The sequence below is a fragment of the Streptomyces laurentii genome, from assembly GCF_040635425.1.
Lineage (GTDB): Bacteria > Actinomycetota > Actinomycetes > Streptomycetales > Streptomycetaceae > Streptomyces > Streptomyces laurentii.
On sequence record NZ_JBEYHT010000066.1, the window covers coordinates 1 to 41,430 of the forward strand.

General features: G+C 72.3%; 36 protein-coding genes, 3 tRNA genes and 1 pseudogene. 13 read left to right on the forward strand and 27 right to left on the reverse strand.

The window, feature by feature from the left end; all coding sequences use genetic code 11:
• Positions 1–187, reverse strand: a pseudogene (locus ABZ693_RS29980) (hypothetical protein); the annotation flags it as partial.
• A gap of 72 nt (positions 188–259) precedes the next feature.
• Here ABZ693_RS29980 and ABZ693_RS29985 point away from each other — a divergent pair.
• A complete protein-coding gene (locus tag ABZ693_RS29985; protein ID WP_359883702.1) occupies positions 260–505 on the forward strand; it encodes a hypothetical protein in 246 nt (81 codons plus the stop codon).
• A gap of 7 nt (positions 506–512) precedes the next feature.
• On the opposite strand, the gene ABZ693_RS29990 is transcribed toward ABZ693_RS29985, so the two are convergent.
• From ABZ693_RS29990 to ABZ693_RS30030, 9 genes are all read right to left on the reverse strand, one after another.
• On the reverse strand, positions 513–1,799 hold the full coding sequence (locus ABZ693_RS29990; protein ID WP_359883704.1) for an MFS transporter: 1,287 nt from the start codon (positions 1,797–1,799) through the stop codon (positions 513–515).
• A gap of 3 nt (positions 1,800–1,802) precedes the next feature.
• Complete coding sequence (locus tag ABZ693_RS29995) at positions 1,803–2,441, reverse strand: winged helix-turn-helix domain-containing protein (RefSeq protein ID WP_359883707.1); 639 nt, start codon at positions 2,439–2,441, stop codon at positions 1,803–1,805.
• A 29-nt stretch (positions 2,442–2,470) separates the two neighbouring features.
• Positions 2,471–4,933, reverse strand: a complete 2,463-nt coding sequence (locus tag ABZ693_RS30000) for a ComEC/Rec2 family competence protein (protein ID WP_359883709.1) — start codon at positions 4,931–4,933, stop codon at positions 2,471–2,473.
• A complete protein-coding gene (locus tag ABZ693_RS30005; protein WP_435842583.1) occupies positions 4,930–5,925 on the reverse strand; it encodes a ComEA family DNA-binding protein in 996 nt (331 codons plus the stop codon). Before ABZ693_RS30005 ends, ABZ693_RS30000 begins: the two co-directional genes overlap by 4 nt.
• A gap of 145 nt (positions 5,926–6,070) precedes the next feature.
• Complete coding sequence (locus tag ABZ693_RS30010; protein WP_359883714.1) at positions 6,071–6,916, reverse strand: DegV family protein; 846 nt, start codon at positions 6,914–6,916, stop codon at positions 6,071–6,073.
• A gap of 71 nt (positions 6,917–6,987) precedes the next feature.
• Positions 6,988–7,719, reverse strand: a complete 732-nt coding sequence (locus ABZ693_RS30015) for a hypothetical protein (RefSeq protein WP_359883715.1) — start codon at positions 7,717–7,719, stop codon at positions 6,988–6,990.
• Positions 7,720–7,866: 147 nt separating this feature from the next.
• The gene (gene leuS / locus ABZ693_RS30020) at positions 7,867–10,734 is read right to left on the reverse strand and encodes a leucine--tRNA ligase (protein WP_359883718.1); all 2,868 of its coding nucleotides are present in this window, start codon (positions 10,732–10,734) and stop codon (positions 7,867–7,869) included.
• A 364-nt stretch (positions 10,735–11,098) separates the two neighbouring features.
• Positions 11,099–11,171: transfer RNA gene (locus tag ABZ693_RS30025), tRNA-Ala, on the reverse strand.
• Positions 11,172–11,240: 69 nt separating this feature from the next.
• A tRNA-Ala gene (locus tag ABZ693_RS30030) sits at positions 11,241–11,313 on the reverse strand.
• Positions 11,314–11,436: 123 nt separating this feature from the next.
• Between ABZ693_RS30030 and ABZ693_RS30035 the strand changes: the two genes are divergently transcribed.
• Positions 11,437–12,810 carry a glycosyltransferase 87 family protein gene (locus ABZ693_RS30035; protein ID WP_359883720.1) on the forward strand — a complete coding sequence of 458 codons (1,374 nt, stop codon included), beginning with the start codon at positions 11,437–11,439 and terminating at the stop codon, positions 12,808–12,810.
• Here ABZ693_RS30035 and ABZ693_RS30040 read toward each other — a convergent pair.
• Complete coding sequence (locus tag ABZ693_RS30040) at positions 12,789–13,022, reverse strand: hypothetical protein (RefSeq protein ID WP_265862737.1); 234 nt, start codon at positions 13,020–13,022, stop codon at positions 12,789–12,791. The genes ABZ693_RS30035 and ABZ693_RS30040 overlap by 22 nt on opposite strands.
• Positions 13,022–13,831 (reverse strand): MFS transporter, encoded by an 810-nt coding sequence (locus tag ABZ693_RS30045; protein WP_435842584.1) that lies wholly within the window; start codon positions 13,829–13,831, stop codon positions 13,022–13,024. Before ABZ693_RS30045 ends, ABZ693_RS30040 begins: the two co-directional genes overlap by 1 nt.
• Positions 13,832–13,881: 50 nt before the next feature.
• Between ABZ693_RS30045 and ABZ693_RS30050 the strand changes: the two genes are divergently transcribed.
• The gene (locus ABZ693_RS30050) at positions 13,882–14,106 is read left to right on the forward strand and encodes an MmyB family transcriptional regulator (RefSeq protein ID WP_435842585.1); all 225 of its coding nucleotides are present in this window, start codon (positions 13,882–13,884) and stop codon (positions 14,104–14,106) included.
• 125 nt (positions 14,107–14,231) lie between these two features.
• Here the strand turns inward: ABZ693_RS30050 and ABZ693_RS30055 are convergent.
• The 7 genes from ABZ693_RS30055 to ABZ693_RS30085 form a co-directional block, all read right to left on the reverse strand.
• Positions 14,232–14,304 (reverse strand) — tRNA-Ala (locus tag ABZ693_RS30055).
• A 145-nt stretch (positions 14,305–14,449) separates the two neighbouring features.
• Positions 14,450–15,103 (reverse strand): histidine phosphatase family protein, encoded by a 654-nt coding sequence (locus ABZ693_RS30060; protein ID WP_359883773.1) that lies wholly within the window; start codon positions 15,101–15,103, stop codon positions 14,450–14,452.
• Positions 15,100–15,567: a ribosome silencing factor gene (rsfS, locus tag ABZ693_RS30065; protein WP_359883724.1), complete on the reverse strand. Its 468-nt coding sequence runs from the start codon at positions 15,565–15,567 to the stop codon at positions 15,100–15,102. The genes ABZ693_RS30060 and rsfS overlap by 4 nt, the downstream gene beginning before the upstream one ends.
• A gap of 50 nt (positions 15,568–15,617) precedes the next feature.
• On the reverse strand, positions 15,618–17,414 hold the full coding sequence (locus ABZ693_RS30070) for an LCP family protein (protein ID WP_359883726.1): 1,797 nt from the start codon (positions 17,412–17,414) through the stop codon (positions 15,618–15,620).
• Between the two features lie 31 nt (positions 17,415–17,445).
• Positions 17,446–18,066 (reverse strand): nicotinate-nucleotide adenylyltransferase, encoded by a 621-nt coding sequence (gene nadD, locus ABZ693_RS30075; protein ID WP_359883729.1) that lies wholly within the window; start codon positions 18,064–18,066, stop codon positions 17,446–17,448.
• 53 nt (positions 18,067–18,119) lie between these two features.
• Positions 18,120–18,284, reverse strand: coding sequence for a hypothetical protein (locus tag ABZ693_RS30080; RefSeq protein WP_359883732.1), 165 nt, complete (start codon positions 18,282–18,284; stop codon positions 18,120–18,122).
• Positions 18,285–18,367: 83 nt separating this feature from the next.
• Positions 18,368–18,682 (reverse strand): hypothetical protein, encoded by a 315-nt coding sequence (locus tag ABZ693_RS30085; protein WP_359883779.1) that lies wholly within the window; start codon positions 18,680–18,682, stop codon positions 18,368–18,370.
• A 130-nt stretch (positions 18,683–18,812) separates the two neighbouring features.
• Here ABZ693_RS30085 and ABZ693_RS30090 point away from each other — a divergent pair, with 130 nt between their 5' ends.
• Positions 18,813–20,006 (forward strand): M48 family metallopeptidase, encoded by a 1,194-nt coding sequence (locus tag ABZ693_RS30090; protein WP_359883733.1) that lies wholly within the window; start codon positions 18,813–18,815, stop codon positions 20,004–20,006.
• On the opposite strand, the gene ABZ693_RS30095 is transcribed toward ABZ693_RS30090, so the two are convergent.
• The 8 genes from ABZ693_RS30095 to rfbA form a co-directional block, all read right to left on the reverse strand.
• On the reverse strand, positions 19,991–21,076 hold the full coding sequence (locus tag ABZ693_RS30095) for an SCO2583 family membrane protein (RefSeq protein WP_359883736.1): 1,086 nt from the start codon (positions 21,074–21,076) through the stop codon (positions 19,991–19,993). The two genes, ABZ693_RS30090 and ABZ693_RS30095, sit on opposite strands and share 16 nt — an antisense overlap.
• A 215-nt stretch (positions 21,077–21,291) precedes the next feature.
• Positions 21,292–21,873: an SCO2584 family spore wall biosynthesis protein gene (locus tag ABZ693_RS30100; protein WP_359883738.1), complete on the reverse strand. Its 582-nt coding sequence runs from the start codon at positions 21,871–21,873 to the stop codon at positions 21,292–21,294.
• 98 nt (positions 21,874–21,971) lie between these two features.
• Positions 21,972–23,255 (reverse strand): glutamate-5-semialdehyde dehydrogenase, encoded by a 1,284-nt coding sequence (locus tag ABZ693_RS30105; RefSeq protein ID WP_359883740.1) that lies wholly within the window; start codon positions 23,253–23,255, stop codon positions 21,972–21,974.
• Positions 23,256–23,389: 134 nt separating this feature from the next.
• The gene (locus tag ABZ693_RS30110; protein ID WP_359883742.1) at positions 23,390–23,893 is read right to left on the reverse strand and encodes a DUF8830 family protein; all 504 of its coding nucleotides are present in this window, start codon (positions 23,891–23,893) and stop codon (positions 23,390–23,392) included.
• Positions 23,894–24,171: 278 nt separating this feature from the next.
• Complete coding sequence (proB, locus tag ABZ693_RS30115; protein WP_359883776.1) at positions 24,172–25,272, reverse strand: glutamate 5-kinase; 1,101 nt, start codon at positions 25,270–25,272, stop codon at positions 24,172–24,174.
• A 130-nt stretch (positions 25,273–25,402) separates the two neighbouring features.
• Entirely contained in the window at positions 25,403–26,392 is a 990-nt protein-coding gene (galE, locus tag ABZ693_RS30120; protein WP_359883743.1) for a UDP-glucose 4-epimerase GalE, read from the reverse strand.
• 75 nt (positions 26,393–26,467) lie between these two features.
• Complete coding sequence (rfbC, locus tag ABZ693_RS30125) at positions 26,468–27,076, reverse strand: dTDP-4-dehydrorhamnose 3,5-epimerase (RefSeq protein ID WP_359883746.1); 609 nt, start codon at positions 27,074–27,076, stop codon at positions 26,468–26,470.
• 98 nt (positions 27,077–27,174) lie between these two features.
• A complete protein-coding gene (gene rfbA / locus ABZ693_RS30130) occupies positions 27,175–28,044 on the reverse strand; it encodes a glucose-1-phosphate thymidylyltransferase RfbA (RefSeq protein WP_359883748.1) in 870 nt (289 codons plus the stop codon).
• A gap of 252 nt (positions 28,045–28,296) precedes the next feature.
• Between rfbA and rfbB the strand changes: the two genes are divergently transcribed.
• The 9 genes from rfbB to ABZ693_RS30175 all read left to right on the forward strand — a co-directional run bounded on the left by rfbB (position 28,297) and on the right by ABZ693_RS30175 (position 41,308).
• The gene (gene rfbB / locus ABZ693_RS30135; protein WP_359883751.1) at positions 28,297–29,283 is read left to right on the forward strand and encodes a dTDP-glucose 4,6-dehydratase; all 987 of its coding nucleotides are present in this window, start codon (positions 28,297–28,299) and stop codon (positions 29,281–29,283) included.
• Positions 29,280–30,179 carry a dTDP-4-dehydrorhamnose reductase gene (gene rfbD / locus ABZ693_RS30140; RefSeq protein ID WP_359883754.1) on the forward strand — a complete coding sequence of 300 codons (900 nt, stop codon included), beginning with the start codon at positions 29,280–29,282 and terminating at the stop codon, positions 30,177–30,179. Before rfbB ends, rfbD begins: the two co-directional genes overlap by 4 nt.
• Positions 30,176–31,459 (forward strand): polysaccharide biosynthesis protein, encoded by a 1,284-nt coding sequence (locus ABZ693_RS30145; protein WP_359883757.1) that lies wholly within the window; start codon positions 30,176–30,178, stop codon positions 31,457–31,459. Before rfbD ends, ABZ693_RS30145 begins: the two co-directional genes overlap by 4 nt.
• Positions 31,460–31,610: 151 nt before the next feature.
• Entirely contained in the window at positions 31,611–32,021 is a 411-nt protein-coding gene (locus tag ABZ693_RS30150) for a DUF2304 domain-containing protein (protein ID WP_359883759.1), read from the forward strand.
• On the forward strand, positions 32,018–32,755 hold the full coding sequence (locus ABZ693_RS30155; protein ID WP_359883761.1) for a glycosyltransferase family 2 protein: 738 nt from the start codon (positions 32,018–32,020) through the stop codon (positions 32,753–32,755). The genes ABZ693_RS30150 and ABZ693_RS30155 overlap by 4 nt, the downstream gene beginning before the upstream one ends.
• Positions 32,752–33,741: a glycosyltransferase family 2 protein gene (locus ABZ693_RS30160; RefSeq protein ID WP_359883764.1), complete on the forward strand. Its 990-nt coding sequence runs from the start codon at positions 32,752–32,754 to the stop codon at positions 33,739–33,741. Before ABZ693_RS30155 ends, ABZ693_RS30160 begins: the two co-directional genes overlap by 4 nt.
• A 118-nt stretch (positions 33,742–33,859) precedes the next feature.
• The gene (locus tag ABZ693_RS30165; protein WP_359883767.1) at positions 33,860–36,100 is read left to right on the forward strand and encodes a bifunctional glycosyltransferase/CDP-glycerol:glycerophosphate glycerophosphotransferase; all 2,241 of its coding nucleotides are present in this window, start codon (positions 33,860–33,862) and stop codon (positions 36,098–36,100) included.
• 70 nt (positions 36,101–36,170) lie between these two features.
• Positions 36,171–39,755: a bifunctional glycosyltransferase/CDP-glycerol:glycerophosphate glycerophosphotransferase gene (locus tag ABZ693_RS30170; protein WP_359883769.1), complete on the forward strand. Its 3,585-nt coding sequence runs from the start codon at positions 36,171–36,173 to the stop codon at positions 39,753–39,755.
• Complete coding sequence (locus tag ABZ693_RS30175) at positions 39,752–41,308, forward strand: DUF6020 family protein (protein WP_359883770.1); 1,557 nt, start codon at positions 39,752–39,754, stop codon at positions 41,306–41,308. The genes ABZ693_RS30170 and ABZ693_RS30175 overlap by 4 nt, the downstream gene beginning before the upstream one ends.
• Positions 41,309–41,430: the final 122 nt, after the last annotated feature.

Genomic DNA, 41,430 nt, shown 5'->3' on the forward strand with positions numbered 1-41,430 from the left:
ACAAAGAGGAGTGCCCGTACATGGCGATTCCAAGACTGGCACGCGTGGGGCTGTCCGGTCTGTTACTGATCGGTGGGGCCGCCGCCACCACCTCGCGGACCGCGCGGTCGAGCAGCAGGTCCTCCTGGCCCACGGCGAGCGTGACGGGGGCGAGGAGATCGTCGGAGGAAGACTTCTTGGTGGCCATCGCGTTCCAGCATCCCACGCGCCACCGACAGCCCCGTGCCGTCCCGGTCGGGCGATCGCCGAGAATGAGCGGGTGAGCGATGTGAGACACGTACTGGTGCTGCCCGACCGCGACGCGGCCGAGGAGGTCGCCGGCGAACTGGCCGACCGGTTCGGCGTCCCCGAGGAGCCGCAGCTCGTCCGCGACGCCCTGGCCGGCGAGGACGACGCCGAGGACGCCCAGTGGCTGGTGGTGGTCGAGGACCCGGACGGGCGCCTCGACCCGAAGGACCTGGACGCCCTGGCCGGTGAGTACGAGGGCTGGCTGGAAGCGCCCTAGGGGCCGCTCACCCCTCCGCCGCGGCCGGCGCCGGGCCAGGCTGGGCCGCCCCGGACTGGGGCTTCGGCAGCTCGCGCAGCCGTGCCAGCGGCGAGGGCAGCACCCACACAACGGCGAGCACGGTGCCGATCGTCGCGATCCACAGGGTGGGCCGCAGGTCGAGGGTGCTGCCGAGCAGACCGCCGGCGAGTGCGCCGAGCGGGCGGAAACCGTGGTTGAGGGTCCGGAACGCGCCCATCACCCGGGACCGTATCGCGTCGGGCACCAGCGCCATCTGCAGGGACCCGGAGGCGATGTCGACCAGCATCACGCCGACGCAGGACAGGAATTCGGCGGCGAACAGCAGACCGATGACCAGCGGCTTCGGTCCATGGGCGGCGGGCACCAGAAGCAGGGGCACGCCGAAGCCCAGGAATCCGGCCACCAGCGAGGGGCCGACGCCGATCCGCCGGACCACCGCGCTCGCGGTCGCCGCGCCGATCAGCCCGCCGATCGCCCCGGCGCTGAGTATCGCGCCCAGGACGCCCGCGCTCAGCCCCAGCCGGGTCGTCGCGTAGAGCACGAAGAGGGTGGCGAACATGAAGTTGAAGAACTGCACCGTGCCGGCGGCCGCGAACAGCGTCCGCATCGACCGGTTCTTCAGCACCCAGCGCAGGCCCTCGCTGAAGTGCCCCTTCCGCACGGGCGCGGGGGCGGGCTCGGCGGGGGCGATCCGCGCGAGGTAGGCCGCCGAGATCAGATACGTGAAAGCGTCGGCGACCAGCGCGAACGGCGCCGTCAGCACCTGCACGAGCAGTCCGCCGGCGCCGGGCCCGGCCAGCCAGGCCATCGAACGGCTGCCGTTGACCAGCGAGTTCGCCTGTACATAGCGCTCGACGGGCACCAGCGCCACGAACAGCGTCGCGTTGCACACGTCGAAGAGCACGCCGAGCGCGCCCACCGCGAAGGCCACCACGTACAACTGGCCGAGCGTCAGCATGTCCAGCAGATACGCGACGGGCAGGCTCAGCACGAGTGCCGCGCGGCCCAGGTCGGTGGCGATCATGACGCGCCGCCGCCGGGCCTGCCGGTCGGCCCAGGCGCCGAACGGCAGGTTGAGCAACAGCGCGGGCAGCAGTTCGGCGGTCTTCAGCCAGCCCATCTCGGCGGCGTCGGCCCCGAGGACGAGGACGGCGGCGAGCGGCAGCGCCATGAGCGTGATCTGGTCGCCGGCGAGCGAGACGGTCTGCCCCGTCCAGTACCGCCGGAATCCCCGCTCCCGCATCAGCGGGGGTATGCGTTCGGTCAGCGCCATCGGTCACTCCTCTCCACTGTCGGTGGGGTCGATGGGGTCGACGGATTCGGTGCCGTACGGCCCCCGCTCGACGAAGGCGATCTGCAGGACGGACACGGGCCGGGATCCCTCCGGCCGCCGCGCGAGGTCCTGCTCGCGTTCCTCGTAGGGGCGCAGCAACTCCTCGATTCCCTGGCCCAGTCCGGTCAGTTCCTCGGGGGTGAGGTGGAGCAGCGTGTCGCCGAGCCGCTCCGCCTCCTGCCATTCCCTGGGCAGGGTGTGCCGCTGCTCCAGGGCGCGGAGCGCGCGGGTCAGGTAGTGCTCCACGACGGCCGTGCTGAGGGCGGCCGCCGCCTGCGCGACCGCGGGGTTCTCGTCGGCGTCCGACCACTCGGTGAACCGGGCCGTCGCCCGCCAGGGCTTCTCCCGCCCCTTGCCGCCCGGCGCCTGCTCGACCAGCCCGTACTTGGCGAGTATCCGCAGGTGGTACGAGCAACTGGCGACCGACTCCCCGGTCAGCTCGGCGGCCCGGGTGGCGGTGAACGGCCCCTCGCTCCGCAGCAGTCCCACGAGCGTCATCCGGGTCGGATGGGCGTAGGCGCGCAGGGCGCGGGGGTCGGCGAGATGGACACTGCGAGGCTGCTCGCTGGGATGCTCCGACATGATGTAAAGCTATCTTTAGAAAGACTCCTTTACAAGGGATTCGCGCCGACGAACGTGTGCGCGGCGAGCCCAGGCCCGGTGCCGGTGACCGCGATCGCCCCGTCCCGGTCCGTGCTCAGCACCCGCGCCCCGCGGTCCCGCAGGGCCCGGACCGTGCGCGGTGACGGATGCCCGTACGGGTTGTCCCGGCCTGCCGACACCAGCGCCAACCGGGGCCGCACCGCCCGTATCAGCCCCGGGTCCTGGTGGGACGAGCCGTGATGGGCCACCTTCAGCACGTCGACGGGCGGCAGCGGATACACGCGCGCCAGGCCCCGCTGGGCCGCAGGTTCGAGGTCGCCGAGCAGCAACAGGCTCAGTCCGCCCGCGGCCTTGACGAACAGCACGACACTCGCGTCGTTCGCCGCCGACTCCCCCGATTCCGTGATCCCGCCCGGCGCACCGGCCCCCGGCCACAGCACCCGCCACTCCAGCGGGCCGATCGCGCGCCGCTCCCCCGCTATCGCCCGCACCACCGGCACCCCGGCGGCCCTCGCGGTACGCCGCACGAACTCCGCCTGCTCCGGCGGCTCGTCGAACCCCGTCGTCTGGATGGCACCCACCGTCCGACCGCGCAGCACCCCCGGCAGACCGGCCACATGGTCCGCGTGGAAGTGGCTGAGCACCACCAGCGGAACGCGGTGCACACCCAGCTCGCTCAGACAGCGGTCGACCGGTGCCGGGTCGGGCCCCGCGTCCACGACGACCGCGCTGTCCCCACCGGCCGCGAGCACGGTCGCGTCGCCCTGGCCGACCTGGCACAGGGCGAACACCCAGCCCGGCGGCGGCCAGCCGGTGACCAGCCGGACCAGTGGCGGCGGCCGGACCACCGCAAGGAGGAGCAGCACGGCACAGCCCGCCCCGATCCACCGCCGGTACGGCAACCGCCACGCGGCGAGGACCAGGAGCCCGGTCAGCGCGGCGAGCAGCAGCCCGCCCCACCAGCCGTCCGGCCAGGCCACCCGGGCGCCGGGCAGCTCCGCCCCGGTGCGGGCCACCCGGGCGATCCACCCGGCCGGCAGGGACGCGACCCACGCCACCTGCCCGGCGACCCAGGGCCACACCGGCGCGAGGCCGAGCGCGGCGAAGCCGAGCACCGTGGCCGGGGCCACCGCCACTTCCGCGAGCAGGTTGGCGGGCACGCCCACCAGACTCACCCGGGCCGCGAACACCGCCACGACGGGCGCGCACAGCGCCTGGGCCGCGAGCGTCGCGGCCAGCGCCTCCGCGAGCCGGCCCGGCACCCGCCGCCGGCGCAGGGCGTCGCTCCAGCGCGGGGCGATCGTGAGCAGCGCGCCGGTGGCGAGGACGGAGAGCAGGAAACCGTAACTCCGCGCCAGCCACGGGTCGTAGAGCACCAGGGCGAGCACCGCCGCGGCGAGGGCCGGCAGCAGCGAGCGGCGCCGGCCGGTCGCGAGGGCGAGCAGGGTGACGAGCCCGCACGCCGCCGCACGCAGCACGCTCGGATCGGGCCGGCACACCACGACGAACGCGAGCGTCAGCCCTCCCCCAGCACACGCCGTCGCCCGCAGCGGGATGCCCAGCCGGGGCGCGAGCCCGCCCCGCTCGGCCCGCTGGGCAGTGCCGGGCCGGCCGATGAGGAGCAACAACACAACCGTGAGGTTCGAGCCCGAGACGGCGAGCAAGTGGGTGAGGTCGGTGGCTTCGAAGGCCTCCTTCAGGTCGGGCTCGATCCGGGACGTGTCCCCGACCACCAGGCCCGGCAGCAGCGCCCGGGCATCCGTCGGCAGCGGGTCGGTCGCCCGCCGCAGCCCGGCGCGCAGCGCGCCGGCGGTGCGCTGGAGGCCGCTGGGCGGTCCGGTGATCCTGGGCGGCCCGCCGTCGGCCCGCAGCACGGCGGCGATGGTGTCCCCGGGCCGGGCTGGCGCGAGCCGCCCCGTCACGGCGAGGCCGGTCGACGGCAGCAGGGCCAGCCACTCCCGGCGGCTCTCTCCCGGCCCGTCCCGCGCCGGTACGAGCACCAGGACCGGCGCCCTCGTACGATGTGCCACCCCGTCACGATCCTCGATCCGGGTCACCTCGCCCGCGACGGCCACGAGCGGTGGTGCCGCCCGGGCGCCGCCCACAGGCGAGCGGATGAGCCGGGGGTCGGCGGTGACCGCCACCTCGGCCGTCACCCGGCCGCCGGAACGGGCGAGTTCGGGCACCGGCCCCCGGCGCAGGTCGGCCGCGTGCAGGGCGCCGGACGCGGCTCCGGCGGCGGCGCACACCAGAACTCCGGCACCGGCGATCGCCCGTGGTCCGTGCCGGGCGCCGGGCCGCAGCAGGGGCGTCGCGGCACCCAGGCAGAGCAGTACTCCGGCGACCGTCCACCAGCCGGCGACGCCCACCGCGAGCGCCGCCCCGCCCCATACGGCGAGGGCCGGCGGGACGAGCCGCAGATCGGCCGGGCCTTCGTCCCACACGACCGGCCGACGCGGGTCCGTGCTCATGGCCGGACCAGCGGTGCCAGATCCGCGAACCGCCGCTCGCCGATCCCGCTCACGTCCCGCAGCTCGGCCACCGAGCGGAATCCCCCATGTTCCGCCCGGTGTTCGACGATGTGCCGGGCGAGGACCGGGCCGACCCCGGGCAGGGCGTCGAGCTGTTCGGCGGTCGCCGTGCTGAGGCTCAACGGCACGGCCTGACCGGTCGGCGGCGAGGCCGCTCCGGCCGGAGTCCCACCCGCTCCCGCACCACCGGCCGCAGCGGCCGGGAGGCCCACGACGACCTGTTCGCCGTCCTGGAGCACCCGGGCCCGGTTGAGTCCCGTCAGGTCCGTACCCGGGCGGCTTCCGCCCGCCGCGCGCAGGGCGTCGGTGACGCGCGACCCGGCGGGCAGCGTGAACACCCCGGGCCGGCGCACCTTGCCGCCGACGTCCACCACGACCACGGCCCCCGCACTCGCACCCCCCGACAGGGAGGTCGGCGCCGACTCCGGCGGAGGCGGTGTCGAAGGCCCGGGCTCGGGTTCGGGCAGCGGCCGGGCCGCGGCCACCACCGCGGGCGCCGTGATCTGTTGCGGTCGCCCGTTCCAGAAGTAGGCCCCGGCTCCCCCGGCGGCCACGACCAGCACCACGGCGAGCGCGCCCAGCGAGCGCCGTTCGAGCCCGCAGCGGGACTGCACCCACAACGGCAGCCGCTCGCGCAGCGCGAGCCTCCACCGCTCGCGAGCCGGCACCGGCTCGTCTCCTGGACCCGGTGGGCTCGCGGGCTCGGCCGGCTCGTGGCGCGGAGGCGGCGGGAGCGGCAGGGCCGGCGGGACCGTCGCCGGGAACAGGGCCTCGCCCCGACGCCGTACCGCCTCCGAACCGGCACCGGCCGCGTGCCGGCCCGTGCGCGCCGGCCGGGTGCCGCGCCGGGTACGAACGTCCGATCCCGAGGCCCGGCCGGGTCCACTGCCGGCCCCGCCACGACGTGCTCCCAGGTGTGTACGAAGAGTCATGGGACCGACGGTAGGCATCCGCACCGGCCTGTGCCGAAACCCTCTGCGTTCCGTGGATAACCGGCCGGTTGTGGATAACTCACTCACCCGTACGTGGGAGGGAATCCCCGCCCGCCGACCCGCCCGCCGACCCGGCCCGCGCCCCTCAGCGCGGTGAGACGACGACCGCGAGCAGTCCCGGCCCGGTGTGCGCGCCGATGACCGCGCCAACCTCGGTGACCTGGAGGTCTCCCACGCCCGGCAGCCGCTCGCGCAGCCGCTCGGCCAGGGCGGCGGCCCGTTCGGGGGCGGAGAGGTGGTGGACGGCCACGTCGACGGGTCCGCTCCCGGCGCGTTCGACGGCGATCTCCTCCAGGCGCGCGATGGCCTTGGAGGCCGTGCGCACCTTCTCCCGCAGTTCGATCCGCCCGCCTTCGAGTTCGAGCAGCGGTTTCACGGCCAGCGCCGAACCGAGCAGGGCCTGGGCGGCGCCGATGCGCCCGCCTCGGCGCAGATAGTCGAGGGTGTCGACATAGAAGTACGCGGACGTGCCCGCGGCCCGCTTCTCGGCCGCCGCCACGGCCTCGTCGAGCGAGCCGCCCGTCTCGACGACCTCGGCCGCCGCCAGCGCGCAGAAGCCGAGGGCCATCCCCACCATCCGGGTGTCGACGACCCGCACGGGCACAGGTGCCTCGGCCGCAGCGAGCACGGCCGCGTCGTACGTACCGGAGAACTCGCCGGACAGATGCAGCGAGACGATGCCCTGGGCCCCCGCCTCGGCGGCGGCACGGTAGGCGGCGGCGAAGACTTCGGGGGCGGGGCGGGAGGTGGTCACCGCGCGCCGCTTCTGCAGCGCTTCCGCGAGCGAGCGGGCCGAGATCTCGGTGCCCTCTTCCAGCGCGCGGTCCCCGATGACGACGGTGAGCGGGACGACGGTGACGGCGTGCCGCTCCAGCGCCTGGGCAGGCAGGTAGGCCGTGGAATCGGTGACGATCGCGACATGCCGGGACATGAGCGGGAGGTTACCCGCCGCCCTCGACGGGCGGCAGCCCGGCCCCGCCGGCCGGGCGCTCTCGCGGTCGCTCAGGCCGTGGTCTCGGGCCGCGCGGTCTTCTCCCACGGGTAGGAGGTGACGCGCGGGTCCGCCCCGGTGATCGCCTGCGGCTGCCCGGCCGTCCCGGCCTGTTCGCCGGTCCGGGGCTCCGCGGGCGCGGCCGCCGGAGCCTGGGGCCGCTCGGCGGCGGGCTGTGCCACCGGGCTCTCGGTGTCCGCGTCCGTCCAGTGCCGCAGGGCGCCCGCCTCCATGTCGATCTGGGCGCTGAGCGAGGTCAGCTCGTCGTCGGCGAACCGGCGAGCCCGGTCCCGGGCGGCGAAGCGCAGCGCGTCCGCGGAGTGGGTGACCTGTTGGGTGCGCCGGCGCAACTCCGGAAGGCGCGCCACGACGTGCCCCCGGTCCGGCTCGCGCTCCAGCCGCCGCAGGTCGTCGTCCAGCTCCCGCGCATGGCCGCTGAGCCGGTGGAAGAGGTCCAGCGACTCCTTGAGCGAGGCGTCCTCGGCCACGCCCGCGTGGAGGGCCTCCTGGGTGGCGCGCATCGAGGTGCGCAGCGCGAGCCGCAGCTGGGCCAGTTCGGCCGAAGCGCCGGTCTGGCCGAGGCTCTTGGCCCGCAGGGTGGTGTCCTCGACCGTGCGCCGGGCCTGGTCGATGGTGCGGTCGACACCTCGCTTGGCCGCCTTCGCGACCTTCACTGTGGCGTAGACCCCCAGCACCATGAAGGCGACGAAGAGCAATGCCATGATCGTGATCGCGGCTCCCATATGCCTCGCCTCGCCCCTCCGGCCTCGGTTGTGGTTCTTCCACCGTAAACGCTGAGGGCAGGTCGGTGGTTCCGGAGAAACCCCCAACCTGCCCCTACCCGCCCCTTAGGGGACGGGACGACCAGCGGTGCCGTCAGGCCGTCGGCGTCAGCCGGCGACGATGTTGACCAGCTTCGGCGCGCGGACGATCACCTTGCGGATCTGCGCGCCGCCCAGCGCGGCGACGACGTGCTCGTCGCCCAGCGCCAGCGCCTCCAGCTCCACGTCGGTGATCGACGGGGAGACCTCCAGGCGGGCCTTGACCTTGCCCTTGATCTGCACGACGCAGGTCACGGTCTCGTCCACGACGTACGCCGGGTCGGCGACCGGGAAGTCCTGGTGGACGACCGAGTCGGGGTGGCCCAGGCGGTGCCACAGCTCCTCGGCGATGTGCGGGGCCAGCGGGGCGACCAGCAGCACCAGCTGCTCGGCGACCGGGCGGGCGATCGCGCCACCGGACTTCGTCAGGTGGTTGTTCAGCTCGGTGATCTTGGCGATGGCGGTGTTGAAGCGCATCGCGGCCATGTCCTGCGAGACGCCGTCGATGGCCTTGTGCAGCGCGCGCAGGGTGTCCTCGTCGGCCGGCTCGTCGGTGACGGTGACCTCGCCGGTGGTCTCGTCGACGATGTTGCGCCACAGCCGCTGCAGCAGCCGGTACTGGCCGACGACGGCGCGGGTGTCCCACGGACGCGAGACGTCCAGCGGGCCCATGGCCATCTCGTACAGGCGCAGGGTGTCGGCACCGTACTCGGCGCACATCTCGTCCGGCGTGACGGCGTTCTTCAGGGACTTGCCCATCTTGCCCAGCAGCCGGCTGACCTTCTCACCCTCGTAGTAGAAGGCGCCGTCGCGCTCTTCCACCTCGGCGGCCGGGACGGCGATGCCACGGCTGTCGCGGTAGACGAAGGCCTGGATCATTCCCTGGTTGAACAGCTTGTGGAACGGCTCGGCCGAGGAGACGTAGCCCAGATCGAACAGCATCTTGGACCAGAAGCGCGCGTACAGCAGGTGCAGCACGGCGTGCTCGGCGCCGCCGACGTACAGGTCGACACCGCCGGTGGGCATGCCCTCGCGCGGGCCCATCCAGTACTGCTCGACGGCCGGGTCGACCAGCCGCTCGTCGTTGTGCGGGTCCAGGTAGCGCAGCTCGTACCAGCAGGAACCGGCCCAGTTGGGCATGGTGTTGGTCTCGCGGCGGTACTTCTTCGGGCCGTCGCCCAGGTCCAGCGTGACGTTGACCCAGTCCTCGTTGCGGGACAGCGGCGGCTCGGGCTGGGTGTCGGCGTCGTCCGGGTCGAAGGTGCGAGGCGAGTAGTCCTCGACCTCCGGCAGCTCCAGCGGCAGCATCGACTCGGGCAGCGAGTGGGCGACACCGTCCTCGTCGTAGACGATCGGGAAGGGCTCGCCCCAGTAGCGCTGGCGGCTGAACAGCCAGTCGCGCAGGCGGAAGTTGACGGTGCCCTCGCCGATGCCGCGGTCGGTCAGCCAGGTGGTGATCTTCTCCTTGGCGTCGACGACGCCCAGGCCGTCCAGCGTCACGTCGTCGTTCGCGGAGTTGATCAGCTTCGCCTCGTACGAGGAGAAGGCGTCGTCCCACGTCGACGGGTCGGTGCCGCGGTCGTCGTCGGGCTCGACGACGCATCGCATCGGCAGCTCGAAGGCGCGCGCGAAGGCGAAGTCGCGGGTGTCGTGCGCCGGGACGGCCATGATCGCGCCGGTGCCGTAGCCCATCAGGACGTAGTCGGCGATGAAGACCGGGACCTGCTCGCCACTGACCGGGTTGGTCGCGTACGCGCCCGTGAAGACGCCGGTCTTCTCCTTGGCGTCGGCCTGCCGCTCGACGTCGGACTTGGCGGCGGCCTGCTTGCGGTAGGCGGCAACGGCGTCGGCGGGGGTGGCGTGGCCGCCGGTCCAGACGTCGTGGGTGCCCTCGGGCCAGGCGGCCGGGACCAGCGCGTCGACCAGGTCGTGCTCGGGGGCCAGCACCATGTAGGTGGCGCCGAACAGGGTGTCCTGGCGGGTGGTGAAGACGGTGATGGCACCGGCGTCGCCGACCCGGAAGTCGACCCGGGCGCCCTCGGAGCGGCCGATCCAGTTGCGCTGCTGCAGCTTGATGGCCTCGGGCCAGTCCAGCGCGTCCAGGTCGTCCAGCAGGCGGTCCGCGTAGGCCGTGATGCGCATGTTCCACTGGCGCAGCTTGGACTTGAAGACCGGGAAGTTGCCGCGCTCGGAGCGGCCCTCGGCGGTGACCTCCTCATTGGCCAGGACGGTGCCCAGACCGGGGCACCAGTTGACCGGCGAGTCCGAGGCATAGGCCAGGCGGTACTCGCTCAGGATGTCGGCGCGCTCGACGGAGCTCAGCGCGTTCCAGTCCCGGCCACCGGGAACCTCACGGGTGCCGTTCGCGAACCGCTCGACCAGCTCGGCGATCGGGCGGGCCTTGCCGGCCTCGGTGTCGTACCAGGAGTTGTAGATCTGGACGAAAATCCACTGCGTCCACTTGTAGTACTCCGGGTCGATCGTGGCGAACGACCGGCGCTTGTCGTGGCCCAGACCCAGCCGGCGCAGCTGGGCCTTCATGTTCTCCATGTTGGCCTCGGTGGAGACCCGCGGGTGCGTGCCGGTCTGCACGGCGTACTGCTCGGCCGGCAGGCCGAAGGCGTCGAAGCCCAGGGTGTGCAGGACGTTGTGTCCGGTCATCCGCGCGTGGCGCGCGGAGACGTCGGTCGCGATGTAGCCCAGGGGGTGGCCGACGTGCAGACCCGCGCCCGAGGGGTACGGGAACATGTCCATGATGAACTTCTTGGGGCGCGCCACCACGGCCGGATCCCCGGCCAGGTCACCGGAGGGGTTCGGGGCCGCGTAGGTGCCCTCGGCGTCCCAGACGTCCTGCCAGCGTGCCTCGATGTCGGCGGCCATGGCCGCCGTGTAGCGATGCTGGGCCGCCGTCTCGGCAGCCGTGTTGATCTCGGTCATGATCCTTGAAGCTCCATCGATCGTCTCTGCCCACTGCCGGCATCCCCGGCACCGCCACGAAATGAAAAATCCCCTCGCACAGGAGGGGACGCCGCGCTGATGCCGACCGGAATGCTCATCCGTCGGGACTGATCAGCGCGGCCCGCTAAGCAGAAGGCGTACGGCACGCATGTGCGTCAGGGTACCGCAGGGCCCGATCCAGCCGCATCGGCGTTCCGCGTGCCGGGCCGCGGAACGCCCCGCGCGCGTACGACCCGCGTACGACCCGCGATCGACATCCGCACGGCATATGCCAGGCCGACGGGGTACGCGCGGGCATACGAAAAAGCGGGCCATCCTGTCCGGATGACCCGCTTCCGATCTGTGGAGCTAAGGAGAATTGAACTCCTGACCTCTTGCATGCCATGCAAGCGCTCTACCAACTGAGCTATAGCCCCGCGTGCGGGAGTAAGACTACCGCAGAAGAGTCGCGAGCCATCCTGTCCGGATGACTCGCTACCGATCTGTGGAGCTAAGGAGAATTGAACTCCTGACCTCTTGCATGCCATGCAAGCGCTCTACCAACTGAGCTATAGCCCCTTGTTTCACCGCCCCGCCCGATCTCCCGTGCGGCGGCGACGGAAAGAACATTAACCGGCCGCCCGGCCGTTCGCCAAATCCGTTTCCCAGGCCCTTCCCGGGGGCCGGGTAGGGTCGCAGGCTGTGTCCGTCTCCGTGCCCCCCTCCCCCGTCCGCTCCCGCCCGTGGCCCCTGGTCACCGCGGCGGCCGTCTGCCTGCTCTCGTTCACGGCCTTCTGGGTGGCGCAGCGCCTCGCCCACGTGAACATGCTCGACGTGATGGTCTACCGGGCCGAGGCCGAGACCCTGCGGTCCGGCGGCGACCTGTACGCGATGCGCGCCACGTCGGCGAACCTCGCCATGACGTACCCGCCGCTCGCCGCCGTCCTGTTCCTGCCGCTGACCTTGGTCGGCGTCCCGCTCATGAGGACGCTGAACACGGCGGGGAACCTGCTCCTGGTGCTGGCGCTGGTACGGCTCTCGCTCCAGCTCGTCCACCCCCGGATATCCCTGCCCGCGGCCCGCGCCGAACTGTGGCGGCGGAGCCTGTGGGTCGCCGCGATCGTCGTGTGGTGCGAGCCGGTGTGGACGACGCTGCGGTACGGGCAGATCAACCTGCTCGTCGCGGTGGCGGTGCTGTGGGACCTGACCCGCCGCCCCGGCGGTCCGGGCGCGCGCTGGGCCGGAGTGGGCATCGGGCTCGCGACGGCCGTGAAGCTGACGCCGGGCCTGTTCGTGGTGCTGCTGTTCGCGGCGGGTCTGCTGCTGTGGCGCCGCGAGCGGGGCGCCGGCGCGGGACGGGGCATGAACCCGTGGCTGCGGACCGGGCTGACCGCGACCGGCGTCTTCCTGGTGACGACGCTGGCGATGGTCGTGGCCCTGCCGGACGCCTCGAAGACCTTCTGGACCCGCACCCTGTTCGAGACCGGCCGGGTCGGACACGCGGAGGAGACCGCCAACCAGTCGGTCAGCGGTGTACTGGCCCGGCTGCTGCACACCGACGCGCCGGGTCTGTGGTGGGTCGCGGCGGCGGGGCTGCTCGGCGGCGCGGCCATGATCCTCGCGATACGGGCCGCGCTGCGCGGCGACCGCGCGGTGGCCGTGGTGATCACCGCGTTCACGGCGCTGATGATCAGCCCGATCTCCTGGTCGCACCACTGGGTGTGGTGCGTGCCCCTGCTGATCCTGCTGTACGACCGCGCCACGCGCGCGTGGCCGGTGACGGGCGCGGTGGCGCTCGCCTTCGCCTCGTTCGCGCTGTGGTGGGTACCGCACGACCCGGGCCGCCCCGAACTGCACCAGAACGCCGGTCAGATGGTGCTCTCGGCGATCTATCCGCTGACGGCGCTCGCGGTCTTCGCCGGATACGCGCTGTCGCAGTGGCGAGGCCGGAGCCGGGGCCGGGACGCCACGCTCGTGGAGCGGGTCCCGCACCCCCGGGAGGACGACCTGCGCGAGGCGGAGACCGACGACGCGCGGGTCGCGGTCCGCGCGCCTCAGGCCGTCGCGAAGGAGTAGAAGCGCTTCAGGGTGCAGTGCTCGTCCAGGAGCCGGCCGTAGATCGGCTCCCCTTCGAGCTCGCGGTAGGTCTCGATGGGATCGCCTTTTATGATCAGCGCCCGGGCGCATTCCTCGCACCAGTACTGGAACGAGGGGTTGACCGGGTCCATGTCGCGAACGATGGGCGTACCGCTGCCGCACCAGTCGCACTTCCGCCTGTGCGCCCCCATCACGCTGCTCCGGTCAGGGCGGCGCGGCCCGCGTACGGTCCCCGCGAGGCGGATCCCGGTCCAGGGCCGAAGGCCACGACGGAGCAGGTATCGGCTTCGGTGTCGGAATCGGTTTCGACCCCCTCGGCACCGGCCACGGCCATACGCGCTCCCTCCCTACCGGACCCGCATTCCCCTCCGGCTGTCCGATTCTGCCATGGCCCCGCAAGGGGGTCGGCGCCGTCGGAGGGGCGCCCGGCGCAGGCGCCCACGAGCGCCGTCAGCGCCAGCGCGAAGGCGCATACCCACAGCACGCGAGCCGACACATCCGCCCCCGGGCCGGTGATCCGCCCCAGGAAGAGCGGGCCGACGGTCGCCACGCCGATCAGCTGGCCGAGCTGGGTCACCGTGGCGAGCGGTCCGCTGGCGTCGGCCGCGTCGGCGGGCCGTACGGTCGCGAGTGCGCTGGTCAGCGCCGGATTGAAGGCCAAGGCGAGGCCGGCGCCCATGCCGCAGAAGGCCGGATAGAGCAGCCAGCCGCCCGTCCCGCCGCCCTTCGGGACGGCGCCCACGGCGAGCGCGGAGACGGCCGCAAGGAGAAAGCCGCCGGGTACCAGGAACGGGTGCGGCCGGGCCGGCCAGCGCCGCCAGGTGAGGCCGACGAGCCCGAAGACGACGGCAGTGGGCCCGAAGGTGAGCCCGGTCCGCAGGGCGCTCTGCCCGAGTCCGCCCTGCGGGTGCAGGGTGAGGGTGAACAGGAATCCCGCGTTGACGGTCATCGCCGCCGCGATCCGGACGACGGCCTGGCCGACGCCGGGAGCGCGCAGCACGCGGGGCGCGAGGAGCGGGGCGCCGCCGCGCCGAGTCGTGCGTCCGGCTGCTGTCCGACGCGAGCCCGTACTTCGCCGAGCTGTGGCGCAACGGGGACGTGGTGCCGCCGGGTACGCGCGTGAAGACGTTCCGGCACGAGCGGACCGGCGTGCTGCGGATGACCTCGGTGTCGCTGCCGATCAACGGGATGCCGGAGTGCCGGGTCGTCACCTACACGCCGAGCGACGAGGAGAGCCGCCGGGGCCTCGACCTCCTGCTCGCCGAGGAGGGGTGACGGCGGACGGCCGGGAAGCGGGATCACGTGAACGTGGACGGGGACGGGGACGGGGACGGGGACGGGGACGGGGACGGCCGGAAACGACGAATCCCGCCCCCTGCCGGGGACGGGATCCTTGACTGTGGAGCTAAGGAGAATTGAACTCCTGACCTCTTGCATGCCATGCAAGCGCTCTACCAACTGAGCTATAGCCCCGCGTGTTCTTCGCGCTCCGCGCTGCGAACAAGAAGAACTTTAGCCGGTGACCTGCCGGAAAGCGAAATCGGCTCCGGCAGGCCACGCGCGCGGAGTGCGCGCGCCGCCCCGGGTCCGCACACGGGGTACGGGCCCGGGACGCGGCTCAGGTGTCGTCGCCGAGCACGGGCTCGGGCAGCGACCCCGCGTTGTGCTCGAGCAGCCGCCAGCCGTGCGCGCCCTTGCCGAGGACGGACCAGCAGCAGTTCGACAGCCCGCCCAGGGACTCCCAGTGGGCCGCCTCCAGGCCGAGCAGCCGGCCGATGGTGGTGCGGATGGTGCCGCCGTGGCTGACCACGACCAGGGTGCCGCCCTCGGGCAGCCTGTCGACGTGCTCCAGGACCACCGGGGCGGCCCGGTCGGCCACCTCGGTCTCCAGCTCGCCGCCCCCGCGGCGCACCGGCTCGCCCCGCTTCCAGGCGGCGTACTGCTCGCCGAACCGCGCGGTGATCTCGTCGTGGGTCAGGCCCTGCCACTCCCCCGCGTACGTCTCGCGCAGCGCGGCGTCGGAGACGACGGTGTGCCCGGTGAGCGCGGCCAGCTCGGCGGCCGTGGCCACCGCCCGCCGCAGATCCGAGGAGACGATGGCGCTCGGCTTCAGGCCGGCGAGCAGCCGGGCGGACCGGCGCGCCTGGGCGACGCCGGTCTCGGTCAGCTCGATGTCCGTGGAGCCCTGGAAGCGGCGCTCCAGGTTCCAGGAGGTCTGACCGTGGCGCCACAGCACGATGCGGCGCCCGGCGCCGCCCCTGCCGCCGGTCAGCTCAGCTCACCGTCCGCCCCGTCGGCGCCCATCAGCCGGGCGTGCTCCTCGCCCTTGCCGCGGGTCTTCTGGGCGTCCTCGGGCAGCGTGAGCTCGGGGCAGTCCTTCCAGAGCCGCTCCAGGGCGTAGTAGACACGCTCCTCGCTGTGCTGGACGTGGATGACGATGTCGACGTAGTCGAGGAGGATCCAGCGGGCGTCGCGGTCGCCCTCGCGGCGCACCGGCTTGGCGCCGAGGTCCTTGAGCAGCCGCTCCTCGATCTCGTCGACGATCGACTTGACCTGGCGGTCGTTGGGCGCGGAGGCGAGCAGGAAGGCGTCGGTGATCGACAGCACATCGCTGACGTCGTACGCGATGATGTCGTGAGCGAGCCGGTCGGCCGCCGCCTGGGCGGCGGCGTTGACGAGCTCGATGGAGCGGTCCGTGGCGGTCACATGCAGGCTTTCGTCGGCGGTCTGAGACACCTCAAGGGTCTCATGTACCGCCGACGGGCCCGAATAGCATTATCGAACGGTCAGTCCTTGGCTCCCGGGATCTTGTAGTCCTGGCCGAGCACCACGGTGACATCGGCGTTTCCGGTGGCCTTGCCCTTGGTGACGGATCCGGCCGGCAGCCCGAGGGTCTTGGCGACCTCGCCCGCGGCGGCCTTCTGCGCGTCGTCGGCGTACACGACCTGGGACGTGGCCCGGACATCGGTCTTGGTGCCGCCGACCACCGCGTAACCGCCGTTGATCAGGACCACACGGGCCGGCTCGGTGGCGCCCTTGCCGCTGGCGTCGCGGACCGCGACCCGGGTGGCCGCGCCCTGCTCGGGCGCGCTGACCTTGCCGCCGAGGACCTTCTCGACCATGGACGCGCCGGTGTCCCCGGCGAGCGAGCCGTCGCTCTCGACGGGCAGCAGCTCCGTCTTGTACGCGCCGGTCTTGGCATGCTCGGCGAGCTTGGCGAGCGAGGCCCCGAGGTCCTTCTCCGGCAGGGACGGGTCGAGGATCTGGGCCAGCGTCTCGACGGTGATCGTGGCGGCCTTGGGGTCGTCGGAGATCTTCCGCAGCACCCCGTACATGACCTGGCCGAAGCGCTCCAGCTGCTTGGCCTCGGGCTCGCCGGACGCCCGGTAGGTGGCGTAGGCGACGGCGGCGCGGCCGTTGAGGGTCTGGTTCTCGCCCTTCTTGACCAGCGGCTCGGCGCCCTTGGCGCCGGGCACGTCGGTGTCGGTGGTGATGTCGATGTTGCTCACCAGCTCGACGAGGTTCTCCAGGTACGGCGTGTCGAGCCGCCAGGTGCCGGTGATCTTCGCGCCGAGGAGGTTGCCGACGGACTCGCGGGTGCTGCTGGAGCCGTCGTCCTCGACGGACTTGGCGAGGGTGGTGGTGGTGCCTTCGTCGGTGGCGACGGCGAGCGAGTTCGGGAGCAGGACGGTGGTGCCCTGACGGGTGGTCGTGTTGTCCACGAGGAGGGCGGTGGAGGTGCCGCCGCCCTTGGTGTCGTGCAGGTGGACCACGATCGTGTCGCGCTTCTGCGGGCCCGTGGCGGTGTTCTGCTGCTGCGCGTCGCCGTCCGACGTGCCGGGGAGCATGCCGGCCGACCAGAGCCAGCCGACGCCGCCGACGACGGCGAGCGCGAGGACGACGGCGAGGGCGACGACGCGGTGCCGGCCGCGGCGGCGGGCCTCCTCGCGCCGCTCGGACCGGCTCTCGGTGAACTTGAGCCAGTCGATGACGTCCTCGGAGTCCTCGTCGGGCTCCTCGATGAACGCGAACTGCGCGGTCTGGTACGCGCGGGGCTCGTCGTCCTCGGGCGACGGACGCTGCCCGGGCACGGCCGCGGACAGCGGCGGTTCGGGCTCGGGGTCGGGCGCCTGCGACGGTGGGGCGTGCGCGGGCGCCTGGGGTGGGACCGCCGGCGCGGGGGCCGTCTCGGTCTGCACGGCCCACTGGTTGCCCGTGTCGTACGCCTGGTGTTGCTGGGACTGCTGGTGTTGCTGGGACTGCTGATGCTGCTGGTAGTCGTACGCGGGCTGCTGCCCGTACGCGTCGTACTGCGGCTGCGCCGGTGCCTGCTGCTCCGGGTACGACGGGGTCTGCGGCTGCTGCCCGTAGGCGCCGTAGCCGTAGTCCTGGGCGTATCCCTGGCCCTGGGACGGGTCCTGGGCGTACTGCTGCTGCGGGGCGGCCGGGGGCTGCTGTGCGGCGTACGGGTCGTCATACTGCTGCGCGACCTGCTCGTAGACCGGCTGTCCGTACGCGTCGTAGCCGATGATGCGCGGCTGCTGTGGGTAGTACGGGTCGTACGGGTTCTGCTGATCGTTCAACGGTGCCCCTCCCCGAGGCTCGCTCGGAGGCTTACTCGCCGCGGTACAACTGGCGCTTGTCGATGTAGCGCACCACACCGTCCGGCACCAAGTACCAGACCGGGTCGCCTTGTGCCACCCTGGCCCGGCAGTCGGTGGAGGAGATGGCGAGTGCGGGGACCTCCACCAGCGACACCCCGCCCTTGGGCAGTCCGTCGTCGGTGAGGTCGTGACCCGGTCGGGTGACGCCGATGAAGTGCGCCAGGCTGAACAGTTCCTCGGCGTCGCGCCAGGTCAGGATCTGGGACAGCGCGTCGGCGCCGGTGATGAAAAAGAGGTCCGCGTCGCTGTTGAGGGAGCGCAGGTCCCGCAGGGTGTCGATGGTGTACGTCGGCCCGCCGCGGTCGATGTCGATGCGGCTGACGGAGAACTGCGGGTTGGAGGCGGTGGCGATGACCGTCATCAGGTAGCGGTCCTCGGCCGGCGAGACCGCCTTGTGGCTCTTCTGCCACGGCTGCCCGGTCGGCACGAACATCACCTCGTCGAGGTGGAACAGGGCGGCCACCTCGCTGGCGGCCACCAGGTGTCCGTGATGGATCGGATCGAACGTCCCGCCCATCACACCGAGTCGGCGCTTGCCGCGACGGCCAGTAGGCACTTCCTGCTCTCCCATGCGTGCAGAGCCTACTGGCACGGCGCCGGGTGCCGGATCAGCGGCCTCGCGGCTCAGCGGTCGCGGTTGAAGCGGGTCGTGATCCAGAGCAGCAGAAGGAGCGCGAGCAGGGCGCCGCCACCCGTGACGAACGGGCTGAGGCTTTCGTGGTTGCCGCCGTGCTCGGCACCCTCGTTCGCAAGCGTGACCAGATTGGCGGCGGTGGCGTGGAGGCTCATCTTCTGAATGACCTTCGATCGGGGATGGGAGCGGAGACTTCGCGCACATCGTATGCGGGACGTCGCGGCGTGCTCACGCCGACTCAGGCGTTGGCGTCGGTGGGGCCGTTTCCGGTGCGGGTCGCGGGGGCCTCGGCGGGGGTGCCGGAGGTGTCGGAGGATGCCGGCGCGGCCGTCCGGGCGGCCGTGGTGGCAGGGGTGGCCGTGGTGGCAGGGGTGGCAGGGGTGTCGGCCTCGGCGTCGTCACCGCCCTGGCGGTAGCCGCGCAGCAGGAACCAGGCGAGCAGCGCGCCGCCGACCATCGAGACCAGCAGGACGATCCGGAGGGTGTTGCCCGGTCCCTGCGTCGAGGCGGCGGCGAGCAGGGCGGGGACGGCGGTGGTGACGGGGTCCGTCATGGCGGTCGTGCTCCTCGATTGTCCACTGTGCCCGAGTTATCCACAGGCTCCGGCACACGGTAGCTCTCTCGCCTAGGCTGGGGCGCGTCAGGGGGACGAGCATGACGACTCGTACGAACAGGGGGCATCCATGACCGAGACCAATGGAGAGAAGCTGCCGGGGCGGCGGCGCACGCGCTTCCCGGACATCTCCTCGCGGGCCTACGAGCACCCGGCGGACCGCTCGGCGCTGGTCGCGCTGCGCAAGCTGAGCGGTTTCGACACCGTGTTCAAGGCGCTGAGCGGGCTGCTGCCGGAGCGCAGTCTGAGACTGCTGTTCCTGTCGGACTCCGTGCGGGTGAGCGACGCCCAGTTCTCCCACCTCAACGACATGCTGCGGGACGCCTGTTACATCCTGGACCTGGAGAAGGTCCCGCCGATGTACGTGACGCAGGACCCGAAGCCGAACGCGATGTGCATCGGCCTCGACGAGCCGATCATCGTGGTCACCACCGGGCTGGTGGAGCTGCTCGACGAGGAGGAGATGCGCGCGGTCGTCGGCCACGAGGTGGGTCACGCGCTCTCCGGCCACGCCGTGTACCGGACGGTCCTGCTCTTCCTCACCAACCTGGCGCTGAAGGTCGCCTGGATCCCGCTGGGGACGGTGGCGATCACGGCGATCGTCACCGCACTGCGCGAGTGGTTCCGCAAGTCGGAGCTGTCCGCCGACCGGGCGGGGCTGCTGGTGGGACAGGACCTCCAGGCGTCGATGCGCGGCCTGATGAAGATCGCGGGTGGCAACCACCTGCACGAGATGAACGTGGACGCGTTCCTCGCCCAGGCCGACGAGTACGAGAAGGGCGGCGATCTGCGGGACTCCGTCCTGAAGATCCTCAACGTGCTGCCGCGCTCGCACCCGTTCACCACGGTCCGGGCGTCCGAGCTGAAGAAGTGGTCCGAGACCCGCGACTTCCAGCGGCTCATGGACGGGCACTACCCGAAGCGCACGGAGGACAAGGACACGTCGGTGACCGACTCGTTCCGCGAGTCGGGGCGGCACTACGCGGAGTCGGTGCGCACCAGCAAGGATCCGCTGATGAAGCTGGTCTCCGACATAGCCGGCGGCGCCGGGGACCTCGCGGGCGACCTGGGCGGGAAGCTGTTCGGCCGGTTCGGCGGCGGCGCGGGAGCCGGATCCGGTACGGAGGCCAAGACGGGCGACCCGAGCGCCCCACAGGCTCCGGACGGCAACGCCGGTGACGCCGGTGACGCCGGTGACGCCGGTGACGCCGGCGACAAGGCCGGAGAGGGCAAGGACCGGGCGCCGGGTCAGGGCGAGGGCTGAGCCTTCGGGGCGAGCACCCCGCAGAGCGCGGAGGGAGCGGGCTGACCGGTGGTGTACGGGTCGGTCACGGCCGGATGCGTACGGTCGGCCCGCTCCCCCGCGAGCAGCGGACGCAGGGCGCCGCTGGTGTCGGTGTCGCAGGACTGCGGGCCGGCCTCGACGGTGCTGATCAGCAGTTCGGTCCGGTGCGTCTGGAGGTCCTGGCGGTCGAAGCGGAAGCGCAGTTCACGGTGGACCGTGTACAGCGAGGCCCGGTCGGCCGGGGCCTTGCCGGAGGCGGCGGGGCGGACCGCGTAGGTGAAGGTGTGGTCCGAGGTGACCTCCAGCTGGTCGCCCGCGACCTCCGCGTAGTGGACGGCGCCCTGGACCCGGACGGCGGGGTCGGCGAGGACGGCCTGGTGGGGGTCGAAGCGGACCAGCCAACCGGAGACGGCGTGCCGTCCGTCGTCGCGGGACGTGCCGCCGACGCTCCGGTCGAACTGCGGCTGCTGGTCGGGGTCGAGCAGCGTCCTGGCCGGGCCGACGGTCCGCCCGGCCAGGACGCCGGGGTCGAGGGAGGAGGCGACCAGGTAGTCCTTGGCGATGCCGAGGGCCGCCCTGACCTGGCCTTCCGAGAAGCTGGTGGTCGCGGCGGCGGGCGGCAGGACGATGCCGGCCGCGCCGGTGCGGTAGGCGGCGGCGGGGCTGTGCGCGAAGAGCCCGGCGGCCGGGCCGCCGGGGACCGGTCCCTCGGGGACGAGCCGGACGACCGTGCTGCGCAGCGGTTCGGTGGGCTGGACCTGCGGGATCTGGTACGGGTTGCGGACGCCAAGGTAGACGGCGGTGCCGAAGGCGAGGAGGACGAGGAGGACAAGCAGCAGGGCCTGCCGGGCCCCGGTGCGGCGGCCACCCCGGCCGGGGCGGGGGCGGACGGCCTGGGCGTGTTCGCCCATGCGTTCCTGGGCGGAGAACTCCTGGAGGCGGGCAGCGCGGATGAACGCCTCGTCGAAGACGACGGATCGGTACTCGTCCTCACCACCGCCGGGCGGCTCCGGGGGCGGGACCTCCGGCGGTTGTCCACGGCCTGTCACAGCACCTCCGCTTTCGCGTTCACCTCACGTCGACGACGTCGGACAGGTCCTGTCCGTCACGGGTCCGCTCGCGCGGACGGGTGAGAAGCCCTCGCATGAGGGAGGGGTCACCACTTCAGGGTAGGCCGGTCTCGCGACCGGCGACACGGCTGGGAGGTGAGCGCCCGGACAGGCGGGGACTTCGAGGTGTTCGTACCCACCGGGGCGGCCGTGTATCAGGGGGTGACGGAAGCGGCCGGGACCTGGGCCGGCGCCGGCGGCGCGGCGGGGGCGGTGCCCATGGTGGGGACGACGCGCGGTTTGTCGACGCCGGTGGTGGCCGGCGGCCGGATGCGGTCCTGCCGGTTCTGGGAGGCGCCCCGGTAGACGGCGCTGAAGGCGAGGGCGACCATGCCGACGCCCATCACGAGGGCGAGCACCCAGGCGACCGGGCGGTGCCAGCGGGCGCTGCCGCGGTAGGGGCGCAGGGCGCCGCCGTCCGGGCCGTAGGGGTCGGGGCCCTCGGCGGCGGTGTCCGGGTCGTGGCCGGGGCGAAGCCGCGGGTCGTAGCCGTCCTCGTAGGGATCGTCGGGACCGGCGCGGGCCCGGGCGCGGGCGGCCTCGGACTCCGCCTCGGCGCGGGCCTGCGCGGCGGCGAGCAGCCGTTCGACGGCGGTGGGCTCGTGGAAGGCGGCGGCCCGTACGAAGTCCTCGTCGAAGACCACGGTGGCGAATTCCTCGTCGGCGCCGCCGCGGTCGACAGAGTCATCGGGGTCCCCGCCGTCCGAAAACGGCCTTCCCCCCACGTCGTCCGGCACGGATTCAGAGTAGCCCCGGGAGGGCGATTTGGGCAGGGAGTGCGCAAACCGTCCCTGCCCTCGTCCGGGGCCGCCCGGGGTGCCTCAGCGGATTCCGGTCACCGGATGTGACCGTCGCCGGTGACGATGTACTTGGTGGAGGTGAGTTCCGGAAGGCCCATGGGGCCCCGGGCGTGCAGCTTCTGGGTGGAGATGCCGATCTCGGCGCCGAAGCCGAACTGTCCGCCGTCCGTGAAGCGGGTGGAGGCGTTCACGGCGACCGTGGTCGAGTCGACCAGCTGGGTGAAGCGGCGGGCGGCGGCCTGGGAGGTGGTGACGATGGCCTCGGTGTGGCCGGAGCTCCAGAACCGGATGTGCTCGACGGCCTTGTCGAGGGAGTCGACGACGGCCGCGGCGATGTCGTAGGAGAGGTACTCGGTCTCCCAGTCCTCGGGGGTGGCCGGGACGACGGTGGCCTTGGTGCCCTCGGCGCGGGCGAGGACCCGCTCGTCGGCGTGGACGGTGACCCCGGCCTCGGCCAGGGCGTCCAGCGCGCGCGGCAGGAAGGCGTCGGCGATGTCCTGGTGGACGAGGAGGGTCTCGGCGGCGTTGCAGACGCTGACCCGGTGGGCCTTGGAGTTGACCAGGATGGCGACGGCCATGCCGAGGTCGGCCTCGGCGTCCACGTAGACGTGGCAGTTGCCGGTGCCGGTCTCGATGACCGGGACGGTGGACTCCTCGACGACGGTGCGGATCAGGGAGGCGCCGCCGCGCGGGATGAGCACGTCGACGAGACCGCGGGCGCGCATCAGTTCGCGGACGGAGTCGCGGGACTCGCCGGGGACGAGCTGGACGGAGTCGGCGGGCAGTCCGGCGCCGCCGACGGCGTCGCGCAGCACCCGGACGAGGGCGCTGTTGGAGGCGTACGCGGAGGACGAGCCGCGCAGCAGGACGGCGTTGCCGGACTTGAGGCAGAGGGCGGCGGCATCGACGGTGACGTTGGGCCGGGCCTCGTAGATGATGCCGATGACGCCGAGGGGGACGCGGACCTGGCGCAGGTCGATGCCGTTGGGGAGGGTGGAGCCGCGCACGACCTCGCCGACCGGGTCGGGCAGGGCGGCCACGTGCCGGACGTCGGCGGCGATGGCCCGGACCCGCTCGGGGGTGAGGGTGAGCCGGTCGATGACCGACTCGCTGGTCCCGGCCTCGCGGGCGCGGGCGATGTCCTCGGCGTTGGCCTCGACGATCTCGGCCGTACGGACCTCCAGGGCGTCCGCCATGGCGAGCAGGGCGTCGTCCTTCGCCGCGCGCGGAAGTGGCGCGATTTCGGCGGCCGCGGCACGGGCCCGGTAGGCGGCCTGGGCGACCGGGGACATGTTGTCGAGGGGCGTGAGCGAGGTCATGCCCGCAGGGTACTGGCAGCCCCGCGGACATCCCTCACGTCTCGCCTCGCCGTCCCGCAGGACGAGACGGCCCCGAAAATCCGTGCGGACGGCGGCTCGCGTACGGCCGGCCCGGCGGGGCCGGTACGCGTCGCTCAGTACGGGTGGACACCGACCGGGGCGGCCGGCGGCGGGCCGTAGCCCTCGGCGATCCGCTGGTGGTAGGTCTCGCGGTCGATGACCTCCAGGCCGACGATCTCCCACGGCGGCAGCTGCGCGCTCTGCCGGTGCTCGCCCCACAGCCGCAGGGCGACGGCCGCGGCGTCGTGCAGATCGCGGGCCTCCTCCCAGTAGCGGATCTCGGCGTGGTCGGTGGCATAGCGGCTGGTCAGCAGGAAGGGGTGGTCGTGGGCCAGCTGTTCGAGGGCCCGGCGCACCTCCGTCAGCGGGGCCTCCCGGCCGGAGACGCTCAGGGTGACGTGCCAGAGCCGGGACACCTCCCGGTCCGGTTCGCGGGTCTGCTCGGGTCTCCTGCCGGACGACTCCCCCGGCCGGGCGCCGGCGGAGTCCCCGCGGTCGAAGTCGGCTCCGGCCCCGACACTCGTCAGGGCGCGTTCGGCCGTCCCGCGGGGCTGAGCCCCTGGGCGCGCTCGTCTCACGGCGGCCTCCTGTGTGATGCCTGTGCTGCGTGCTTGTCGCCTGCTGCCTTGGTGCCTGGTGCCTGCTGCGTGGTGCCGCGCGTGCGCGCGGGTCCGTGCTGCCCGCCCCCTCGGTACTCCCCTGTCCCCGACACAAAGTGGACCAGCCCGGGGCGGCGGATGGGGCGGTTTTGGTAAAGGTGCCTGCCGGATGACCGGACTTTCAGCCGTTTCGGTTCACATACCACCCGTCGTACGAGACCGGATCGTACGGACCGGACGGGCCGTGGACCCCGTACTCACATCACGACGAGGTCGTCACGGTGCACGACCTCACGCTCGTACTCCGGGCCCAGTTCCCGGGCCAGGTCGCGGGTGGAGCGGCCGAGCAGCCGCGGCAGTTCACGGGCGTCGAAGTTGACGAGCCCGCGGGCGACGGCGTGCCCCACGGTGTCCCGCAGCTCCACCGGGTCGCCGGCCGCGAACTCGCCCTCGACGGCGGCGATCCCGGCCGCGAGCAGCGACTTCTTGCCCTCCACCACGGCCCGTACCGCCCCGTCGTCGAGGACCAGCGCGCCGCGCGGCGTGGAGGCATGGGCGAGCCAGAGCAGCCGGTCGGCGGAGCGGCGGCCGGTGCGGTGGAAGTACGTGCCGGTGTCCCGGCCCGTGAGGGCGTCGGCGGCCCGGCTGGCCGAGGTGAGGACGACGGGGACGCCCGCGGCGGCGGCGATCCGGGCGGCCTCGACCTTGGTGACCATGCCGCCGGTGCCGACGCCCGCCTTGCCCGCCGCGCCGATCTCGACGTGGGCGATGTCGGCGGGGCCGCGCACCTCCGCGATGCGCGCGGTGTCCGGCCGGGCCGGGTCGCCGTCGTAGAGGCCGTCCACGTCGGACAGGAGGACCAGCAGGTCGGCGCGGACGAGGTGGGCGACGAGGGCGGCGAGGCGGTCGTTGTCGCCGAAGCGGATCTCGTCCGTGGCGACGGTGTCGTTCTCGTTGACGACCGGCAGCGCGCCCATGGCGAGCAGCTGGTCGAGGGTCCGGTAGGCGTTGCGGTAGTGGGCGCGGCGGCTGGTGTCGTCGCTGGTGAGGAGCACCTGGCCGACGCGGACCCCGTAACGGGCGAAGGAGGCGGTGTAGCGGGCCACGAGCAGGCCCTGGCCGACGCTGGCGGCGGCCTGCTGGCGGGCGAGGTCCCTGGGGCGGCGGGTGAGGCCGAGCGGGGCGAGACCGGCGGCGATCGCGCCGGAGGAGACCAGCACGATCTCCTTCTCGCCGCCGCTGCGGACCTTGGCGAGGACGTCGACGAGGGCGTCCACGCGGTCGGCGTCGAGGCCCCCCGACGCGGTGGTCAGCGAGGACGAGCCGACCTTCACGACGATCCTGCGGGCTTCCGTCACGTCCTGCCTAGCCACTGTCACCTGCGGGTCCTCGCCGTCGTGCTCGCCGTCGTGCCCGGCGCGCGCCGATCCGCGGGCCGTGCTGTCGCTCGGCACGCAATCTACGCGAGACGGACCGGCCGCCGCCCGGCTATTCCGCGGGCTGGACGGACCGCCCGGTGTGCGCGTCCCAGGCCGAGCCGATCATGGCGCGGACGTCGTGGCGGGCGGTCCAGCCGAGTTCGGCGGAGATCCGTCCGGCCGAGGCGACCACCCGGGCCGGGTCGCCGGGGCGGCGCGCGACGACGGTGGGCTCGCCGGTGTGCCCGGTGATCTCGCGGACCAGGTCGATCATCTCCCGTACGGAGACGCCCTCGCCGCTGCCGATGTTGAGGGTGAGGTCGCGCGGGGTGCCGGCGGCCGCGTCCGCGGCGAGCCGGCGGGCGGTGGCGAGGTGGGCGTCGGCGAGGTCGGCGACGTGGATGTAGTCGCGGACGCAGGTGCCGTCGGGGGTCGGGTAGTCGTCGCCGAAGATCAGCGGCGGCTCACCGGCGTCGAGCCGCTGGAAGACCATGGGGACGAGGTTGGAGACCCCGGTGTCGGCCAGTTCGGGGGCGGCGGTGCCGGCCACGTTGAAGTAGCGCAGGCAGGCGGTGGCCAGGCCGTGGGCGCGGCCCACCGAGCGGACCATCCACTCGCCGGCGACCTTCGTCTCGCCGTACGGGCTGAGCGGGGCGCACGGGGTGTCCTCGGTGACCAGCTCGGTGTCGGGCGTCCCGTACACGGAGGCGGAGGAGGAGAAGAGGAAGGCGGCCACCCCGGCCTCGGCGGCCGCCTCCAGGAGGACCTGGAGGCCGGTGACGTTCTCGCGGTAGTAGAAGAGGGGACGCTCGACGGACTCGCCGACGGCCTTCTTCGCGGCGAGGTGGACGATGCCGCGGACGCCGTGGTCGCGCAGCACGCGGTCGAGGAAGGGCCGGTCGAGGACGGTCCCCCGCTCCAGCGGTACGCCCGCCGGGACGCGGGCCGGGTCGCCGCTGGAGAGGTCGTCCAGGACGACCACCCGCTCCCCGGCCTCGGTCATGGACTTGACGACATGCGAGCCGATGTAACCGGCGCCGCCGGTGATGAGCCACGTCATCCGGGCAGCCTAGCGCGTATGTACGGGGCGGCCTGAAACTGTCGGAACTCTTTGCACCGGCCCCTCGGCCGCCTGTCAGCCCTCGCCGCGCGCGAGCGAGGCGCGGAAGGCCCGGCACTCCTCGTACACCGGCAGGATCCCGGCCGCGCGCGCCTCGGCGAGGGTCGGCGCCTCGGCGTCCTTGGCGGACAGCTCGGGCGAGCTCCCGGCCGGCCAGACCACGCCGATCTCCGGGTCGAGCGGATGGACGCCGTGCTCGCGCTGCGGGGCGTACCCCTCCGAGCAGAGGTACATGACGGTCGCGTCGTCGGTGAGCGCGCAGAAGCCGTGGCCGAGGCCCTCGGAGAGGTAGACGGCGCGACGCTCCTTGTCGTCGAGGCGGACGCCCTCCCAGCGGCCGAAGGTCGGCGAGCCGACCCGGACGTCGACGATGACGTCGAGCACGGCGCCGCGGACGCAGGTCACGTACTTCGCCTGGCTGGGCGGGACGTCGGCGAAGTGGACGCCGCGGACGACCCCGGCGGCGGAGACGGACATGTTCGCCTGCCGCAGGTCCAGCGGGTGGCCGACGGCCTCGGTCAGCGCCTCCGCCTTGTACCACTCCAGGAACAGGCCGCGGGCGTCCCCGTGCTGCCGCGGGACGAACTCCCAGGCTCCCTCGATGCCGAGCGGGTCGACCTTCATGGATAGTGCCGCTCCCTATTTTCTCTGTCTCTGCGCTGCTGCGACTACGTGGACTGCCGCGACTGCTTCCGTGGTGCCCGGTCGTGCCGGGCCGCGCCTCAGGCCTCGTACGCGAGCAGGTCGAGCAGATAGTCGCCGTATCCGCTCTTGGTCAGCGGCCCGGCGAGCTCGCGCAGCCGCGTGTCGTCGATGAACCCGGCCCGCCAGACGGCCTCTTCGAGGCAGCCGATCTTCATGCCCTGCCGTTCCTCGACCACGCGCACGTACTCGGACGCCTGGACGAGGGAGTGGAAGGTGCCGGTGTCCAGCCAGACCGTGCCGCGGTCGAGGACCGAGACCTGGAGCTCGCCGCGCTCCAGGTAGTACCGGTTGATGTCGGTGATCTCCAGCTCGCCGCGCTCGCTGGGCTTGAGGCCCCGGGCGATGCCGGTGACCCGGCTGTCGTAGAAGTAGAGGCCGGGCACCGCGTAGCGGGACTTCGGCGCGGCCGGCTTCTCCTCGATGGAGCGGGCGCGGCCGTGCTCGTCGAAGTCGACGACCCCGTAGGCGCTGGGGTCCGAGACGGCGTGCGCGAACACCACGCCGCCCTCGGGGCGCCGGAAGCGGGCGAGCTGCCGGCCGAGGCCGACGCCGTGGAAGATGTTGTCGCCGAGGATGAGGGCGACCGGCCCGTCCCCGATGAACTCCTCGCCGATGACGAACGCCTCGGCGATGCCGTTGGGGTGGTCCTGGGTGGCGAACCGGATGTCGAGCCCGAACGCCGATCCGTCGCCGAGGAGGCGTTCGAACTGCGGGCGTTCCTCGGGTCCGGTGATGACGAGGATCTCGCGCAGGCCCGCCATCACGAGGGTGGTCAGGGGGTAGTAGATCATCGGCTTGTCGAAGACCGGCATGAGCTGCTTGGAGACCGCGCGGGTGATCGGCCACAACCGCGATCCCGTCCCGCCGGCCAGCAAAATTCCGCGCATGGCCGGCAGCCTACGGCAGCGCCGGGGCCGCGGCCGAGTCCCGCGCGAGCCGGACCGAAGCCATTTTCCGGACAGTTCGCACAGTCGTTCGCAGGGGCGCCCGCAGGACCGCCTCGCGACCGTTTCCCCGCCGTCTCCCCCCGCCCGTCTCCCGACCCGTTCCGGTACGCCGCCGGTACGCCGCCGCGGCCCCGTGCCGTACGCGCGGCTCCCCCTCCCCACCGGCGGGACACCCCTAGGATGGGGCTCCTTATGAGGATTCTGGTCACCGGCGGCGCCGGATTCATCGGATCACAGTTCGTACGAGCGCTGCTCTCCGAAGAGCTGCCCTCGGGCCGGGACGCCCGGGTCACCGTCCTGGACAACCTCACCTACTCGGGCAACGAGGCGAACCTCGCCCCGGTCGCGGACCTGCCCGGCTACACCTTCGTCCGGGGCGACATCCGCGACCCCGGCACCGTCGACGAGGCCGTGCGCGGCCAGGACGCGGTGGTGCACTTCGCCGCCGAGTCGCATGTGGACCGCTCGATCCTGGACTCCGCGCCCTTCGTGACGACGAACGTCCTCGGCACCCAGACCCTGCTCGACGCGGCCCGCCGGCACGGCGTCGGCCGCTTCGTGCACGTCTCCACCGACGAGGTGTACGGCTCGATCGCCGAGGGCTCGTGGACCGAGGACTGGCCGCTCGCGCCGAACTCCCCGTACTCCGCCTCGAAGGCCGGCTCGGACCTGCTGGCCCTGTCGTACCACCGCACGCACGGCATGGACGTCGTCGTGACCCGCTGCTCCAACAACTACGGGCAGTACCACTTCCCCGAGAAGATGATCCCGCTGTTCACCACGAACCTGCTGGACGGCAAGAAGGTGCCGCTGTACGGCGAAGGGCTGAACGTGCGCGACTGGCTGCACGTCTCCGACCACTGCCGGGGCATCGAACTGGTGCTGCGCGACGGCCGGGCCGGCGAGATCTACCACATCGGCGGCGGCACCGAGGTCACCAACAAGGAGCTGACCGGGCTGCTGCTCGACGCCTGCGGCGCCGGCTGGGACATGGTCGAGCACGTCGAGGACCGCAAGGGCCACGACCTGCGCTACTCGCTGTCCATCGGCAAGATCCAGGAGGAGCTGGGCTACGCGCCGCGCGTCTCCTTCGCGGCGGGCCTCGCCGACACGGTCCAGTGGTACCGGGACAACCGCGCCTGGTGGGAGCCGCTCAAGGCGAAGGCGGCGCTGGCATGACGGCCCGCTGGCTGGTCACCGGCGGCGCCGGGATGCTGGGCCGCGACCTCGCCGGGGTACTGGGCGAGGCCGGGGCCGACGTCCTCGCGCCGGGCCGCCGGGAGCTGGACGTCACCGACGCCGGCGCGGTGCGCGCCGCGGTCGCGGGCCGGGACGTGGTCGTCAACACCGCCGCCTGGACCGACGTGGACGGCGCCGAGTCCGAGGAGGCCGCGGCCACCCGGGTCAACGGCGACGGCCCGCGCACGCTCGCGGCGGCCTGCGCCGCGTCCGGCGCGGTCCTGCTCCAGCTCTCCACCGACTACGTCTTCCCGGGCGACGCCACCGCGCCGTACCCGCACGACGCCCCCACCTCCCCGGTCAACGCCTACGGCCGCGGCAAGCTCGCCGGCGAGCGGGCGGTCCTGGATCTGCTGCCGGAGCGCGGGTACGTGGTGCGCACGGCGTGGCTGTACGGCGCCCACGGCCGCAACTTCGTGTCGACCATGCTGGGCCTGGCCGAGCGGCACGCGACCGTCGACGTGGTCGACGACCAGCGCGGGCAGCCCACCTGGACCCGGGCGCTGGCCCGCCAGCTGTACGAGCTGGGCGAGGCCGCGGTCGCCGGGCGGGCCCCGGCGGGCGTCTACCACGGCACCGCGTCGGCCACCGCGACCTGGTTCGACCTGGCCCGGGCGGCCTTCGAGCTGACCGGCCTGGACCCGGAGCGGGTGCGTCCGACCACGTCGGAGGCGTTCGTACGGCCCGCGCGCCGGCCCGCGTACAGCGTGCTCGCGCACGAGCGCTGGGCCGAGGCGGGCGTGGCGCCGCAGCCGCACTGGCGCGACCAGCTGGCCGAGGCGCTGCCCACCATGACGACCGGCACGGCGGCCCCCGGCGGACGGCCCGGCGCGTGACCCTGCTCGACCGCCTCACCCGTATCACCACGGTCCTGCCGCGCGGCACCGCCTTCGTCGGCGTCGGCACGGCGCTGCTCGGCGGGGCCAACTACGTCCATCTCGCGGCGGCGGGCCACTCGCTCTCCGTCGACGACCTGGCGAGCTTCTCCGTCCTGTGGACGATCGTCGCCTCCCTCGGGCTCGGCCTGTTCTTCCCCATCGAACAGGAGGTCACCCGGGTGGTGGCCGCCCGTGTGGTGGCCGGCGACGGCGCCCTGCCCGTGCTGCGGCGCGGCGCGGCGCTGGCCGGCGGGCTGCTCGCGGCCGTCCTGCTGCCGCTCGTGCTGTTCGCGGACCCGATCGCCGGCCTCTTCTTCCACTCCGACCGCTCGCTGCTCATCGCTCTCGGCGGTGCCTTCGCGGCCCTCGCCTGCGCCCATCTGACCCGCGGGATGCTGGCCGGGCTCGGCCGCTTCGAGGCGTACGGGCTCCAGCTGGGCCTCGACGGACTGCTGCGCATCGTGCTGTCGGTGGGCCTGGCGCTGGCCGGGGTCACGTCGGTGTTCGCGTTCGCCGCCGTGATGACGGTGGCACCGCTGGTGTCGGTCCTGGCCACGCTGGCGCCGGTGCGGCGCGGGGCGGCGCCCGGGCCGCCGGCGGGCTGGGGGGAGCTCATCGAGCATCTGGGGCTGCTGGTCGGCTCGACGCTCCTCGCCCAGGTGCTCGTCAATGTGGCGGTCATCAGTACGAAGCTGATCGCGTCACAGGACAGCGCGCTCGTGGCCGCGCTGCTGTCGGCACTGGTCGTGGCCCGTGTCCCGGTGTTCGTGTTCGGCGCCTTCCAGGCGGCGTTGCTCGCCGGGCTCTCGACGGCGCGGGCCGAGGGCGACACGCCCGGCTACCGGCGGCTGCTGCTGCGGGCCTGCTCGGTCACGGCCGGTCTGGGCCTGTCGTTCGGGCTGGTGACGGCCACGCTGGGACCGATGCTGCTGCCGGTGCTGTTCGGCGCGCCGGACGTGCTCGGGCCGGTGGACTTCGGGTGGCTGGGGCTCGGCACGACGCTGTTCCTGCTGGCGACGGTGCTCGGTCAGGCGCTGCTGACGAGCGGCGCCGCGCGGCAGCAGCTGCTGGCCTGGATCACCGGAACGGGGGTCCTTCTCGTCGTCACTCTGAGTCCCCTTCCGCTGCGTCCGAGGGTCGAGATCGCCTATGCGCTGGGGGCCTTGACGGTCGTCGTGGTCATGCTGCTGGTGATACGTGCTCGTGTAGGCTACGGCGCGGTGCACTCATCGGAATGATCTTCATTCCTTCACTCTCCGTGACCATCTTCAGAGTGGTCACAGGTCAGTCGTGTAGCCTGCGGCGCCCTTCACCCCCACCGTGGAAGAGTAGACAGGCCCCCTTCACCATGAGTCGACCGAAAGACCGGAGCCCGGCGTGAAGTTGTGGATGCTGACTTCGATCACCGGAGTGTTCCTCGTCGCGTGCATCGTGGAGCTGCTGCGCCGCCGCAAGCTCAAGGAGAAGTACGCGTTCCTCTGGGTGTTCACCGGTCTGGTGATCATCCCGCTCGGTTTCTTCCCGAGCCTGCTGGACTCGGCCGCCCACCACGTGGGCGTGGTCTCCGGCGTCAATCTGCTGTTCTTCGTGAGCGTCGCCTTCCTCTTCGTCGTCTGCCTCCAGCTGAGCTGGGAGGTGGGCCGTCTGGAGGAGGGGGGCCGCACCCTTTCGGAGGAAGTCGCCCTGCTCCGTCTCGAGACCCAGGAACTCCGCAGCCGGCTCGGCGAGTCGACGGCCCTCGCGCCCCGCGCCTCCGGGCACTCCGGCGGGCGCCCCGCCGGACGGAGGAGCCGCAAGTGATCGACGGCAAGCGTGTACTGATCATCATGCCGGCGTGGAACGAGGCCGAGGGCGTCGCCGACGTCGTCAAGGAGGTCCACACCACGCTGCCCGGCGCCGATGTCCTCGTCGTCGACGACGGCTCGCGGGACGGTACGTCCGCCGCGGCCGGCTCGGCCGGCGCGACGGTGCTGCGGCTTCCGTACAACCTGGGCGTGGGCGGCGCGATGCGGACCGGCTACCGCTACGCGCGCGAACGCGGCTACGACGTCGCCGTCCAGGTCGACGCCGACGGCCAGCACGACCCGCGCCACGTCCCCGAGCTGATCGGCCGGCTCGGCCAGGGGGCGGACCTGGTGATGGGCGCGCGGTTCGCCGGCACCGGCGACTACGAGACCCGCGGCCCGCGCCGCTGGGCGATGCTGGTCCTGGCGTTCTGGCTGTCGCGGATGGCCCGAACCCGGCTGACCGACGTCACCTCCGGCTTCCGCGCCGCCAACCGTGATCTCATCGACGTCTTCGCCCGCTGGTACCCGGTGGAGTACCTCGGGGACACGGTCGAGTCGACGATAGCGGTGGTCCGGGCCGGCTACCGGGTCGAGCAGGTGCCCGTGGCCATGCGCGCGCGGGCCACCGGCACCCCCAGCCAGTCCCCCTGGCGGGCCACGCTCTACCTGGGCCGGATCGGCATGATCATGCTGCTGGCACTCAGCCGCCGCTCGCCCCTCGGCGCCCGGCTGAAGACGGGCCGGTGACCGCGGTGCAGCAGGCTTCCGACCCGTCCGGCGCGACCGGCCCGTCCGGCGCGCCCGCCACGACCGGCACCCCCGCCGCGCTCGGCACCCTCGGCACCCTTGACATCATGCTGCCGCACTACGGCGACACCGCCCTGATGCAGGACGCCGTCCGCAGCGTCCTCGCCCAGACGGACCCGGACTGGCGGCTGACCGTCGTCGACGACGGCACGGAGCCCGGCGTCCCCGAGTGGTTCGCCGCCCTCGGCGACCCGCGGGTGCGCTATCAGCGCAATGCCCGCAACCTCGGCATCACCGGCAATTTCCGTAAATGCGTCGACCTCGTCGAATCCGCCCACTTCACCATGCTGGGCAGCGACGACCTGCTGCTGCCGACCTACGTCGCCACGATGCGCGCCGCCGTCGCGGCCGTGCCCGGCGCGGTGCTCTACCAGCCGGGCGTCGAGGTCATCGACGAGCACGGCCGGCCCGCCACCACCCTCGGCGACGAGGTCAAGCGGCGGCTGTACGCGCCCCGGCACACCGGCCGCCGCCGGGTGCTCTCCGGCGAGCCGCTGGCCGCGAACCTGCTCGGCGGCAACTGGCTGTACTTCCCCTCGATCGTCTGGCGCGCCGACGCCGTCAAGGAGGTCAACTTCCGCGAGGACCTGTCCGTCATCCAGGACCTCGCGCTGATCATCGAGCTGATCCGGCGCGGCGGACGGCTCGTCGTCGAGCCGGCGACCGCCTTCCGCTACCGCCGCCACTCCGGAAGTCTGTCCTCGACCGAGGCCCTCTCCGGCGCCCGCTTCGGCGAGGCCGTACGGTTCTTCCATGAAGTGGCCGGCGATCTCGACCGGCACGGCTGGCCCCGGGCCGCCCGTGCCGCCCGGCGCCATCTGTCGATGCGACTGCACGCGCTGACGATGGTGCCCGGGGCCCTGCGCCTGCGCCGGCCCGACGCCGTGCGCAGCCTGTTGAGGTACGCCCTGACGCCCGCCCGCTGACCGGCCCGGCACCACCCGATCGGCTCCCGCCGTCCCCCCCGGGTTCCCCCGGTGCCCGCCTTCGCCCCCTCTGGTTCACCCCTGGTCCCCCGTCCGTCCCTCCGGAAGCCACTCCTTCATGATTTCCACGCAAGAAGCAGAACGGTCCGACGCCCCGCGATTCAGCATCATCGTCCCGGCCTACGGGGTCGAGGCGTATCTGCGGGACTGCCTCGACACCGTCCTCAACCAGTCGTTCACCGACTTCGAGGTCATCGCGGTCAACGACGCCTCGCCCGACGCCTGCGGCGAGATCATGGACGAGTACGCCGCGGCGGACCCGCGGGTCGTGGCGCTCCAGCTCCAGGAGAACGTGGGCCTGGGCCGCGCCCGCAACGCCGGCATGGCCCGCGCCCGGGGCACGTACCTGCTCTTCCTGGACAGCGACGACACGCTGCTGCCGGGCGCGCTGGCCGCGATAGCCCAGCGCCTGACCGACACCGGCGATCCGGAACTGCTCGTCTACGACTACGCCCGCACCCACTGGGACGGCCGGATCACCCCGAACGCCAAGCGCAAGGTGCTCGCGGACAGCCCCGAGGGCGCCGTCGGCCTCGCCGCGAACCCGGGCCTGCTCGAACTCCTCCAGGTCGCCTGGAACAAGGCCTACCGCCGCGACTTCGTGGAGCGCTGGGGCTTCGAGTACCCGCACGGCTACTACGAGGACACCCCCTGGACGTACCCCGTGCTGGTCGCCGCCGAGTCGATCGCGGTGCTCCCCCGGGTCTGCGTGCACTATCGCCAGCGCCGCCAGGGCAGCATCCTGCACAGCACCAGCCGCAAGCACTTCGACGTGTTCGAGCAGTACGAGCGGGTCTTCACGTTCCTCGACGCGCACCCCGAGTTCGACCAGTGGCGCGGCCCCCTCTTCGACCGCATGATCACCCACTTCCGGGTGGTGCAGAACTCCCCCGGCCGGCTTCCCGAGGAAGCCCGCGCCGAGTTCCAGGCGACGCTCCAGAGCTACGCGGACCGCTACCGGCCCGCCGGGCACACCGCCCCGGCCCGGCGCTCCGCCTCCGGCGCCCGCAAGGCCGTCGCCAAGCTGCCCGCCCCGCTGCGCGGCGCCGCCCGGCGCGCGGTCCGCACCGCCCGCCAGGTCAAGGCCGCCCCGCGCCGGCTGAAGAAGCCGGTGCGCTCCGTCGTGCTGAAGGGCTACTACCGGGCGCAGCGGATGCTGCCGGTGCAGAACGACACGGCCGTCTTCGCCGCGTACTGGAACACCGACTACTCCTGCAACCCGGCCGCCATCCACGAGAAGCTGCGGGAGCTGGCGCCGAAGGTGAAGACGACCTGGGTGCTCAAGCCCGGCTCACGCAACACCCCGCCGCCCGGCACGAACGTCGTCCACCCCGGCTCGTTCGCCTTCTGGCGGGCGATGGCCCGCGGCAAGTACTTCGTCAACAACGTGAACTTCCCCACCCGGGTGGTCAAGCGCCCCGGTCAGATCCATGTGCAGACGCACCACGGCACCCCGCTCAAGCGGATGGGCGTCGACCTGACCGAATTCCCCATAGCTCAGGGCGATCTCGACATGAAGACCCTGGTGCGCCGGGTGGACCGCTGGGACTACAGCGTCTCCTCCAACAGCTTCACCACCGCCATCTGGGACCGCGCCTACCCGGCCGAGTACCGCTCGCTCGACTACGGCTACCCGCGCAACGACGTCCTCGTCCGGGCGACCGCGGAGGACCGCCGCGCGGCCCGCGCGAAGCTCGGCCTCGCCAAGGACGCGACGGTCGTGCTGTACGCGCCGACGCACCGCGACTACCAGGGCGTACCGGCCCCGCTGCTCGACCTGGAGCACCTGGCGGCCCGGCTCGGCAAGGGCTACACGGTGCTGTCCCGGGCCCACTACTTCAACCTGGACGCCCCGGCCGGCAGCGCCGCCGGCGAGGCCCACGGCATCGTCGACGTCAGCAAGCACCCCTCACTGGAGGAGCTGTTCCTCGCGGCCGACTGCCTGCTCACCGACTACTCGTCGCTGATGTTCGACTACGCGCTGCTCGACCGGCCGATGGTGATCTTCGCCAACGACTGGGAGGTCTACCGCGCGACCCGCGGCACCTACTTCGACATCCACGTCGAGTCGCCCGGTCATGTGGTGGAAACCGAAACCGACCTTCTGGACGTCTTCCTCTCGGGCCGCTGGTCCGACAGCGAGTCCACGAAGCTCCGTACGGAGTTCCGTCGGCGCTTCTGTGAGTTCGACGACGGCTTCGCGTCGGAGCGCGTGGTGCGGAAGGTCTTCCTCGACGAGGAGAATGTACCGCCGATCGCGCTCCCGCCGGAGCGCCCGACACCTCGCACCCGCGGCTAGAGCTACCGTGTCCGGCGAACCGTACGTCGCCGTTCCACGCACGAACACCTTGAAGAAAGGCGCAGTACCCATGCCTCCCCGCCTGTCAGTAGTCGTCCCCGTCTACAACGTGGAGCTCTTCCTCGACGAGTGCCTCCAGTCCATCGCCGACCAGACGTTCACCGACTGGGAGACGATCGTCGTCGACGACGGCTCGACCGATGGCAGCCTCGCCATCGCACGTGGCTGGGAGAAGAAGGACAAGCGTTTCCGGGTCGTCGCCCAGGAGAACAAGGGCCTCGGCCCGGCCCGTAACGTCGGTGTGGAGCACCTCACCGAGGGCACCGAGTTCCTCACCTTCGTCGACAGTGACGACATCGTGCTGCCGGACGCGTACGAGCGCTGCATCGCCAGCCTCGACAAGACCGGCTCGGACTTCGTCAGCGGCAACGTGAACCTGCTCAAGGCGGGCGAGGTGTCCATCTCCCCGCTGCACGAGAAGCGACTGCGCGACAGCCGCGAGCGCACCCACATCACGCGGGACAACGCGCTCGTCCACGACCGTACGGCCTGGAACAAGGTCTACCGCCGGTCCTTCTGGGAGCAGCACAAGTTCCAGTTCCCGGGCATCTTCTACGAGGACATCCCGGTCACCCTGCCGTCGCACTTCCTCGCCACGGCCGTCGACGTCCTCGGCGCCCCGATCTACCTGTGGCGCCAGCGCACCGGCGGCGCGCCGTCCATCACGCAGCGCCGTACCGAGCCGAAGAACGTCCACGACCGCATCAAGTCCTGCGACTCGGTGAGCCGCTTCCTCGCGTCGATGCCGCGCGCCGACCGCGACGAACACAAGCGCTGGTACGACCGGATCGTCATCAGCAGCGAACTCACCATGTTCATGGCCGTGCTCGAGGACGGCAACGACGAGTTCCGCACGCTGTTCATGGAGGGCGCGCGCGACTACCTGAGCCGGGTCGACCCCGCCGTGTTCAAGGAGCTCGGCGTCGCGCTGCGGATCAAGTGCCACCTGATCACCGAAGGCCGCCTGGAGGAGCTGCGCGAGCTGCTGACCTTCGAGCGGGAGAACGGCCGCGCCATCCCGGTCACCCGGCAGGGCCTGCGCCACTTCGCCGACTACCCGGTCCTCGACAAGGACAAGGGCGACCTCCCGCGCGACGTCCTGCGGGTCGACACCGAGCTGTCGGCCCGTGCCCGCGCCGAGCAGGTGCTGTGGCAGAACGGCCGGATGCACGTCGAGGGCCACGCCTACATCCGCAACCTGGCGGCCCCCGCGCCGACGCCCTCGATGCGCGTGCTGATGCTGCGCGAGACCGGCAGCCGGCGCACCGTCCTGGTCCGCCCGAGCCGCACCCGCGCGCTGAAGGCCACCCAGGGCTCCGGCCAGGCGCTGCACAGCTACGACTGGTCGGGCTTCACGCTCGATGTCAACCCGGCCAAGCTGAAGGGCCGGACCGGCTGGCGCGACGGCGTGTGGCGGATGACCGTCGCCACCGTCCAGGACGGCGTGGTGCGCCGCAGCCGGCTGAAGGCCGGCGAGAGCGGCAACGCCGAGAGCCCGGCCCAGCACTGGATCGAGAAGGACGTCCGGATCGTCCCGTTCGTCGCCGACGCCCACCTCTACCTGCGGGTCGACAAGGTCCGCGCCAAGCTGACCGGCCACCGTCTGATCGACGGCAGCGCGATCGAGCTCTCCGGCGTGCTCGGCCACGAGGCCGCCGCGGCCGGTGCCCAGCTCGCGATACGGCTGACGCACCCCACCTCCGAGACGGCCCTGGAGCTCCCGGTCAACCGGGTCACCCGGCCGGGTGTCGCCGAGTTCTCCGTCCGGGTCCCGCTCGCCGCGCTCGACATCGAGGGCCGCGACACGGAGGACCTGGACGTCGCCGACAAGTGGACCGCCGAGCTGGTCGTCGGCGGGCGGGCGTTCGCCGTCGCCGTCCACGACCGCCAGGGCGACCTGGGCCACCAGTACCCGGTCGACGGCGCCGAGACGGCCGCTTGGGGCACCCGTACGATCACCATCGCCAACGACGGCGCCGGCCGTCTGGTGCTGCGCACCCAGCCCGTCCAGCCCATGATCGCGGAGGCGACCGTCTCCACCGACGGCCGGATCAGCCTCACCGGCGCGCTGCCCATTACGGGCGACGGCGCCGACGAGGAGCTGGAGCTGGTGCTGCGGCACAGCCGGCACGCCGAGGAGCACCGTCACCCGGTCACCGTCGAGAACGGCACCTTCCACGCCGACTTCCTGCCGGTGCCGATCGGGTTCGCCGAGGTGCCGCTGCGCTCGGGCCGCTGGTACCTGTTCGTGCGGACGGTCGACAGCCGCGTCGAGGTCCCGGTCCGCGTCGTCCCGTCGGCGCTCGCCACCCTGCCGGTCTCCTTCCACCTGCGGGGTCGCGACTACACGCTGACCCACCGCTTCTACGACCGGCTGCTCGTGGACTCCGCGAGCAACCTGAACCCGGAGGAGCTGGGCTGGTACCGCCAGCGCGAGATGCGCTCCACCGTCTACGAGCAGGCCCGAAAGGCCCCGCTCAAGGACGTGGTGCTGTACGCGTCGTTCTCCGGCCGCCAGTACTCCGACTCGCCGCGCGCGGTCTACGAGGAGCTGAAGCGCCAGGGCTCGCAGCTGGAGCACGTGTGGGTGGTCGAGGACCTGCGGGCCGAGATCCCCGAGGGCGTCCGGATGGTGCGCCGCTGGAGCCGCGAGTGGTACAAGGCGCTCGGCACCAGCCGCTACATCGTGTCCAACACGCACCTGCCGTTCTGGATCAACCGCCGCGAGGGCCAGGTGATCGTGCAGACCTGGCACGGCACCCCGCTCAAGCGGATCGGCCACGACATCGACAGCGTGCAGTTCGCCGACCGCAAGTACCTGGAGAAGGTCGCCCAGGAGACTCCGAGCTGGAGCTTCATGATCTCTCCGAACCGCTTCTCGACCCCGATCATGAAGCGCGCCTTCCTCTACGACGGCGAGGTGCTGGAGTCCGGCTACCCGCGCAACGACGTGCTGCTCTCCGCCAAGACGGAGGACCTGGCGCGTACGGTGCGCGAGCGGATCGGGCTGCCGGAGGGCAAGAAGGTCGTGCTGTACGCGCCGACCTGGCGTGACGACCAGTTCTACAAGGCCGGCAACTACAAGTTCGACCTGCGGGTCGACGTCAAGAAGGCGAAGGAGCAGCTGGGCGACGACCACGTCCTGCTGGTGCGCAAGCACTCCAACATCGTGGACGCCGTGCCCGGCGCCGGCGACGGCTTCGTCTACGACGTGTCCAGCTACCCGGACATCGCGGAGCTGTTCCTCATCACCGACGTCCTGGTCACGGACTACTCGTCGCTGATGTTCGACTTCGCGAACACCGGCCGTCCGATGCTGTTCTTCACGTACGACCTGGAGTACTACCGCGACCAGCTGCGCGGTTTCTACTTCGACTTCGAGAAGCGCGCGCCCGGCCCGCTGCTCCAGACCTCCGACGAACTCCTCGACTCGCTGCGGGACATCGACGCGATCAGCGCCCGCTACACCGACGCGTACCGCGAGTTCAAGGAAGTCTTCTGCGACCTCGACGACGGCCACGCCGCCAAGCGGGTCATCACGCGGATGCTGGAGCTGGCGGGACAAGACAAGGACACTCCTTCGGAGGACCGTTGAAGTTCCCCTCCCTCCCCTCTCCGAGCCGGGTCCTCGAACGGGTCCCGGCCCGGCGGCGGCTGCCACTGGCCGTGTACGCCGCCACCCAGGTGATCTTCCTGCTCTGGTGGGCGGCGTTCTACCCGGGCGCGATGAGCTACGACTCGGTCTCGTACGTGTGGCACGTGACCACCGGTCACTGGATGTCGAATCACTCGGTGGTGTACGACGGCCTGCTGTGGCTGTCGCTGCAGACCACCGGTGACGTCGCGCTGCTGACGTTCCTGCAGACCGTGGCCATGGCCTCGGCGCTGGCGTACGTGGCGATGACGCTCCGGCAGTTCGGAGTCAAGGGGAAGTGGAGTTTCTCGGCGGCGGTGGCCTGCGCGCTGCTGCCGCCGATCGGGAGCTTCGTGATCTTCGTCTGGAAGGACGTGCCGTTCGCGATCGGCGCGGTCCTGGCCTTCGGCGCGGCGGGGCGACTCGCCGCGCGTCGGCTGCGTGGCGCGCTGGAGGTCCGGGACCGGGTCTTCCAGCGCGAGATCGCGATGCTGTTCCTGGGCTTCCTGTGCATGGGCCTGTTCCGGAACAACGGTCTGCTCGTCGCGGTGCTCGCGCTGCCCGTCCTGCTGCTGACGCTGCCGCTGATCCGCCGCTGGGTGCTGTTCGCCACGGTCGTCCCGGTGGCGATCGCGGCGCTGCTCAACACCGTGGTCTATCCGGCGATCGGCGTGCAGACGCCGACGAAGGACATGGTGTACGCGATGAACTACGCGGACATCGCGGTGGTGTACGGGCGGGAGCCGAAGAGCTTCTCGAAGGCCGAGACGGACCTGATGCGGAAGGTCGCGCCGCTCAGCCACTGGCGCGGCCGGGCGGCCAACTGCTACGACGCCGACTGGGCCATGCAGAAACCGATGGACCGGCGGGCCGCGGAGAAGTACAACGACCAGCTGCTCGACCTGTGGTTCCGGGTCCTGGGGCGGAGCCCCGACCAGATGATCTCGGCCCGGCTGTGCCGCTCGCACATCGCCTGGTCGCTGTTCCCGGGCCCGGCGGACCTGGCCGGCAACACGATGATCAGCCGCCCCCGTATCTCGGAGAACCTGTACGGCTGGGCCGACTGGAACAGCGCCATGAAGCACAGCAAGTACCGCCCGGTGCTGGTGATGCGCCCGCTGTCGGACCCGCTGAACACCGCGGCCACCTTCGTCTGGGAGGCGTCGACCACCCCGCAGCTCCAGTGGCTGCTGGTCCGCGGCGCGTTCTGGTGCTACGCGGCGTACACCGTCCTGCTGCTCCTCGCGCGACGGCTGCGCAACTGGGCTCCGGTGGCGATGCTGGCGATCCCGCTGGGGCTCCAGCTGACGGTCATCGCGGCGAACCCTGCCCCGCTGGCCCGCTACATGTACGCCCCGGTCTTCCTGGGCATCCTCGCGCTGCCGCTGCTCGGCGCCCACCCGCGGCTCGCCCGCCGCACGGGCGGCAAGGCCCGTCTGGAGCTGTCCCTGACGGAGCCGAAGTACCCGGCGAAGGACGATCCGCACTGGAAGGCCCCGGCGACGGCGCGCTGAGCGGCGATGCCGGAAAAACGGAAAAGGGGTGCGGGCCCGTGGCCGCCTTGAGGATGTATGGCGTGCCCTTAGAGGCGATCGACAGGGTCGAGGTCTCCTCATGGGTCCGGCCGTGCACCGTG

Bases quoted from the DNA above. Each gene is read 5' to 3' on its own strand.
- ABZ693_RS29990 (WP_359883704.1), bottom strand. From the start codon at position 1,799: ATGGCGCTGACCGAACGCATACCCCCGCTGATGCGGGAGCGGGGATTC.
- ABZ693_RS30010 (WP_359883714.1), bottom strand. From the start codon at position 6,916: ATGTCCCGGCATGTCGCGATCGTCACCGATTCCACGGCCTACCTGCCT.
- ABZ693_RS30005 (WP_435842583.1), bottom strand. From the start codon at position 5,925: ATGACTCTTCGTACACACCTGGGAGCACGTCGTGGCGGGGCCGGCAGT.
- ABZ693_RS30015 (WP_359883715.1), bottom strand. From the start codon at position 7,719: ATGGGAGCCGCGATCACGATCATGGCATTGCTCTTCGTCGCCTTCATG.
- ABZ693_RS30150 (WP_359883759.1), top strand. From the start codon at position 31,611: ATGCTGACTTCGATCACCGGAGTGTTCCTCGTCGCGTGCATCGTGGAG.
- rfbC (WP_359883746.1), bottom strand. From the start codon at position 27,076: ATGAAGGTCGACCCGCTCGGCATCGAGGGAGCCTGGGAGTTCGTCCCG.
- galE (WP_359883743.1), bottom strand. From the start codon at position 26,392: ATGACGTGGCTCATCACCGGCGGCGCCGGTTACATCGGCTCGCATGTC.
- ABZ693_RS30000 (WP_359883709.1), bottom strand. From the start codon at position 4,933: ATGAGCACGGACCCGCGTCGGCCGGTCGTGTGGGACGAAGGCCCGGCC.
- leuS (WP_359883718.1), bottom strand. From the start codon at position 10,734: ATGACCGAGATCAACACGGCTGCCGAGACGGCGGCCCAGCATCGCTAC.
- rfbA (WP_359883748.1), bottom strand. From the start codon at position 28,044: ATGCGCGGAATTTTGCTGGCCGGCGGGACGGGATCGCGGTTGTGGCCG.
- rfbD (WP_359883754.1), top strand. From the start codon at position 29,280: ATGACGGCCCGCTGGCTGGTCACCGGCGGCGCCGGGATGCTGGGCCGC.
- nadD (WP_359883729.1), bottom strand. From the start codon at position 18,066: ATGGGAGAGCAGGAAGTGCCTACTGGCCGTCGCGGCAAGCGCCGACTC.
- ABZ693_RS29995 (WP_359883707.1), bottom strand. From the start codon at position 2,441: ATGTCGGAGCATCCCAGCGAGCAGCCTCGCAGTGTCCATCTCGCCGAC.
- ABZ693_RS30040 (WP_265862737.1), bottom strand. From the start codon at position 13,022: ATGGGGGCGCACAGGCGGAAGTGCGACTGGTGCGGCAGCGGTACGCCC.
- ABZ693_RS30085 (WP_359883779.1), bottom strand. From the start codon at position 18,682: ATGACGGACCCCGTCACCACCGCCGTCCCCGCCCTGCTCGCCGCCGCC.
- ABZ693_RS30080 (WP_359883732.1), bottom strand. From the start codon at position 18,284: ATGAGCCTCCACGCCACCGCCGCCAATCTGGTCACGCTTGCGAACGAG.
- rfbB (WP_359883751.1), top strand. From the start codon at position 28,297: ATGAGGATTCTGGTCACCGGCGGCGCCGGATTCATCGGATCACAGTTC.
- ABZ693_RS30165 (WP_359883767.1), top strand. From the start codon at position 33,860: ATGATTTCCACGCAAGAAGCAGAACGGTCCGACGCCCCGCGATTCAGC.
- ABZ693_RS30090 (WP_359883733.1), top strand. From the start codon at position 18,813: ATGACCGAGACCAATGGAGAGAAGCTGCCGGGGCGGCGGCGCACGCGC.
- ABZ693_RS30105 (WP_359883740.1), bottom strand. From the start codon at position 23,255: ATGACCTCGCTCACGCCCCTCGACAACATGTCCCCGGTCGCCCAGGCC.
- ABZ693_RS30170 (WP_359883769.1), top strand. From the start codon at position 36,171: ATGCCTCCCCGCCTGTCAGTAGTCGTCCCCGTCTACAACGTGGAGCTC.